Origin of the sequence: Brevibacterium sp., from assembly GCF_031179145.1 — a bacterium.
Taxonomy (GTDB): Bacteria; Actinomycetota; Actinomycetes; order Actinomycetales; family Brevibacteriaceae; genus Brevibacterium.
In genome coordinates this window covers 170778-222124 of sequence record NZ_JAPSIB010000004.1, presented here as the reverse complement: position 1 = coordinate 222124, position 51347 = coordinate 170778, and the positions used below count along the sequence as shown (strand labels likewise).

49 protein-coding genes and 2 tRNA genes (1 of these 51 only partly in view) are annotated in these 51347 nt (G+C 66.8%); 35 read left to right on the top strand and 16 right to left on the bottom strand.

Annotated features, from left to right (window positions below):
• Window positions 1–224: 224 nt before the first annotated feature.
• Window positions 225–1517: a GNAT family N-acetyltransferase gene (locus RIT73_RS05410; protein WP_309131033.1), complete on the top strand. Its 1293-nt coding sequence runs from the start codon at window positions 225–227 to the stop codon at window positions 1515–1517.
• A 182-nt stretch (window positions 1518–1699) separates the two neighbouring features.
• On the top strand, window positions 1700–3292 hold the full coding sequence (gene serA / locus RIT73_RS05405) for a phosphoglycerate dehydrogenase (RefSeq protein ID WP_309131037.1): 1593 nt from the start codon (window positions 1700–1702) through the stop codon (window positions 3290–3292).
• Between the two features lie 72 nt (window positions 3293–3364).
• Here serA and RIT73_RS05400 read toward each other — a convergent pair whose 3' ends face one another.
• The 4 genes from RIT73_RS05400 to RIT73_RS05385 form a co-directional block, all read right to left on the bottom strand.
• Window positions 3365–4216, bottom strand: a complete 852-nt coding sequence (locus tag RIT73_RS05400) for a CoA ester lyase (protein ID WP_309131032.1) — start codon at window positions 4214–4216, stop codon at window positions 3365–3367.
• A 151-nt stretch (window positions 4217–4367) separates the two neighbouring features.
• Complete coding sequence (locus RIT73_RS05395; RefSeq protein ID WP_309131031.1) at window positions 4368–4913, bottom strand: hypothetical protein; 546 nt, start codon at window positions 4911–4913, stop codon at window positions 4368–4370.
• A 208-nt stretch (window positions 4914–5121) separates the two neighbouring features.
• Window positions 5122–6057 (bottom strand): zf-HC2 domain-containing protein, encoded by a 936-nt coding sequence (locus tag RIT73_RS05390; protein WP_309131030.1) that lies wholly within the window; start codon window positions 6055–6057, stop codon window positions 5122–5124.
• Complete coding sequence (locus tag RIT73_RS05385; protein WP_309131029.1) at window positions 6054–6716, bottom strand: sigma-70 family RNA polymerase sigma factor; 663 nt, start codon at window positions 6714–6716, stop codon at window positions 6054–6056. Before RIT73_RS05385 ends, RIT73_RS05390 begins: the two co-directional genes overlap by 4 nt.
• A gap of 259 nt (window positions 6717–6975) precedes the next feature.
• Between RIT73_RS05385 and RIT73_RS05380 the strand changes: the two genes are divergently transcribed.
• From RIT73_RS05380 to RIT73_RS05350, 7 genes are all read left to right on the top strand, one after another.
• Window positions 6976–8013 carry a 3-isopropylmalate dehydrogenase gene (locus RIT73_RS05380; protein ID WP_309131028.1) on the top strand — a complete coding sequence of 346 codons (1038 nt, stop codon included), beginning with the start codon at window positions 6976–6978 and terminating at the stop codon, window positions 8011–8013.
• Between the two features lie 152 nt (window positions 8014–8165).
• Complete coding sequence (locus tag RIT73_RS05375; RefSeq protein WP_309131027.1) at window positions 8166–9257, top strand: branched-chain amino acid aminotransferase; 1092 nt, start codon at window positions 8166–8168, stop codon at window positions 9255–9257.
• 156 nt (window positions 9258–9413) lie between these two features.
• Window positions 9414–10868, top strand: a complete 1455-nt coding sequence (locus RIT73_RS05370; protein WP_309131026.1) for an MFS transporter — start codon at window positions 9414–9416, stop codon at window positions 10866–10868.
• A 69-nt stretch (window positions 10869–10937) separates the two neighbouring features.
• Complete coding sequence (locus RIT73_RS05365; protein ID WP_309131025.1) at window positions 10938–12350, top strand: DUF222 domain-containing protein; 1413 nt, start codon at window positions 10938–10940, stop codon at window positions 12348–12350.
• Between the two features lie 43 nt (window positions 12351–12393).
• Entirely contained in the window at window positions 12394–13065 is a 672-nt protein-coding gene (locus RIT73_RS05360) for a hypothetical protein (RefSeq protein WP_309131024.1), read from the top strand.
• Between the two features lie 82 nt (window positions 13066–13147).
• The gene (locus tag RIT73_RS05355; RefSeq protein WP_309131023.1) at window positions 13148–15403 is read left to right on the top strand and encodes a prolyl oligopeptidase family serine peptidase; all 2256 of its coding nucleotides are present in this window, start codon (window positions 13148–13150) and stop codon (window positions 15401–15403) included.
• Window positions 15404–15449: 46 nt separating this feature from the next.
• Complete coding sequence (locus tag RIT73_RS05350; RefSeq protein WP_309131022.1) at window positions 15450–16532, top strand: biotin/lipoate A/B protein ligase family protein; 1083 nt, start codon at window positions 15450–15452, stop codon at window positions 16530–16532.
• A gap of 354 nt (window positions 16533–16886) precedes the next feature.
• On the opposite strand, the gene RIT73_RS05345 is transcribed toward RIT73_RS05350, so the two are convergent.
• Complete coding sequence (locus tag RIT73_RS05345) at window positions 16887–17348, bottom strand: hypothetical protein (RefSeq protein WP_309131021.1); 462 nt, start codon at window positions 17346–17348, stop codon at window positions 16887–16889.
• A 173-nt stretch (window positions 17349–17521) separates the two neighbouring features.
• On the opposite strand from RIT73_RS05345, the gene thyX reads away from it, so the two are divergent.
• Both thyX and RIT73_RS05335 read left to right on the top strand, forming a co-directional pair.
• Entirely contained in the window at window positions 17522–18307 is a 786-nt protein-coding gene (thyX, locus tag RIT73_RS05340; RefSeq protein ID WP_309131020.1) for an FAD-dependent thymidylate synthase, read from the top strand.
• Between the two features lies 1 nt (window position 18308).
• On the top strand, window positions 18309–18884 hold the full coding sequence (locus RIT73_RS05335) for a hypothetical protein (protein WP_309131019.1): 576 nt from the start codon (window positions 18309–18311) through the stop codon (window positions 18882–18884).
• Window positions 18885–18947: 63 nt separating this feature from the next.
• Here RIT73_RS05335 and RIT73_RS05330 read toward each other — a convergent pair whose 3' ends face one another.
• Genes RIT73_RS05330 through RIT73_RS05315 form a run of 4 tightly spaced genes read right to left on the bottom strand, consistent with a single transcriptional unit; the run spans window position 18948 to window position 24024 of the window.
• Window positions 18948–19982 carry a zinc-binding dehydrogenase gene (locus tag RIT73_RS05330; protein ID WP_309131018.1) on the bottom strand — a complete coding sequence of 345 codons (1035 nt, stop codon included), beginning with the start codon at window positions 19980–19982 and terminating at the stop codon, window positions 18948–18950.
• A gap of 9 nt (window positions 19983–19991) precedes the next feature.
• Complete coding sequence (locus tag RIT73_RS05325) at window positions 19992–20891, bottom strand: 3-methyladenine DNA glycosylase (protein ID WP_375294975.1); 900 nt, start codon at window positions 20889–20891, stop codon at window positions 19992–19994.
• Window positions 20891–23611, bottom strand: a complete 2721-nt coding sequence (gene hrpB / locus RIT73_RS05320) for an ATP-dependent helicase HrpB (protein ID WP_309131016.1) — start codon at window positions 23609–23611, stop codon at window positions 20891–20893. The genes RIT73_RS05325 and hrpB overlap by 1 nt, the downstream gene beginning before the upstream one ends.
• Before the next feature lie 59 nt (window positions 23612–23670).
• Complete coding sequence (locus RIT73_RS05315) at window positions 23671–24024, bottom strand: DUF1801 domain-containing protein (RefSeq protein WP_309131015.1); 354 nt, start codon at window positions 24022–24024, stop codon at window positions 23671–23673.
• Window positions 24025–24138: 114 nt separating this feature from the next.
• Here RIT73_RS05315 and RIT73_RS05310 point away from each other — a divergent pair, with 114 nt between their 5' ends.
• From RIT73_RS05310 to RIT73_RS05290, 5 genes are all read left to right on the top strand, one after another.
• Entirely contained in the window at window positions 24139–24945 is an 807-nt protein-coding gene (locus RIT73_RS05310) for a fumarylacetoacetate hydrolase family protein (protein ID WP_309131014.1), read from the top strand.
• A 58-nt stretch (window positions 24946–25003) separates the two neighbouring features.
• The gene (gltX, locus tag RIT73_RS05305) at window positions 25004–26470 is read left to right on the top strand and encodes a glutamate--tRNA ligase (RefSeq protein WP_309131013.1); all 1467 of its coding nucleotides are present in this window, start codon (window positions 25004–25006) and stop codon (window positions 26468–26470) included.
• On the top strand, window positions 26467–27759 hold the full coding sequence (locus RIT73_RS05300) for an alpha/beta fold hydrolase (RefSeq protein WP_309131012.1): 1293 nt from the start codon (window positions 26467–26469) through the stop codon (window positions 27757–27759). Before gltX ends, RIT73_RS05300 begins: the two co-directional genes overlap by 4 nt.
• A 111-nt stretch (window positions 27760–27870) precedes the next feature.
• Window positions 27871–27942, top strand: a tRNA-Gln gene (locus RIT73_RS05295).
• 37 nt (window positions 27943–27979) lie between these two features.
• Window positions 27980–28052 (top strand) — tRNA-Glu (locus tag RIT73_RS05290).
• Between the two features lie 151 nt (window positions 28053–28203).
• Here RIT73_RS05290 and RIT73_RS05285 read toward each other — a convergent pair.
• The gene (locus tag RIT73_RS05285; RefSeq protein ID WP_309131011.1) at window positions 28204–29196 is read right to left on the bottom strand and encodes a DUF4282 domain-containing protein; all 993 of its coding nucleotides are present in this window, start codon (window positions 29194–29196) and stop codon (window positions 28204–28206) included.
• A 172-nt stretch (window positions 29197–29368) separates the two neighbouring features.
• Window positions 29369–30085, bottom strand: coding sequence for an IclR family transcriptional regulator (locus RIT73_RS05280; RefSeq protein ID WP_309131010.1), 717 nt, complete (start codon window positions 30083–30085; stop codon window positions 29369–29371).
• A 172-nt stretch (window positions 30086–30257) separates the two neighbouring features.
• Here RIT73_RS05280 and leuC point away from each other — a divergent pair, with 172 nt between their 5' ends.
• From leuC to RIT73_RS05245, 7 genes are all read left to right on the top strand, one after another.
• Window positions 30258–31739 carry a 3-isopropylmalate dehydratase large subunit gene (gene leuC / locus RIT73_RS05275; RefSeq protein WP_309131009.1) on the top strand — a complete coding sequence of 494 codons (1482 nt, stop codon included), beginning with the start codon at window positions 30258–30260 and terminating at the stop codon, window positions 31737–31739.
• Between the two features lie 17 nt (window positions 31740–31756).
• Window positions 31757–32356 (top strand): 3-isopropylmalate dehydratase small subunit, encoded by a 600-nt coding sequence (leuD, locus tag RIT73_RS05270; protein ID WP_309131008.1) that lies wholly within the window; start codon window positions 31757–31759, stop codon window positions 32354–32356.
• Between the two features lie 171 nt (window positions 32357–32527).
• Window positions 32528–33844 (top strand): UDP-N-acetylglucosamine 1-carboxyvinyltransferase, encoded by a 1317-nt coding sequence (gene murA / locus RIT73_RS05265; protein ID WP_309131007.1) that lies wholly within the window; start codon window positions 32528–32530, stop codon window positions 33842–33844.
• A complete protein-coding gene (locus tag RIT73_RS05260; RefSeq protein ID WP_309131006.1) occupies window positions 33841–34584 on the top strand; it encodes a lysophospholipid acyltransferase family protein in 744 nt (247 codons plus the stop codon). The genes murA and RIT73_RS05260 overlap by 4 nt, the downstream gene beginning before the upstream one ends.
• The gene (locus RIT73_RS05255) at window positions 34581–35594 is read left to right on the top strand and encodes an NAD(P)H-dependent glycerol-3-phosphate dehydrogenase (RefSeq protein ID WP_309131005.1); all 1014 of its coding nucleotides are present in this window, start codon (window positions 34581–34583) and stop codon (window positions 35592–35594) included. The genes RIT73_RS05260 and RIT73_RS05255 overlap by 4 nt, the downstream gene beginning before the upstream one ends.
• Before the next feature lie 11 nt (window positions 35595–35605).
• A complete protein-coding gene (locus RIT73_RS05250; protein ID WP_309131004.1) occupies window positions 35606–36139 on the top strand; it encodes a YbhB/YbcL family Raf kinase inhibitor-like protein in 534 nt (177 codons plus the stop codon).
• Window positions 36140–36197: 58 nt separating this feature from the next.
• On the top strand, window positions 36198–37337 hold the full coding sequence (locus RIT73_RS05245) for a D-alanine--D-alanine ligase family protein (RefSeq protein WP_309131003.1): 1140 nt from the start codon (window positions 36198–36200) through the stop codon (window positions 37335–37337).
• On the opposite strand, the gene RIT73_RS05240 is transcribed toward RIT73_RS05245, so the two are convergent.
• Window positions 37334–37849, bottom strand: coding sequence for a DUF3515 domain-containing protein (locus RIT73_RS05240; protein WP_309131002.1), 516 nt, complete (start codon window positions 37847–37849; stop codon window positions 37334–37336). The genes RIT73_RS05245 and RIT73_RS05240 overlap by 4 nt on opposite strands.
• A 33-nt stretch (window positions 37850–37882) precedes the next feature.
• On the opposite strand from RIT73_RS05240, the gene RIT73_RS05235 reads away from it, so the two are divergent.
• Genes RIT73_RS05235 through RIT73_RS05220 form a run of 4 tightly spaced genes read left to right on the top strand, consistent with a single transcriptional unit; the run spans window position 37883 to window position 43327 of the window.
• Window positions 37883–38959: a thiamine-monophosphate kinase gene (locus RIT73_RS05235; protein ID WP_309131001.1), complete on the top strand. Its 1077-nt coding sequence runs from the start codon at window positions 37883–37885 to the stop codon at window positions 38957–38959.
• A 1-nt stretch (window position 38960) separates the two neighbouring features.
• Window positions 38961–40550, top strand: a complete 1590-nt coding sequence (locus tag RIT73_RS05230) for a DAK2 domain-containing protein (protein ID WP_309131000.1) — start codon at window positions 38961–38963, stop codon at window positions 40548–40550.
• Complete coding sequence (locus RIT73_RS05225) at window positions 40547–42706, top strand: ATP-dependent DNA helicase RecG (RefSeq protein WP_309130999.1); 2160 nt, start codon at window positions 40547–40549, stop codon at window positions 42704–42706. The genes RIT73_RS05230 and RIT73_RS05225 overlap by 4 nt, the downstream gene beginning before the upstream one ends.
• Window positions 42707–42712: 6 nt before the next feature.
• Entirely contained in the window at window positions 42713–43327 is a 615-nt protein-coding gene (locus RIT73_RS05220; RefSeq protein ID WP_309130998.1) for an RsmD family RNA methyltransferase, read from the top strand.
• 134 nt (window positions 43328–43461) lie between these two features.
• Here RIT73_RS05220 and ehuA read toward each other — a convergent pair whose 3' ends face one another.
• The 4 genes from ehuA to ehuB are packed head-to-tail and all read right to left on the bottom strand — an operon-like array spanning window position 43462 to window position 46619.
• Window positions 43462–44241 carry an ectoine/hydroxyectoine ABC transporter ATP-binding protein EhuA gene (gene ehuA / locus RIT73_RS05215; RefSeq protein WP_309130997.1) on the bottom strand — a complete coding sequence of 260 codons (780 nt, stop codon included), beginning with the start codon at window positions 44239–44241 and terminating at the stop codon, window positions 43462–43464.
• Complete coding sequence (gene ehuD, locus RIT73_RS05210; RefSeq protein WP_309130996.1) at window positions 44228–44887, bottom strand: ectoine/hydroxyectoine ABC transporter permease subunit EhuD; 660 nt, start codon at window positions 44885–44887, stop codon at window positions 44228–44230. Before ehuD ends, ehuA begins: the two co-directional genes overlap by 14 nt.
• Window positions 44884–45717 carry an ectoine/hydroxyectoine ABC transporter permease subunit EhuC gene (ehuC, locus tag RIT73_RS05205; protein ID WP_309130995.1) on the bottom strand — a complete coding sequence of 278 codons (834 nt, stop codon included), beginning with the start codon at window positions 45715–45717 and terminating at the stop codon, window positions 44884–44886. The genes ehuD and ehuC overlap by 4 nt, the downstream gene beginning before the upstream one ends.
• A 20-nt stretch (window positions 45718–45737) precedes the next feature.
• Window positions 45738–46619, bottom strand: coding sequence for an ectoine/hydroxyectoine ABC transporter substrate-binding protein EhuB (gene ehuB / locus RIT73_RS05200; RefSeq protein WP_309130994.1), 882 nt, complete (start codon window positions 46617–46619; stop codon window positions 45738–45740).
• Window positions 46620–46772: 153 nt separating this feature from the next.
• Between ehuB and coaD the strand changes: the two genes are divergently transcribed.
• The 8 genes from coaD to RIT73_RS05160 form a co-directional block, all read left to right on the top strand.
• Entirely contained in the window at window positions 46773–47267 is a 495-nt protein-coding gene (coaD, locus tag RIT73_RS05195) for a pantetheine-phosphate adenylyltransferase (RefSeq protein ID WP_309130993.1), read from the top strand.
• A 3-nt stretch (window positions 47268–47270) separates the two neighbouring features.
• The gene (locus RIT73_RS05190; RefSeq protein ID WP_309130992.1) at window positions 47271–48458 is read left to right on the top strand and encodes an MFS transporter; all 1188 of its coding nucleotides are present in this window, start codon (window positions 47271–47273) and stop codon (window positions 48456–48458) included.
• Window positions 48459–48574: 116 nt separating this feature from the next.
• On the top strand, window positions 48575–49093 hold the full coding sequence (locus RIT73_RS05185; RefSeq protein WP_309130991.1) for a DUF177 domain-containing protein: 519 nt from the start codon (window positions 48575–48577) through the stop codon (window positions 49091–49093).
• 2 nt (window positions 49094–49095) lie between these two features.
• Window positions 49096–49299 (top strand): 50S ribosomal protein L32, encoded by a 204-nt coding sequence (gene rpmF / locus RIT73_RS05180; protein WP_113902693.1) that lies wholly within the window; start codon window positions 49096–49098, stop codon window positions 49297–49299.
• A gap of 3 nt (window positions 49300–49302) precedes the next feature.
• A complete protein-coding gene (gene rnc / locus RIT73_RS05175; protein WP_309130990.1) occupies window positions 49303–50007 on the top strand; it encodes a ribonuclease III in 705 nt (234 codons plus the stop codon).
• A 39-nt stretch (window positions 50008–50046) separates the two neighbouring features.
• On the top strand, window positions 50047–50997 hold the full coding sequence (mutM, locus tag RIT73_RS05170; RefSeq protein ID WP_309130989.1) for a bifunctional DNA-formamidopyrimidine glycosylase/DNA-(apurinic or apyrimidinic site) lyase: 951 nt from the start codon (window positions 50047–50049) through the stop codon (window positions 50995–50997).
• A 55-nt stretch (window positions 50998–51052) separates the two neighbouring features.
• Window positions 51053–51208 carry a hypothetical protein gene (locus RIT73_RS05165; RefSeq protein ID WP_309130988.1) on the top strand — a complete coding sequence of 52 codons (156 nt, stop codon included), beginning with the start codon at window positions 51053–51055 and terminating at the stop codon, window positions 51206–51208.
• A 96-nt stretch (window positions 51209–51304) separates the two neighbouring features.
• Window positions 51305–51347 carry the start of a hypothetical protein gene (locus tag RIT73_RS05160; protein ID WP_309130987.1) on the top strand. It continues 374 nt past the right edge of the window, so 43 of the gene's 417 nt are visible here — the first part of the coding sequence; the start codon lies at window positions 51305–51307; the stop codon falls past the right edge of the window.

Sequence of the window (51347 nt, the reverse complement as noted above, 5' to 3'; positions counted from 1 at the left end):
CAGGCCCACCTGGACCGGGCCTGGGCCCGGCACCCACAACGATTCCGGCACCGTCCCATCGCTGCCCGAGTCGAACCCACTGGCATCAATATCCCGAAAGTGTCTCAAACAAGTTGACAACTTCCGCATAGCTGGGCCGCTCGGAGGTAAGTGGGCCGCTCGGAGGTAAGTGGGCCGCTCGAGGCGAAGTCGCCGCCTCGTTGATGTGCACTACTGTGGACGACGTGACCAACTACAGATTTGAGACCTTCAGCCCGGCATTCGATGAGGCCACCGGTGCGCCTGATGCGCGGACGGCGAAGTACTTCGCCGCGACCAGCGTGGGTTTCCACGACTCCCGGTCGACCGAGGAGAGTCTGAAGAAGAGGGCCCAACGGGCCATCGCCGACGGTCGCGTCCTCACCGCGGTCTACGCCGAGCGCGAGTTCGAGCACGCCATCGATCCCGATGTGCCGGTGGCGACCTTCGCATGGTTCGAGAAGCTCGTCAACGTCGGCGGCGGTCGGCTGGTCCCCGGCCACCTCATCACCTGGGTGACCGTGCGCCCCACCCACCGCAGGCGCGGTCTGCTGCGATCGCTGATGACGAGCGACCTCGCCGAGGCGAAGGCCGCCGGATACCCGTTCGCCGCACTGACCGCGACTGAGGGTGGGATCTACACCCGCTTCGGGTTCGGGGTCTCATCGTGGTCGCACGCGATCGAGGTCGACACCTCTCCAGGCTTCAAGATGCTGCGTGAGCCCGACCGGCGGGTCGAGATGTGCGATCCGGGCGTGCTCCGAGAGTTGGCTCCGGATATCTACGCCCGCTTCATGCGCACCTCGCCGGGTGCGATGGAGAGGCAGCAGACCTATATCGAACGGGCCACCGGAGCCCTCGACACCGAGACCGGGGAGGCCGACCGCGGGATCCGCGCGGCCCTCCACTTCGACGCCGCCGGGGAACCCGACGGGTACGTCTCCTACAAGTTCGCGGGCCAGTCGAAGACTCTGCCGACCATCGACCTCATCGACTTCGTCGCCGCCACCGATGACGCCTATGCCTCGCTGTGGTCATTCCTGGCCGCCATCGATCTGTCGACGCGCGTCACCTTCAAGGAGTCCTCCGAGGACTCTCCGCTGCCCTGGCTGCTCACCGATTCCCGCCGCGTGAAGACGGTGGGCACGGAGGACAACATCTGGCTGCGCATCCTCGACGTCAAGTCAGCGCTCGAGGCCAGGCCATGGTTCGTTCCGGGCGAGCTCGTCATCGACATCGACGATCCGCTCGAGCTGACCGGGGGACGGTTCCGCATCACCTCTGACGGTGAGAATGCCAGTGTGGAGGCCGCCTCGACGTCGACCCCGGCCGATCTGGGGATGGGCATCGCCGAACTCGGATCCCTCTACTTCGGCGGGGCGGATCCGGTGATCCTCGCCCGGGCCGGACGGATCGACGAGAACGTCCCCGGATCCGCGGTGCGGGCGAGCGCGATGTTCAGCCTCGGTCGGCTGCCCTACGCCCCGAACGGATTCTGAACCACCCGAGGAACCCGCTGCCGCGCCGGTAGCCCGGGGCCATCCTAGGACCCCGCGGCCATCTCAGGGGTCCGCAGCCCGATTGTCCGACTGCTCGGACGATTCCCAAGATCTGAGACTTCGAGAAGGTCGGGGAGATGTCTCATAAGATGGACATGTCCCAGACCCAACAGGAGGAATCTGTGCCCAAGCCCATCGTGCTCATCGCCGAAAAACTCTCGCCGGCCACCCTCGACGCGCTCGGAGGCGACTTCGAGGTCCGCCACACCGATGGTGCTGACCGCTCCCAGCTCCTGGAAGCCATCGTCGACGCCGACGCCATCCTGGTCCGTTCGGCGACCCAAGTGGACGCCGAGGCGATTGCTGCGGCGAAGAACCTCAAGGTCATCGCCCGGGCCGGAGTCGGACTCGACAACGTCGACGTCCCAGCCGCCACCTCGGCGGGTGTCATGGTCGTCAACGCACCCACCTCGAACATCATCTCCGCCGCCGAGCTGACGATGGCGCATATCCTCGCCTCTGCCCGCTACCTCGGCGCGGGGAACACCTCGCTCAAGGCGGGGGAGTGGAACCGCTCGAAGTACACCGGTGTGGAGCTCTACGAGAAGACGCTGGGCATCATCGGGCTGGGCCGCATCGGCGGTCTCGTCGCCGAGCGCGCGAAGTCCTTCGGGATGCGCCTGGTCGGCTACGACCCCTACATCACCCAGGCGCGCGCCGCGCAGATGGGTGTCGAGGTCATGGACCTGCCCGGCTTGCTCGCGGTGTCCGACTTCGTCACCGTGCACATGCCCAAGACCCCCGAGACGATCGGGATGATCAGCGCCGAGGAGTTCGCGATCGCGAAACCCGGCGCCCGGTTCGTCAACGTCGCTCGCGGCGGGATCATCGACGAGGAGGCACTGGCCGAAGCGATCGCCTCCGGGCACATCGGCGGCGCGGGCATCGACGTCTGGAACGTCGAGCCGCCCGAGCATTCGACGCTGATGGACCTCGACTCCGTCAATGTCACCCCGCACCTGGGGGCGTCCACCGCCGAGGCGCAGGAGAAGGCGGGCGTGGCAGTGGCCAAGTCCGTGCGCAAGGCCCTCGCCGGTGAGCTCGTCCCCGACGCCGTCAACGTCGCGGGTGGAGCCATCCACGAGGACGTCCGTCCGGGCATCCCGCTGGCCGAGCGCCTCGGCCGCGTCGTCAGTGCTCTCGCCCCGTCCTCGCTGACCCATTTCAAGGTCGAGGTCAACGGTGAGATCGCGGACAAGGACGTGTCCGTCCTCAAGCTCTCCGCCCTCAAGGGCCTGTTCAAGGACGTCGTGTCCGATCAGGTGTCCTACGTCAACGCCCCGCTGCTCGCCGAGGAGCGAGGCATCGGGGTCGAGCTCACCACCGACCCCTACTGCGAATCCTTCCGCAACATCACGCGGCTGACCGCGACCACTGCCGAGGGGCAGCAGATCTCTGTGGCGGGAACGGTGACCGGGCCGAAGCTCGTGCAGAAGCTCACCGAGGTGAGTGGCTTCGACCTCGAGATCGAACTCACCGACAACCTCCTCATCTTCCGATACGAGGATCGTCCCGGCGTCATCGGTCAGCTGGGTCAGGCGCTGGGCGCCAACGACGTCAACATCGCCGGCATGCAGGTCTCGCGGTCGGCGAAGGGCACCGACGCGCTCTCCGTCATGGCGGTCGACTCCGCTGTCCCGGACGAGGTGCTCAAGGCCGTGGCCGGAGCGATCAACGCCTCGTCATTCGGCTCCGTGTCGCTGAGCGAAGACTGACTCGCAGGCTGCACAGACGAAGCGCCCCGCACGAAATCGTGCGGGGCGCTTCGACGTCCTGTCCCGGCGGGCTCAGGCGTTCCAGAGTCCGTAGGTGTCGGCCAGGGAGGCGATCTTCTTCGCACGGGTGAGACGCGGCAGGTAGGAGCCGTCCGTGATCTCCGAGCCGCCTTCGGCCGCCTGGAGCATCTGGCGTGCCCAGGAGCGTTCGTCCTCGCTCGGCGACATGGCGTCGTTGAGGGTGTTGACCTGGTCGAGGTTGAGGACGAGCTTGCCGGTCATGCCCATCATGTGAGTGACATCGGCGTCCTTGCGGACCTGCTCATCGGTGGCGTCGGCGGCGGAGGGTCCGTCGATCGCGCCGGGCAGGCCGCCCATGCGGGAGGCGATCGTCAGGCGGGAGCGAGCATAGGCCAGTGCCATCGGGTCGTCGGAGAAACCGGTGTCCTTGCGGAAGTCATTGGTGCCGAAGGCGAGACGGAAAGTGCCCGGCGCCTCGGCGATCTTGGTCGCGTTCTCCACTCCGCGGGCGGACTCGAGCAGCGCGATGACGGGGAGGCCGGCCTTCGCCCGCATCGCCGTGTAGGAGACCTGTTCGGGACGTTCGGTCTCGGGCAGCATGACGCCGCGCAGACCGGGGAGCATGGCGATCGACTTGAGGTCGTCGTCCCAGAACTCCGAGTCCATCTTGTTGATGCGCACCCATGCCGACATGCCGGAATCGAGGGCGCGCACGACGTTGTCGCGGGCGGTGAGCTTCTTGTCCTCGGCGACGGAGGCTTCGAGGTCGAAGATGACGGAGTCCGATTCCGACGCCTGAGCCGGTGCGAACAGCTCCTCTTTCGCCGCGTTGACCAAGAGCCAGGATCGGGACAGCTTGGCCGGCAGGGAGGCGGCTCGCTGATTGCGGATGGTCTCTGTCAATTGTCCTCTTCCACGTCGGTTTCCTGTCGCGGCCCAGCGTCGGCCTCCGCCAGCACGGAGGTGGCTGAAAACGGTTGGGCGCGGTCGTGGGCGATCGGGGTCGAGCGCCCATGACCATTGTATTCGCGCCGACGACGAGGTGCATGTCGCTTCAGTTTCGGATCGGCTCCCCGGCGGGGGTGAGCACCCACCACACCTCTCCGACGCCTTGGCCATTGACGTCGCCCCGGGCAGTGTCGCCGGCGAAGTGATACAGCGGCCAGCCGTTGAGGGTGAGCTGCGGTTGGCCGTCGACGCCGGTGATCGTGTCGACTGTCCCGGTGATTCCGTCGAGCTCCGGAGCGTCTCCGCCGGTGACCGCCGGCCATTTCTGCGCGCACTCTCCCGCGCAGGTCGACGTGCCCGAGCCCGGTTCGTCCTTGTCGAACTGGTAGATCGTCATTCCCCGTGCGTCGACGACGATCGTGCCGAATTCGCTCTCGGCTGTGGCGAGTCCCGCCGTCGCCTCGGTGGGCGCGGCACTCGAATCTGCACTCGTCTCCGCGCTCGACTCCGGGCTCGAATCCGGGGAGGCGGGGGCTCCATACCCTCCCGGACCGCCTCCGTCGTCGCCGCCACCACCTGTGCCGGAGCAAGCCGCGGCCGAGAGCAGCGCGAGCGTGGCCGCCGCGACGCCGACCATTCGTGTGATGGACATGGTCCTACCTCCTGATCCAGCACCCTGATCACCGGCAGCGGATGGTCGGAATCGCACCGGGTGCGTCCTCTGCTTCGACCACGAGGCCACTGGGCTGAGGGTTCAATCCGCGGCTGAATGATTTCGAGGCCCGCTTCGACTGCTTCAGCGTTCGGGTGGGGGCGGAGCTGCGTGCTTCAGCGTTCGGGTGCGGGCGGAGCTGCGTGCTTCAGCGTTCGGGTGGGGGCAGGGTCGCGGTGAGCAGAGGTGCACCCGCAGAGGTGACCACGGTCAGCTCGGAGATGTCGTCGAGCTCGAGGGCGGTCGAGGCGGTGAGGTCGATGGTCCTGCCCGGAACGGCGGACCAGGTGGAGACCTCCCGCGCAGCACCCGTGTCGTCGGTGAGGATGAGTCCGTAGGCGGGCACGGAACTCGGCGGGAAACTGTCGGGTGAATGACCGGCGGGCGGGGAACTGTTCGGCGCGGAACTGGTGGGCGGGTATTCGCAAACGATGCTCAGGCGGGTGCCCCAGGCGACGGATTCGAGTTCGACCTTCACGCTCATCTGCCCAGCCTGGTCTGTGCCGCTGCCCCCCGCGGTGTCGCCCTCTCTGTAGTCCGGGACACCCTCTCCGTAGTCAGGGACATCGCCGGCTCCGCGGTCCTCGACCGGAGCAAGGGCCACGGTGACCGTCTTGGTCGCCCCGGTCGGCTCGACTGCCGCAGACGACTCCGTGGGCGCGGGGACCTCGTTCCGATCGAGGATCGCCGTGGGGATGACGATGGCGAGGACGAGCACGATGACCGCGGCCAGCGCCGAGAGTGTGAGAATGCCGCGCTTCGGAGGGCGGTGCGAAGGGGGGTCCGCCTCGGCGAGGTCATCGCGCTTCGGCTCGGCGCTCCAATCCTCGCGGTCCGCCTCCGCCGGCTCGGAACGGTCGGCAGCCGCTGCGCCGTCCGTGGGAGCCGGCTCCGGTGGAAGGGTGAGATCCGACTGCGGTCGAATGCGGGCGAGGAGACCGGGCAGGGGCGAGAGCTCTCCCACCGAGGCGCGACACTGTGCGCATGTCTCGAGGTGGTTTTCGAAAGCGCGGCGGTCTTTCGCCGTGAGTGCGCCGAGGAGGTAGGCGGCGTCCCACTCGCGGAAGGTCTCGTGCCCGCTCATCGTGTCACCCCTCGTTCCTGAACTGCCAGGCGCAGAGCTCGCAGCCCGTAATGGAGCCGCGATTTGACCGTGCCTTCGGGGATGCCGAGCTCAAGCGCCATTTCAAGGGTGCTGCTGCCCCCATAGAAGGAGCGCACGATGACCTCCCGGTGGTGTGCGGACAGGCTCGCCAGGGCGTCGGTGATCAGCATCTCGTCGAAGAGCCGCTCGACCCTGTCCTCTGTGACCTCTTCGTCCACCTCGGCGTTCGCGGACTCATGCCGGCTGTGGGCGCTGCGAGTGGCATCGATGACGAGGTGCCGGGCGACGGTGAAGAGCCAGCCGCGGACCTCACCGGGGTCCTCCTCGAGGAGACCGGGAGAACGCCACGCCCGGAGCAGGGTCTCCTGCACAATGTCATCGGCGTCCGCAGGATGATGGGCGAGAGAGACGACGTAGCGCCACAGCACCACGGCATAGCGATCGTGAAGACCACGCAAAGCCTCGGCCCGACCGGCGGGATCCGGGTGTGAGCCGGCGCCGTCCGCCGGTGAGCCGGTGCCGTCTGCAGGGGAGCCGGTGCCGTCCGCAGGGGAGCCGTTGACGTCAATGCGCGGGTGAGCGACCGGTGGCACATCTGCCGTTCTCGATGGGCCGCCGTCGGCCCGATCGTCCTCCATGTCCCCTCCACGTCGAGCGGCCCGGGAAAGTTCACACTCTGAGCGAACTCAAGCGCTGATCCCTGTCATCATTATCCTCGGGGAGGCGCGCGCCGCGCGGGCGGTTTCGCCGCCGCAGCGCACCCTCCCACGAGGCAGCCCCTCACGAAGGCCATGGGAGAATGCTCATGACCATTGACGCCTCTTCGCTCAGAGCGACGGAGATTCCGCTATGTAAGACGGTCTGGTTACATGGTGAGATGAGTTCTAGTCTGTGACCATGAAGTTCTCAATTGCGGTCATGCCCGGCGATGGAATCGGCACGGAAGTCGTCCCCGAGGGTCTCAAGGTGCTCAAGCGAGCGATCGAGGTCTCCGGCGAACCCGTGGAGCTCGCGCTCACCGACTACGAGGTCGGCGCCAAGCGCTGGCACGAGACCGGCGAAACACTCACCGACGATGAGCTCGAATCGCTGCGCAGCCACGATGCGATCTTCTTCGGCGCCTGCGGCGACCCGAGCGTACCCTCAGGAGTCCTCGAGCGCGGCGTCATCCTCAAGATGCGCTTCGGTCTAGGCCACGCCGTCAACCTGCGGCCGGCGAAGCTGTTCTCCGGCATCACCAGCCCGCTCGCGAACCCGGGAGAGATCGACTTCGTCGTCGTCCGCGAAGGCACCGAGGGGTCCTACACGGGGATGGGCGGATCCGTGCGCACCGACACCGTGCACGAGGTCGCGACCGAGGTCTCGGTCAACACCTGGTACGGCGTCGAGCGCGCCGTCCGCGATGCCTTCGAGCGGGCGCAGGCGCGGAACAAGAAGCTCACCTACGTCCACAAGCACAACGTCATGGTCCATGCCGGTCACCTGTGGCGACGCGTGGTCGAGAAGGTCGGCACGGAGTTCCCCGAGGTGGCCGTCAACTACGAGCACACCGACGCCTGCACCATCTACATGGTCACCGATCCGTCCCGCTATGACGTCATCGTCACCGACAACCTCTTCGGTGACATCCTCACCGACCTCGCGGCAGCGGTCACCGGAGGCATAGGCCTGGCTGCCTCGGGCAACCTCAACGTCGAAGGGACGGCGCCGAGCCTGTTCGAGCCGATCCACGGATCGGCTCCCGACATCGCCGGCCAGCAGATCGCCGACCCCACGGCCTCGATTCTCTCAGGCGCCCTCATGGCCTCCCACCTCGGGCTCGACGTCGTGGCGAAGTCCATCGAGGCCGCCGTCGAAGCGGACCTGGCCGCTCGCGGCGATGAGAGGCGGACCACCGCCGAGGTGGGCGACGCGATCGCTGCACGCCTGGGCTGAGGCGGCGAGCGCCTCGGCGCCGGGTTGTCGATCACTCTGTCGCTGGGACGGCGCGATCACCTCGGCGATCCCTCATCACCCCGGTGCGAGGTGCGCCGGGGTGATGGCTTAATCTACAAGTGTCACTCATCACAAATGAGAAAAGAGTTCTGATGCATAAGTTTGCCGTTCTGAAGAACATCCAGCCGCAACCCGAGCTGGTGCGCGAGAACATCAAGAAGAACCCCGGTTTCGGGCTCTACTTCACCGACCACATGGCGCACGTCCGCTACACCATCGACGATGGTTGGCAGGCCCATGAGGTCCGGCCTTATGCTCCGCTGCAGCTCGACCCCGCAGCTGCGGTCTTCCACTACGCCCAGGAGATCTTCGAAGGCCTCAAGGCCTACCGGCACGCGGACGGCTCGGTCTGGACCTTCCGGCCAGAGCGCAATGCCGCACGCATCAACCGCTCCGCCGAGCGACTCGCGCTGCCGCAGCTTCCCGAAGACGACTTCGTCGAGTCACTCAAGGCCCTGGTCGCCGTCGACCAGGAGTGGGTGCCGACCCCCGGAGCAGATGCCGACGAGTCGAGCCTGTACCTGCGCCCCTTCATGATCGCCTCGGAGCGGTTCCTCGGAGTCAGGGCGAGCCATGAAGTCGACTACTACGTCATCGCCTGCCCGGCCGGCCCCTACTTCCCGGGCGGCATCAAGCCGGTCTCGATCTGGCTGTCCCAGAACCTCAAGCGCGCCGGCCACGGCGGCACCGGATTCGCCAAGTGCGGCGGCAACTACGCCGCCTCCCTCGTGGCGCAGAACGAAGCAGCTGCGCAGGGCTGCCAGCAGGTGCTGTTCACCGATGCCGAGGAGAACAGGTACGTCGAAGAGCTCGGCGGCATGAACCTCATGCTCGTGACCAAGGACGACCGACTGCTCACCCCGGCGCTCAGCGACTCGATCCTCGACGGCGTCACCCGCCGCTCGCTGCTCGACCTGGCCCCGCAGTTGGGGCTCGAGCCGGAGGAGCGTCGCATCACGATCGACGAATGGCGCGAAGGCGCGGCCAACGGTGACATCGTCGAGGCGTTCGCCTGCGGCACGGCGGCCGTGATCACTCCGATCGGGCGGATCGTCAGCCCTGACTTCACGATCGATCATGGCGACGAGCCGGGCGAGAAGGCGATGGAATTCCGCAAGACGCTCCTCGACATCCAGTACGGTCGCGTCGAGGACACGAACAACTGGCTGGTCCGCCTGGCCTGAGACCCGAGCTCGGAAGCCGACGACGGCTTCGGGGCTGGTCGGTCGTTCGAAGCTTCCGGGGTCGACGGTCTTTCGGACCGTCGACCCCGGCCCGTGCCGCGCGCCGTCCGGCGCCCATTTTGCGCGTAACTGCGCTAAATGCGGTAAAGTGGACGCGTGCCTACTACGACCGCGGCAACCACGCCGACAGCTTCAGAGGTTCTCGCCAACCTTCCGTGGAAATGGAACACCCAGGGAGCCATCTTCCTCATCGGCGGACTCGGGTTCATGTTCGATGCCTGGGACGTCGCCCTCAACGGGTTCCTCATCCCGCTGCTGAGCGACTACTGGGATCTGTCCGTCGGGCAGGCGGCGTGGATCGCGACCGCCAACCTCATCGGCATGGCGTTGGGCGCGTTCATCTGGGGAGGCATCGCCGACGTCGTCGGGCGCAAGAAGGCATTCACCCTCACCCTCCTCGTCTTCTCGGTCTTCACCGTGGCCGGCGCATTCTCGCCGGACTTCGCGTGGTTCATCGTGTTCCGGTTCCTCGCCGGGTTCGGTCTCGGCGGGTGCATACCCGTCGACTACGCGCTGGTCGGTGAGTTCACACCGAGCAGGCACCGGGGCCGCGTGCTCACCGCCATGGACGGCTGGTGGCCCATCGGCGCCTCGCTGTGCGCCTTCGTCTCCGCCTGGCTGCTCGGAGTGGGGGACTGGCGCCTGATCATGCTCGTCATGATCGTCCCGGCTCTGCTCACCGTCGCCGTGCGGTTCGGCATCCCCGAGTCACCGCTCTACCTCGCGTCCGTGGGCAGGTATGCCGAGGCCGACGCCGTGATTGCGAAGCTCGTTGAGCGCACCGGCGCCGAGGTGGACACCTGGACCCATGATCTGCCTGCAGCGGCCGCCGACGAGGAGTCGCAGGCCGGGGCGAGGGAATCGGCGGCGGGGACCACCTCGGCGGAGGCGACCGATGCGGCGGCCACCTCGGCGAACGCTCAGCTGCGCGCCGGGAGCGGACAGTTGGTGCAGCTGTGGCGGCACTCGGCCAGAACGACTCTCGTCTCCTGGGCTCTGTTCGTGTCGGTGCTGCTCGTCTATTACGCCGCCCTGATCTGGCTGCCGGGGATCCTCAAGAAGCAGGGCATGGGCGATCAGGCCGCATTCCTGGTCACCGGGTCGATGACGGCCGTCGGCATCCTCGGCGTGGTGGTCTCGGCTCTCGTGGTCGAACGCTTCGGTCGCAAGTGGGTCCTCGGCGTCTCGGCGCTGCTCTCCGGTGTTCTTCTCGTCGGCGTCGCCGTGTTCATCGAGGCCTCCGGCGCCGAGCTGAGTTGGGCCGCTCGGATCAGCATCATCGCCTTCGGACTGGTCGTTCAGATCGCGATCCCGACTCTCTACACCTATGTCTCCGAGCTGTACCCGACCCGGCTGCGCGGCTCCGGTTTCGGCTGGGCCTCGGCGGCATCGCGGGTGGCGACCGGCATCGCTCCGCTCGTCTTCGGCGCATTCATGTGGCCGGTGCTCGGATTGACTGTGACCTTCGTCCTCACGGGACTGCTCGTGATCGTGGCGGTGACGCTGATGGCCCTTCTCACGCGGGAGACCGCCGGAGAGAAGCTGGCCTGAGCAGCTGCTGAGCGCCTGGTCGTGTCGGCTCCGCATGTCGTGTCAGTGTCGACGTCTAGAGTGATTGTCATGGATCCGAAGACGGTTTCTCACCCCCTCGCCGAGATCACTCGGTGGCGGGAAGAGCTGTCCTCGCTGCCTCCGGCACTGACCGAGGATGAGGCCATCGACCGGATCACGGCACTCGAGGAGCTTTCGGCGGCATGCGCGGCTGCCCAAGCACGGGAGACCCTGACCTTCGACATGCGTCGCCGCAACCGGGAGGCAGAAGAGGGGATGCCCACGAGCCGACAGGGAGCAGGAATCGGCGCCGAGATCGGATTGGCGCGGAAGGTGTCGCGGGCACGCGGGAGTGCGCTCCTGGGCTTCGCGCGTACCCTGCTCGTGGACCTGCCCTGCACCTATGCGGCTCTGAAGTCAGGTGTCATATCCGAGGAGAAGGCGCAGGTCGTCGCCAGAGAAGTCGAGTGGCTGCCCAGGGACAAGCGCCGGCAGGTCGATGAGCGAATGGCCCAACGCCTCGGCGAGGTGGGCACGAGGCAACTCGGCTGCGAGGTCAGAGCCCTCGCGCAGCAGCTCGACCAGGCTGCTGCGGTCGAGCACCTTGACAAGTGCACCGAAGAACGCGCGGTCTCTGTGCGTCCCGCCCCGGGGAACATGGCCTACCTGACTGCTCTGCTGCCGCTGCCGCAGGCGGTCACTGTGTATGCGAACCTGTCGAAATCCGCGCAGTCGATGATCGTCACCGGCGCTTCCGGTGGCCGCAATCGGGGTCAGCTGATGGCCGATCTCCTGGTCGAAAGAGCGACGGGCCAGGAGTCTGCGGATGCTGTTCCGACCGAGCTTCACCTGATCATGAACAGCGAGAGCCTCATCGATGGGGACGATGCCTCGGCATGGCTGCCCGGGTTCGGGCCGATTCCCGCCGGTGCGGCACGCAGGTTCATCGCCGAGAACGACGCCACGGTGTTCCTCCGTCGCCTGTACACGCGGCCGTCGGACGGACAGCTGGTGGCGATGGACTCACGGCGACGTGAGTTCGCAGGTCTGCTGCGACGCATGATCGTGATTCGCGATGGCGTGTGCCGGACACCTTGGTGCGACGCCCCGATCAGCCATATCGACCATGCTCTGTCGACGGCCGCTGGCGGGTCCACGACCTGGAGCAATGCTTCCGCCTTGTGCGCCGCATGCAACTATGCCAAAGAGCGGCGCGGCTGGAAGCATGAAGCCGCTCCGGAGAAGCTGGTGGTGACGACGCCGACCGGACACAGGTACGAAGTCCGCACCGGTCCGTTGATCACGCAGATGTCGACCGGCGCTGCGAGGTCGCCGGGGCAGAACGAACCTGCAGAAGATAACGGTCCGCCAGAGAGCAACGGGCCGCCGGGCAGCGTCGACCCGCAGACCCACGGACCTCCTCCCAGTGCCGTCGAGGAGCTCTTCCGCACGCGCCTGTTGGACTATCTGGCGGCCGCCTGATGCCTGGCGAATGCGCCCCGCGCGCGTCGTTAGGATTGTCTTTATGAATGACCGACCTGCGGCCACCGACGTTGACGCCCCAGACGCTCGAGTGCGAGTGGAACTGGTCTGGGGCGTCCCCGGCCGGTTCGGCCAGCCCTGGACACCGGTGTCGTCATCAGAGGCGGTGCCGTCAGCGGAAGCGAAGCTGCCGTCGGAGTTGGCGCCAGTGCTGCCGCTCCCCGCGGAAGTCGAGAATCTCTACGCGGCCGCCTCGGCGGAACCTCCGCTGAGCGAGGATCCGCTGTTCGCCGCCTGGTTCGCGAGCATCTATGGCGCGGCGGTGAGCGCAGGACAGGTGCTCACCGCGTTCTCCCGACATGAAGGTCGGCTGACGTCCTTCGCCTACGGACACTTCTGGTCCTGGGCTGAGCAGACCAATCCCTGGGCCACCGAGCTGCGGCACAGGCTCGGAGAGTCAGCGCCGACGATCGAATGGACCTACACGCTCAGCCTGCTCGCCCGCGATCCGCAGCTCCGTCAACGGGGGATCGGTCGTCGGACACTGGAGACGTGGCTGGGCGGAATCGTCGGATACGGGTGCTGGCTGCAGACCGATGACATCGACAGTCCGGCCCGGCGACTCTACGACAGCCTCGGCTTCACCGCGATCGGCCATGGCCCTGTGGCGCCGAACGGCGAACCCGGGCTGGTGATGTACCGCCCGCCGAGGTGAGCGGTACAGCTCCACCTACCCGCGCCGGCGGGGCTGAAACCATCCCGCATTGAGCGGTGCCATTCGTCATTAGACTGGCGATATGCGCAAGGAATCCCCACTCACCCCCGATACCGCCTCCCTCACCCGGGAACCACACGACGAGAACCTCTGGCTCGAGGACATCCACGGCGACGAGCAGATCGCCTGGGTCAAGGAGCAGAACGCGAAGACGGCCGCCCGGTTCCAGGACGACGAGTTCGACACCATGGCCCGTGACATCCGAGCCGCTCTGGACTCTGATGACCGGATCCCGATGGTCGCCAAACGCGGAGACCGCTACTACAACTTCTGGCGCGACCGTGACCACCCCAAAGGGATGTGGCGACGCACCGTCTGGGACAGCTACATCACCGACACTCCCGACTGGGAGGTGCTGCTCGACCTCGACGCACTCGCCGATGAGGAGTCGACTCCATGGGTCTGGGCCGGGGCCTCGGTGCGCCGCTCCGATCACGCCCGCGCTCTCGTCTCCCTCTCACCCGATGGCGGCGACGCTCACCGGGTGCGTGAATACGACCTGCTGACCAGTTCGTTCGTCGCCGACGGCTTCGACCTGCCCGCGGCCAAGTCACGGTTCGCCTGGCTCGACGACGACACGATCATCGTCGCCACCGAAACCGACGCCGACTCACTGACGACCTCGTCCTACCCGCGGCAGGCGCGAGTGCTGCGACGTGGGGAGGCACTCAGCGACGCTCCGGTCGTCGCCGAGGTGCCCCGCGACCACGTCGCCATCTTCGTTGGCAGCGACGTCGCATCCGCCTCGGGCACCGACCGCGCGTTCGTCATCGATGCCCTCGATTTCTTCAACTCCCGTTTGAGCTTCGTCGACCTTGACGGCGTCAGGGACAGTGACGGCGCGATCCCGACGACCACCTCGGCGTGGGAAGGCGCATGGACGGCAGTCGACGTTCCGACGGACGTCGAAGTCGGATTCGAGAAGGACTTCGTCCTCTTCCGCCCTCAATCCGAGTGGACGGGAGAGGGCTTCGTCGTCCCCGCCGGCGGCTTGGCGGTGGCCGATGTCGCCGAGGTGAGGGCCGGCAGCATCTCTCCGAAGGTGATCTTCTCTCCGGATTCGCACACGTCCTTGCAGTCGTTCACCTGGACCCGAGACTTCCTCGTTCTCGAACTGCTGCGCGATGTCCAATCGGAGCTGCGAGTCCTCGACCCGCGCGACGGGTTCGCTGCGACTGAGCTGCCGGGAGTGCCCGGCAACCACATGGTCGGCCTCGGAGCCGTCGACAAGGACGATGACGCTGCCGCCAACGACTTCTGGCTGATCACGACCGGCTTCCTCACCCCCTCGACTCTCTCCTACGGCAGCTTGGACGACCCCGACCCCCGAGGTGGGGAGGACCCCGGCTCGAGCGCACGCGGCGAAGGCACAGGCACCCCGGGACCGAGCACACGCGACGAATGCGCGACCGGCAGGAGCCGCGTCGAGGTGATCAAGACCGCGCCCTCCCTGTTCCCGGCCGACGGGTTCACGGTCGAACAGCACTTCGCGACGAGTGCGGACGGAACCAAGGTCCCCTACTTCCAGATCGCGGCCGACGATCTCGAGCTCGACGGCGACAACCCCACCCTGCTCGAAGGCTACGGCGGGTTCGAGGTCAGCAGAACACCGGTGTACTCGCCGATCATCGGGCTCGGCTGGCTGGGGCGTGAGACCATGACCCGCCGCCGTGGGGTCTGGGTGCTCGCCAACATCCGGGGCGGCGGAGAGTACGGCCCGGAATGGCACACCTCGGCGATGCGGGAGAACCGGCCCCGAGCCTACGAGGACTTCGCGGCAGTGGCCCGCGACCTCATCGCACGCGGGGTCACGAGTCCCGCACGCCTGGCCTGCGCAGGAGGGTCGAACGGCGGGCTGCTGGTGGGGAACATGCTCACCCAGCACCCCGAGCTGTTCGGCGCGATCTCCGGCGGAGTGCCGCTGCTCGATATGCGCCGCTACACGAAGCTGAGCGCCGGGTACTCGTGGAAGGCCGAATACGGTGACCCGGATGATCCCGAGGACTGGGAGTTCATCCGCACCTTCTCGCCCTATCACCTGCTCGAGGAGGGGAAGCAGTATCCGCCGGTCCTGTTCTGGACCGCAACCTCCGACGATCGCGTCGGCCCGGTGCAGGCCCGCAAGATGGCGGCGCGGATGCAGAGCATGGGGGCGGAGAACGTGTGGTTCTACGAGGACACGGAAGGTGGTCACTCGGCCGCCTCGGACAATCGTCAGGCCGCTTACACACGAGCGCTGAGCTACCGGTTCCTGTGGAACGCGCTGACCGGGGAGTGAGCAGGATCATGGCGGCAGAACCTCGCCGAGGCGTAGCGTGGTGACCATGACGAACGAACCTCTCCAGCACTTCCACGCCGAGTACAAGGTCATCGGCGGAAAGCTCGTCGTCGCCGACGTCGAGACCGACGGAAAGGTCATCATCGGGGTGAAGATCTCCGGCGACTTCTTCCTCGAACCCGAAGAGGCGTACTTCGATCTGGCTCCGGCGCTGGTCGGCGCCAAGGTGACCGCAGACAACGCCACCCTGCGGTCGCGAATCGACGAGGCTCTGGCCGGCTACGGCACCGAGCTGGCGATGCACGGGTTCTCCACCGCCGACATCGCCACGGTCGTGCGCCGCGCCCTGGGATCGGCTGCGAACTTCACCGACTTCGAGTGGCAGGTCATCCGCGGCGAGGTGCTGCCGACGGAGATGAACGTCGCCCTCGACGAGGTGCTGCTGGGCGAGGTCGCGGCGGGCCGACGCAAGCCGACTCTGCGCTTCTGGGAATGGGAGGACACCGCCACCGTCATCGGCGCATTCCAGTCCTACGTCAACGAATTGCGCCCAGAAGGCATCGAGAAGCACGGGGTGAAGGTCGTGCGTCGGATCTCCGGCGGTGGCGCGATGTTCATGGAGGGCGGCAACTGCATCACCTACTCGATGTTCGTTCCGGCATCCCTCGTCGCCGGACTCGACTACGAGGAGTCGTACGTCTTCCTCGACCAGTGGGTGCTGGCAGCGCTGAAGAGCCTCGGCGTCGAAGCCTTCTACAAGCCGATCAATGACATCTCCTCGACCGGCGGCAAGATCGGGGGAGCAGCGCAGAAACGGCTGAAGGACGGCACGCTGCTTCATCACGCGACCATGAGCTACGACATCGACGCCGACAAAATGGTCGAAGTCCTGCGGATCGGTGAGGCGAAGATCTCCGACAAGGGAGTCGCCAGCGCGAAGAAGCGCGTCGACCCGCTGCGCAGCCAGACCGGAGAGGCCCGCGAGTCCATCATCGACGTCATGGCCGACACGTTCAGAGCCCGGTACGGAGCCCACGAGGACACATACACCCAGGCGGAGCTCGAGAAGGCGCGTGCGCTCGTGGCCGAGAAGTTCGGCACCGAGAAGTGGACGCACCGGGTGCCGTGAGGTCTAAGGCGTCATTACATCCAAAGGAGCGGAACCGTAGCCGCCGGCACGGTCACTGCGGTAGGCCGCGATGAACCAGCTTTCCTTGCGCTCGCCCTGACTGCGAAGATCTCAACCAGCCGAGGATTTTGCGCTTGTGCTCTCCTGGCCCAATCGAGAGTCTCATCGAGGGTCGCGGTCGTGCTCTCGAGCACCTCCACTGTGGTCAGATCCTCCTCGTCGTCAGGGTCACCCCACCACAACGCCACTCTGAATGTCTCAACCACATTTTCGATGCGGGTATCTCGCTCATCGACAGGCCCGAACATCGCGTTGAATCTCAATTCCTTGTGATTCCGGGTGTGCTGATCAGTATTACGCTATTTCAGATTCGGCGTACTGACGATTCCGAGAAACGTAAACGAGTCCCCCGACGGCAACGACCATTGCGATGCATGCGCCGATCATGAGTAGCGGATTGCCCACCATGATGATGAGTAGGGCACCGAAGCCGGCATAGCCGGTGGCCGAGAGATAGTCCGTGAGATCTAGGACGGAACCCACCAATGACGGTCCAGCAGCGAGAAGGTGAACTGCTCCCACAATCACTGCCAGCCAATGCTCGACGAGCAGCCAGGATCCGAGGAAACCGGTTCCCACCGCCGCAATGCAGAGCAGAATCGCCGCCGTCATGGTCGGCACCACCTCCCCTTCGCCATCGAGGAACGAGGCAAGCCGTATGAACGCCGCGACGTAAGCAGCAGCTGAGATCAATAGGCACAAGCACCCGGCCACCACTGCAGGCTTGCTCGTTGGGGGTCGTCGGTGCTGACGCATCGGGGTATCCTTCGGGGCAGGACGGGGTTGCTGCTCCCATCGTAAGCGCTCTCACCAGCACGTCCGCATGACCTTTCCTGCGGCAGCTCGCTTGAGATCTCTTATAGACCGTCTCCGACCGTCACCGAACTGTAGGATTGGGAATCGAATCCGTCCCTTGAGCTAGGAGAGCCATGCGCCAGGTCGAACCATCCGTAGAACTGCTCGCCAAGCCCAGCATCGACTGGGACGCGATGAGGACATACCTCGACGAAGTGGGCGGGTCGTCCTGGGCCGATCGCGTGGAGGAAGCAGATTCCCCGGATGCCGAAGACCTGCTCGAGTTCTCGGGGCGCATGTGCTATCGCTCCTGGGAGCCCGGCCTCAACCCGAACGTCTCCCGCGTGCGCACGGATTCCGCGCAGTACCTCGGCAACGTCATCTCCTCCCAGCACGGCTCCGTCCTCGAGCACGCGAACTTCACCTTCGTCCTCCACAACGTCTCCCGCGTCCTCACCCACGAACTCATCCGCCACCGCGCGGGCTCCGCATTCTCGCAGGAATCCCTGCGCTACGTCCGCCTCGCCGACATCCCGTTCTGGTTCCCCGAATGGGCGCGCGAGGATCCCGAGCTCATGGAACGATCCCTCCGGGTCCTCGACACCCTCGAAGAGCACCAGCGGTGGATGGCCGAGCACTTCGCCCTCGACGAGGAGGGGACGAACTTCGCGCACAAGAAGCACATGACCTCGTTCATGCGCCGCTTCGCCCCCGAGGGCCTGGCCACCGGCATCGTCTACACCGCGAACCTGCGCTCCCTGCGCCACGTCGTCGAGATGCGCACGGCCAAGGGCGCCGAGGAGGAGATCCGCCTCGTGTTCAACAAGATCGGTGAGGTCATGCGTGAGGAAGCTCCCGCGATCTTCGCCGACTACGACGTCGTCGACGGAGAATGGATCCCCGGAACCAGGAAGGCCTGACATGGCAGACATCTTCAACGCACAGCTGAGTCCCGACAAGATCGACGTCATCGCCGAGTGGCTGCCGCAGCAGGTGTGGGCCCGCGGCATCGACCTGGACTCGTCTCCGCTGGAGAAGGTCACCGCGTATCGCTTCGACGATCCCGCCGCCGAGGTGGGTGTGGAGATTCATATCGTGCGCACGGGTGACCGTGTCTTCCAGATTCCACTGACCTACCGCGGTCAGCCGCTCGAGAACGCCGAGGACGCCTTCGTCTCCGAGATTTCGCATTCGGTCCTCGGGCGGCGCTGGGTCTACGACGGCCTCGCCGACCCAGTGTTCGCCGATCAGCTGCTGCGCACGATCTCCGAGTCGGGAACATCGGCCAAGCAGTACCTCGTCGACGACGAGGGCAACAAGACTGAGGAGATCACCGAGGTGGCTCTCGCGCAGGGCACCGGACCCGTTGCGGACGCGACATCCTTCGAGGTCGAGCATGAGCTCGACCTCAGCGCTCCCGCCGCGCCGGAGCCGGGCCGTCTGCTCGGCACATGGGACGGCCAGGTTCAGCCGGTGCTGCTGGCGAAACTCGTCTGAGGACCGACGCCAGCCGGCTCACTGAGGGTTCAACCCCGATTCGCTCACTGTCCTGACGCGAGTTCAGAGTTCGATGATCGTCATACCCGTCTGCCGGTTCTCGCCGAGGGCCCGCAGCGCTTCGGGGGCGTCCTCGAGGCGGATGACGTTCGTGACGAGGTCCTGGGGCCGCAGTCTGCCCTGCACCACCAGATCCAGCATCGGAGGATACTCAGTGGCGGCCATGCCATGCGAGCCGAGGACGCTGAGTTCGAGGGCGATCACCCGGGGCATGTCGAGCACCGGCGGCTCGGCGAGAAGTCCGATCTGCACGTGACGGCCCAAAGGTGCCAACGAGCTGATCGCCGCCCGGATCGTGTCCTCGCGGCCGAGCGCATCGACGGTCACCGCCGCGCCTCCTGAGGTCTGCGCGACCACCTCGGCGGCCAGCTCCTGCCATTTCAGGCCTGCGGCATTGATCGTGTGGGAGGCCCCGTACTCGCGGGCACGCTCGAGTGCCGCGTCATTGACGTCGAGGGCGATGATCTCCGCGCCGACAGCGTGGGCGATCATGATCGCCGACAGGCCGACGCCGCCGCAGCCGAACACGGCGACACTCTCACCCGGGGACAGTTTCGCCCGAACTTCCAGCCCGTGGAAGGCCGTGGCGAAGCGGCACCCGAGGCCCACCAGACTCGCCGCGGGCAAGTCGTCGGGGACCGCCACGAGGTTGGCGTCGGCGCTGTGGATGACGACCTTCTCCGCCCACGATCCGTAATGGGTGAACCCGGGCTGAGTCTGATCGGGACAGACCTGAGCATTGCCGCCCAGGCACCAGCGGCACGAGCCGCAGCCGCAGACGAAAGGCACTGTGACCCGCTGACCGGCGGAGAACTTCGCCACCTCGGGGCCTGCCGAATCGATCCAGCCGACCAGTTCGTGCCCGGGCACGTGGGGCAGGGAGATCGTCGGGTCGTGGCCGAGCCAGGCATGATGGTCACTGCGGCAGACACCGGTGGCCTCGACACGGATGACCACACCGTCTGCCGGTGCGGTGGGAGGGACGATGTCTCTCAACTGGGGGAGCGACGAGAACTCGTCGATGACAATGGCGCGCATAGGACGATCCTATGCGGGGTCGACGCCGACGCCGGCGAGCGCATCGAGGAGACGCTGTCGCAGCGACTGAGCCCGAGCGGAGAAGGACTTCTGGCGCTCCATGTATTCGGCTTTGCCGGCCGCGGTCTCGATCGCGACGACGCCGTATCCCCAGGATCGCAGGTCATAGGGCGAGGCCTCCATGTCGAGGATCCGGATGTCCATCGCCAGGTCGAAGGCGTCGATCACGAGGTCCGATGGGGCGATCGGCCCGATCTTCATCGCCCACTTGTAGAGGTCCATTCCCGCGTGCAGGCATCCGGGCTGCTCATTGGCGACCATGTCCGTGCGCGCAGGCTGCAGTGTGTTGAGCGGGCGGGCCGGTTCGGTGAAGAAGCGGAACGCGTCATGGTGCGAGCACTGGATGCGGTGGCCCTCGACCACGGCGTCGGTCTCGGCCGGGCTCAGCCGCAGCGGCACCTGTTGGTGGCGGCGCTCCTCCTCGCTGAGCCTGTAGACCATCGCCCACTCGTGGATGCCGAAGCAGCCGAAGTTCGCCTCCCGATGCAGCGTGGAGCTCAACAGGGAGGCGATGAACTTCGCCCCATCGCCACGGTCGGCGCGCCAGGACTCGACGTCGACCTCGGCGCAGGTGCGGGAGTCATCGATCCTGTACCAGCGGCGGTCGAAGCATTCGACGTCCTCGGTCGTCTCCAGCTCGAGTCGCACGCCCGGGCCCGGGTTCCATTTCGCCAGCTGACCGGCCTTGAACGGGTAGTAGGTGAACAGGAAATCCTCGACCGGGTGCTTCTCACCACGCATCCGGCGAGCCACGTGGGCGTCCGTGCGCGCGGCGACGCGAGCGGCATGGGCGTCGCGGGCGGCACGCCATTCGGCGGCCGTGAGCGTGGCGCGGTCAAGGGTGGAGATCACCGCCCCATTCTTCCAGATCCCTTCGTGCCGCGCTGGGCGGGCGCGGTCCACGGGTCCTCGGGCCAGGGGTGCTTGGGGTAGCGCCCGCGGTTCTCGGCCCGCACATGCGGGTACGCGTTGGTCCAGAACGATGCAAGGTCACTGGTCACAGCCAGCGGACGCCGGGCGGGAGAGAGCAGGTGGATGACGACCGGCACCCTCCCCTCGCACACCGTCGGCGCGGTCGTCCAGCCGAAGCACTCCTGGAGTTTGACGGCCAGCACAGGCCCAGCGATGGCAGGTCCACGTCCCTTCGTCTCGGTCGCCGCAGCCTTGTCGGCGCCGCCGCCCGGGAACGCAGGGTCGCCCGGGAGCACGGGGTCGGCCGCATCCGGATCCGGGTAGTCGAGCCGGATCCGGGAACTACTGGGCACCGTCAATGCTGCGGGGGCGAGCTCGTCGAGGCGACCGGCCTCGGGCCAGGGCAGCAGGGTCCGCAGCGCCGAGATCAGATCGATCGAGGCAGGGTCGGTTCCCGAGGCGATCCGATCGAGAGCCGCCGGAGCCCAATCGGTCAGCGTCCGTGACAGGTGCGCCCACTGCACGTCCGGCCACGGATCGCCATATACGGCGTGCAGCAGACCGATCCTCCGCCGCAGCCCCTCGAACTCCTGGCCCGGTCGCAGCACAGCCTGGGCTCCGCGCTCGCGCACCGATTCCGCAACTGCCTTCCGCGCGAGTACGGTGCTCGCGCGGATCGGGGTGGCGGAGAGTTCGATGGCGCCGAGGCGGTGGTGGCGCACGGCGCGCACCCGACCCTGGTCGAAGGTGGCCTCCTCGGTTGTCGTGAGCAGCCCCGCAGCGGCGAATTCGGCGGTGTCCTGGTCGATCGGCGCGGCAGCGCGGATGACCGCACGCCCGGTGGAGAGGCCGACTTCGGAGATCGCCAGCCAGGCACTCGATGCGAGAGGGGAATTGCGGGGCAGTGACGCGGCCGTGCCTGAGGCAAGCAGGTACTCCGAGTCCGAGGCGCTGCGCCGCCGCGCGATCTGTTGGGGGAAGGAGAGCGCGACCACGAGACCGAGTTCGTCCGGGGACAGAGAGGTGCGTGATGGCTGGCCGTCGGCGAGCCGTTCGAATCGGGCAACCTCCTGCCGGAACCGCCGATCGCCCGAGCGGCGCAGCTCCTTCAGCTTCTCCACCAGGTCCGCTCCGGGCGCGCGCTGATCGGATTCGATCGTGGCGATCGCCTCGGCGGCCCGGGTCGCTGAGAGCATCGCGGCGCCGTCGAGCAGCCCGCGCGCCGACCACGGAGAGGCGGGAATCCGCGCGATCCGACGGCCGAGGTCGGTGACGCGAAACGCGGTGGCGGCTTCCCTCTTCGCGGGTTCGAGCGCGCCGGTCGGTTCGAGAGCGCCGGCCATTTCGAGAGCACCCAGCGCCACGAGGTTGCCTTCGGCCAGTCGCCGCGGACCCTCTGGCAGGGGATCCGGAAGCAGTCCCGCGTCCCCACCCCACACGGCGAGGTCGAGGACTGCCGACGTGAGATCGGAGGTCAGCACCTCTGGGGGCGTGTGCTCCGGCAGGGCCGCCCAATCGGATTCCGACAGGCATCGGTAGACCACACCCGGTCCCAGGCGGGCCGCACGGCCGGCTCTCTGCAGCCCTGAGGCTTTCGATTCGCGGGTGGTGACCAGGCCGGACATTCCGCGGCGGGTGTCGAGCCGGGGACCACGGGCCAGCCCGGAGTCGACGACGATCCGCACACCCGGCACCGTGAGCGCGGATTCGGCGACGGAGGTGGAGACGATCACTCGGCGGACCCCCTCGGTCGCATGCGGCCGCAGGATCGCATCCTGGGAGTGAGACGGGGTGCGCCCGGTCAGCGTGTGGACCTCGATGTCGGAGTCCGGCTTCCCCTCGGGCAGTCCGCGCAGGATCCGCGCAGCGATCTCCTCGACCTCGCGGGCGCCGGGTGCGAAGACGAGCACGTCCCCGTGCCGGTGCTCGTCGAGGGCAAGCAGCGTCGTCCGGGCCACATGATCGAGGAAGTCCCACGTCACCCCACGAGCGTCAAGCGGCCTCCGCGCCGGAGGCGCCCACCGGACGGCGAGCGGGTGGATCTGCGCGGCCACGGACAGGTGAGCGGCGCCGAGGCGAGCGCCCCACTGGGCGGCGTCGAGAGTCGCCGACATGACGACGAGGCTGAGGTCCTCGCGCAGGTCGACGAGCTCCCGACACATCGCAAACGCGAGGTCGGTGTCCAGATGACGTTCGTGCACCTCGTCGAGGATCACCGCTGCGACGCCGTCGAGCTCGGGGTCTGCGAGCAGCCGACGCACCAGCACACCGGTGGTGACGAATTCGATGAGCGTGCGCGCCGACGTCTTCGACTCACCTCGGACGGTGAAGCCGATGTCCCCGCCGAGGTGGGTCCCCGTCAGCTGCGCCAGTCGCCTGGCCGCGGCCCGGGCAGCCATCCGTCGCGGCTGGGTGACGATGACGCGCCCCGCGGTTCCGCGGGAACTCCTGCCTCCGGTTCCCTGGCTTCCGCTGGTCTCGTGACCAGCGATGATGTGTTCGGCGATGAGCGGCGGGACCAAGGTCGTCTTCCCGGTGCCGGGAGGGGCCTCGACGACGAGCCGGGGAAAGCGTCCGAGCCCGGCCCGATCGACCTCGTCGATGAGCGCGGCAGCCGGCAGTCCTGCGGCGATGCTCGCCAGATCGAAGTGGTGCATGGTCCCAGTGTCTCAGGCAGGCGCAGCTCTGCGCCTCGGGGCCGCGTCAGGTGCAGGACTCAGACCTCTGCGTCCTGCCGTGACGACCTGACCAGCTTGCCGACGAGATCATCCGGAATCGGCTTGCGCGCTGAGAAGGTGATGCCGGTCTTGGTGGCCTTGAAGCCGGCGGCTGCGATCTCCTCGGCGTGGGCGGAGATGGCACCCGGGAGGAGGTAGAGCCCGCATTGCCTGCTGAATGCCGCATAGCTTGCGACGATCGTGCCACCGACCCTGAAGCCGGGCATGTTGTAGGCGACGATCTCTTCTGCGTCAGGCAGGGTGCGGGCCAGGAGAGTGCGCAATCGCTGCAGTTCCGGCTGGAATGCCTCGGGCGCCGCGGCGATGTAGACGTCGTGGTCGGCTGTCGTCATGATGGTCACTCAATTCTGATTGACGCTGAAGATCATCGATCCGATCTCATGGTAGTCCCGAGCCAGCGGGCCCGGCGGAATGTCGGCGGTTTCGGCGGTGACTAGACTGGACCCATGCGAATTGCCAGATTTGTGCACCAGGACGAACCCAAATACGGAGTGGTCGAAGGAGAAGTCCCCGACATCGTCGACGGTCGGTGGGACACCTCGGGCCTCAGCCTCGCAGTCCTCGACTCGGACCCCTTCTTCGCCCCAGCCCAGTCGACGGGGGAGCGGCTGAAATTCGACGACGTCCGATTGCTGAGCCCGATTCTGCCTCGCTCCAAAGTCATCGGAGTCGGACGCAACTTCGCCGATCACGCCGCCGAACTCGGCAACGAGGTACCCGTCAGCCCGCTGACGTTCTTCAAGCCCAACACTTCGGTGATCGGACCCGGCGATCCGATCCGCCTGCCCGCCATCAGCGAATACGTCTCCTACGAGGCAGAGCTCGCCGTCATCATCGGACGGGTGTCCAAAGGGGTGAAGGCGGAGAACGCCTACGACCATGTGCTCGGTTACACCGCCGGCAACGACGTGACACTGCGCGACATCCAGAAGTCGGACAAGCAGTGGTCGCGAGCCAAAGGGTTTGACACCTCGTGCCCGCTGGGCCCGTGGATCGAGACGGAACTCGACGTCGACCACCTCGGCATCCGGTCGTGGGTCGACGGTGACCTCAAGCAGGACGGGAACACCGAGGACTTCATCTTCGACGTCCCCACCCTCATCGAACACCTGTCGGAGACCATCACCCTGCTGCCCGGCGACGTCATCCTCACCGGCACCCCGGCGGGAGTCGGCCAGATCGTGGCCGGAAACCGTGTCGACATCGCCATCGAGGGACTCGGCGTGCTGTCCAACCCCGTCATGGACGCCTGACTCAGCACCCAGCACTTTCACCACCCGCACCTTCCACCACTGATCCAAGAGGACAACTGTGAGCGTCAAAGTTCGTTTCTGCCCATCACCCACCGGCACCCCGCACGTCGGCATGGTTCGCACCGCCCTGTTCAACTGGGCCTACGCGAAGCACACCGGCGGAAAGTTCGTCTTCCGCATCGAGGACACGGACGTAGCTCGCGACTCGGAGGAGAGCTTCGGCCAGGTCGTCGAGGCGATGAAGTGGCTCGGGCTCGACTGGGACGAAGGCATCGAGGTGGGAGGGCCCGACGGACCGTACCGCCAGTCCCAGCGCGGCGACATCTACGCCGAAGTGATCGAGAAGCTCAAGGCAGGCGGTCACATCTACGAGTCCTACTCGACCAATGAAGAGGTCGAAGCTCGGCACAAGGCTGCCGGCCGCGACCCGAAGCTGGGCTACGACGGCTACGACCGCGACCTCACTGCGGAGCAGATCGCCGCATTCAAGGCCGAAGGTCGCGAACCCGTATGGCGCGTGCGGATGCCCGATGAGGACATCACCTTCACCGACCTCGTCCGTGGTGACATCACGTTCCGCGCCGGCACCATCCCCGACTTCGTGGTCGTCCGCGCCAACGGCCAGCCGCTCTACACCCTGGTCAATCCCGTCGATGACGCGCTCATGGGCATCACCCATGTGCTCCGCGGCGAGGACCTGTTGTCCTCGACTCCGCGCCAGATCGTGCTCTACGAAGCGCTCAAGTCGATCGGCATCGCCGAGGCGACCCCTGAGTTCGGGCACCTGCCCTACGTCATGGGCGAGGGCAACAAGAAGCTGTCGAAGCGTGACCCCGAGTCGAACCTGTTCCTCCACCGCGACAACGGATTCATCCCCGAAGGGTTCATCAACTACCTGGCCCTCCTCGGCTGGTCCATCGGCCCTGACCGCGACGTGTTCTCCGTCGACGAGTTCGTCGCCGCATTCGACATCCACGACGTGCTGCCCAACCCGGCGCGGTTCGACGTGAAGAAGGCCACCGCCATCAACGCCGACCACATCCGCCTCCTCGACCCGGCCGACTTCCGCGACCGCCTCGTGCCCTACCTCCAGTCCGCCGAGGTGCTCCCCGCCGAACCGAGCGCCGAACAGCTCGCGATCCTCGACCAGGCCGCACCCCTGGTCCAGACCAGAATGAACCTGCTCGGTGAGGCTCCCGATCTGCTGGCCTTCCTCTTCACTCCCGATGCCGAACTCACCATGGCCGAGGATGGGCTGAAGACCCTCAAGGACTCGGCCCCCGAGGTGCTCGACGCCGCTCTCAGCGTGCTCGAGGGCCTCGAGGACTGGACGACCGACAAGCTGCAGGAGGTCCTGCAGGCGAAGCTCGTCGACGAGATGGGGATCAAACCGCGACTGGCATACGGTCCGCTGCGCGTGGCCGTGTCCGGACGCCGGATCTCGCCCCCGCTGTTCGAGTCGATGGAGATCCTCGGCAAGGACTCGTCCCTGCGCCGGCTGGGAGCGCTCAAGGACCAGCTGTGATCGAGGTCAGCAGCTCACGTCGCGGAGGACTCCACCTCCGCGACGTGAGCCTGGACGTGCCCTTCGACCACTTCGGTGGGAACGGCAGTCTTGGTGGCACTGAGCAGAGGACCCTTCACGTCTTCGCCCGGATCATGGCCACCGAGGCGAAGAGCACGAAACCGTATCTCGTGTTCCTTCAAGGCGGCCCGGGCTTCGAAGCTCCGCGCCCAACCACGCCCGTGGGCTCCAGCTCGTGGCAGGCCAGAGCCCTGGAGGACTTCCAGGTCGTCCTGCTCGATCAGCGAGGCACGGGCCGGTCGAGTCCGATCGGCTCCGTCGCAGGCACGATCACCGGGCTCATCGAACCCACTGGCGACCCGCACGCCATCGCCGAACAGCTCAGCCACTACCGGGCGAACTCCATCGTCGAGGACGCCGAGCTTCTGCGCAGCGAACTCGGCATCGAGAAGTGGTCACTGCTCGGCCAGTCGTTCGGCGGGTTCACTGCCCTGCGATACGTCTCCGCCTATTCCGAGTCGCTGGACGAGGTGTACTTCACCGGTGGCCTGCCCGCCATCGGCGCCGATCCCGCCACCGTGTACGCGACCACCTGGGAGGGGATGAAGCGCAAGTCCGAGCAGCACTACCGAGCCTTCCCCGGCGACCGCGAGAAGATGGCGCGCCTGGCCGACCTCGCCTCCGTGAAAGGGGGCATCGCATTGCCCGGCGGGGCACGGGCGACGACCGAACGACTGCGGCTGCTCGGCCACTACCTCGGCGCCTCCGACGGTCCGGAGAAGCTGCACCATCTGCTTGACCTGGACACCGCCTCAGCGGCGTTTCGTCACGATCTCGCGGCGAGCATTCCCTTTTCGGGGCGCAACCCGCTCTATGCGGTCATCCACGAATCCTGCTGGGCCGACGGCACGAGCACCGAGTGGGCGGCTAGACGTGCGATGCCTGCGGACGTGCGCGCGGATCCGACCCTGCTGGCAGGGGAGCATGCCGGACCGGAGTCGTTCACGGAGGATCCTGAGCTCGCGCCGTTCGCGGACGTCGCCGAGGTGATCGCCGGGCGGCAATGGCCGAAGCTCTACGACGTCGACGCGCTGGGCGCCTCGACGGTGCGGGGAGCCGCCGCTGTGTACTTCGAGGACGCCTATGTCCCGCAAGAGCAGTCGCTGGCCACGGCGGCGCTTCTCGACGGGGTGAAGCCCTGGGTGACGAACGAGTACGAGCACAACGGTCTGCGTGCGGACGGCTACCGAGTCCTCGATCGACTCATCTCCTTGGCTCGTGACTGTTAAGGAGATCACACCGAAAACAGCCCCCTCGGATTTGTTTCCGGGCGCGTGCGTTGTGTAGAGTTATATCTCGTTGCTCAGGGAAATCCCTTCGGGGAAGGACTTGAAATGCAATGGGGTATGGTGTAATTGGCAGCACGAGTGTTTCTGGTACATTTAGTCTAGGTTCAAGTCCTGGTACCCCAGCTGACAGTGTCAGGAATCAGTTTCTGGTATGTCTTCGGCCCCCGTCGTCTAGTGGCCTAGGACGCCGCCCTCTCAAGGCGGTAACGGCAGTTCGAATCTGCTCGGGGGTACGGTTGAGCCTCACATCGTTGAATCGGTGTGGGGCTCACTCTAATTCACGCCCGTTCTCTGTCAGCTCGCCGGCGTTCCGGAGCCTGATGTGGGGGAGCGGATGCCCGGAGCCGGGCCTGACTGGAAGAGTCGGGCCCGGCACCTGTGCATTCATCTGCCGACTGAATCGGCGATCGTCTTCGTGTGCTCGGCGGTCTTGACCGAGGACACCACGAGTTCGAGGACGAGGCGAACGAAGATCACCCAGAGCAGGGGAATGATCCAACCGAAGAGAATGGCGAAGATCAGAGGCCAGGGGCTGAATCCCGGGGAGTCGTCGTAGGCTCCGCCGACGTAGTAGTTCGTGGCCGCGCCGGCGGCGATTCCGACCATGATCGAGCTGATGATCGTCCCGATCCAGGACAGTGCGGCGACGATGACCGTGATGATGTAGATGATCCCCGCCCAGCGCACTGCGATGAAGCTGTTGAAGCGGAAGTCGAACAGCGATTTGAAGAACCCAGCCGGTTTGCTCCGGCCCGAATGCTGATCGTGGACGCCGTAGGGATCCTGACCGGGCTGGTGTGCCACGTAGGGTCCCGGCTGGTACTGGGCGCCTGATTGATTCTGGCCCTGCGAAGGCTGACCGCCCTGGTGAGGATCTGCGCCGGAGCCGGGATGGCCGCCTTGGGGCTGACCCGACTGATAGTGGGGCTGACCCGACTGATAGTGGGGCTGACCGGACTGGTAATGGGGCTGACCGGACTGGTAGTGGGGTTGGCCCGACTGGTACTGCTGAGTCGATTGATAGTCCTGGCCAGGCTGGTACTGCTGGTACTGGGCCTGAGCCGATGGGCTCGAGCCATAGGCATCAGAACTCGGCTGCCCCGGCTGGGGCCGGCCCTGCTGGGGCTGGCCCGCGTCGTAACCGCTCGAAGCGTAGGGATCGGTTGCGTACTCACGTGACTGGCTGTGTCCCGGCTGGTAGCGGGAATCTCCGTCCGCATCGCGGCTATCGGAGGAGTAGGGCGAGCGGGTGCCTTCATCCGGCGAATCCGATGCCGCCTGATCGTCGGCAACGGGCTTCTGAGAGTCGCCGTCCTGCGTTTCTCGAGCGCTGTCGTCACCATTCTTCGGTTCGCGGGGATCGTGGGGAGTGGACATGAATGTCCTCCTTCTGACGAGATGAGTTCGGACACCAGCAACCTATCAGGACGCCCTGTCAGGACCACGGCACTGGTCTCACAGCTCGCTGAGGACGAGGACCGTGCGCAATGCAGACCCGCGCACGAGGCCCCGCGCAATGCAGACCCGCCCACGACGCCCCCGCGCAATGTCACCCGCGGACGAGGGCCTCCGTCAGGGTGCGGGCGGCATCGATGACCGACTTCGCGTGGAGGCGGCCCGGCTGCCGGGTGAGACGGTCGACCGGACCGGAGATCGACACGGCGGCGACGACCCGGTTGCTCGGACCGCGGACGGGGGCCGAGACGGAGGCGACCCCGCGCTCGCGTTCGGCGATCGATTGCGCCCAGCCTCGGCGCCGGACTCCGGAGAGCATGGTTGCGGAGAACCGGGCGCCGCGCAGCCCGGTGTGGAGACGATCGGGCTCCTCCCAAGCCAGGAGGACCTGGGCCGCGGAGCCGGCGCGCATGCTCAGGGTGGCGCCGATCGGCACCGAATCCCGCAGCCCCACCGGACGTTCGGCGGCGGCCACGCACAGGCGCAGATCACCCTGCCGACGGAACAGCTGCGCGGACTCACCCGTCTGATCCCGCAGCTGGGCGAGCACCGGGCCCGCTGCGGCCAGCAGACGGTCCTCTCCAGCGGCCGAGGACAGTTCGGCCAGCCGGGGGCCGAGCACGAAGCGTCCCTGCAGATCGCGGCCGACGATGCGGTGGAATTCGAGGGCAACGGCCAGGCGATGCGCGGTGGGTCGAGCCAGTCCGGTCAATGAGACGAGCTCAGCGAGAGAGGCGGGTCCGGCCTCGAGTGCGGAGAGAACCATTGCGGCCTTGTCGATGACCCCGACGCCGCTACCATTGCTTGTCATAACACCCATTGTGCGTGTCTCATTGGGCGAGATGCAAGTTCAAATTGCGATACGGGCGAGTAGATTCCTCTTACGGCCACCACCGGTGTGCCGGAAAATGTCATTGACGGCCCAACACCGCCGTCGAAGAAGCACAGCAGGTACGGGAAACGTCCGTACCGCGGGAGGAATCATGCCACGCACTTTGGCCGAGAAGGTCTGGGCCGATCACGTCGTCTCTCAGGGCGAGGACGGTGCGCCCGATCTCATCTACATCGATCTCCACCTCGTGCATGAGGTCACGAGCCCGCAGGCCTTCGACGGACTCCGACTCGCCGGGCGCCCCGTGCGCCGCCCCGACCTGACGATCGCCACGGAGGACCACAACACTCCGACCTGGGACATCGACAAGCCGATCGCCGAACCGACCTCGCGCACGCAGATCGACACCCTGCGCAGGAACGCGAAGGAATTCGGCATCCGCCTGCACAGCCTCGGCGACGCCGAGCAGGGCATCGTCCACGTCGTCGGCCCGCAGCTGGGCCTGACCCAGCCCGGAACCACCGTCGTCTGCGGCGACTCGCACACCTCCACCCACGGGGCCTTCGGAGCACTGGCCTTCGGCATCGGCACCTCCGAGGTCGAGCATGTGCTCGCCACTCAGACGCTGAGCCTCAAACCGTTCAAGACGATGTCGATCACCGTCGACGGTGAACTGCCCGAGGGGTCGAGCGCGAAGGACATCATCCTCGCCATCATCGCGAAGATCGGCACCGGCGGCGGCCAGGGCTATGTGCTCGAATACCGGGGCTCCGCGATCCGCGCACTGTCGATGGAAGCGAGGATGACGATCTGCAACATGTCGATCGAGGCCGGCGCCCGGGCCGGCATGGTCGCCCCGGACGAGACCACCTTCGACTACGTCAAAGGCCGTCCCCACGCCCCGACCGGCGAGGACTGGGACGCCGCCGTCGAATACTGGAAGACCCTCTACACCGACGAGGACGCGATCTTCGACGCCGAGGTAGTGCTCCATGCCGAGGACATCGAGCCCTTCGTGACCTGGGGGACCAACCCCGGCCAGGGCCTGCCGCTGTCGGCATCCGTTCCCGATCCCGATGACTTCACCGACGAGAACGACAAGGTCGCCGCCCACAATGCGCTGGCCTACATGGGGCTGACCCCGGGCACTCCGCTGCGCGAGATCGCCGTCGACACCGTGTTCCTCGGCTCGTGCACGAACTCCCGGATCGAGGATCTGCGCGCCGCCGCCGAGGTGGTTCGCGGCCGGAAGAAGGCTGACAACGTCCGCTTCATGGTCGTTCCCGGCTCCGCCAAGGTCCGCCTGCAGGCCGAGGCCGAGGGGCTCGACAGGATCTTCAAGGACTTCGGTGGGGAATGGCGTTTCGCCGGCTGCTCGATGTGCCTGGGCATGAACCCGGACCAGCTGGCCGAGGGCGAACGCTGCGCCTCGACGTCCAACCGCAACTTCGAGGGCCGGCAGGGCAAGGGAGGGCGCACCCACTTGGTGTCACCGCTGGTCGCAGCCGCCACCGCTGTCAGGGGCACCCTGTCCTCGCCCGGTGACGTCGCCGATGTGCCGCGCGACGCCCAGCCGGTGAAATGGGACCCCAGCCAGGGGCTGACCCTGACCCCTGTGTCGTCGAACGCCTGAGGAGAGAACTCAAGACAATGGAAGCCTTCACCACTCACACCGGCATCGGCGTGCCCCTGCGCCGCTCGAACGTCGACACCGACCAGATCATCCCGGCCAAGTTCCTCAAGCGCGTCACCCGCACCGGCTTCGAGGATGCACTGTTCTACCGCTGGCGCACCGCCGAGGACTTCATCCTCAACGATCCGGCGTTCTCGGCGGGCTCCGTGCTCGTGGCCGGACCGGATTTCGGCACCGGTTCCTCCCGCGAGCACGCCGTCTGGGCGCTCAAGGACTACGGCTTCAAGGTCGTCCTGTCCTCCCGCTTCGGCGACATCTTCCGCGGCAACTCCGGCAAGGAGGGCCTGCTCGCCGCGCAGCTGGAGCAGGACGACATCGAACTGATCTGGAAGATCCTCGAGAACCATCCAGGGACCTCGATCACGGTCGATCTGGGTGAGAAAACCGTCACGTGCGACACCGTCACCGTGCCGTTCCAGATCGACGACTACACGCGCTGGCGTCTGCTCGAAGGGTACGACGACATCAGCCTGACCTTGGCCAAAGCGGATGAGATCGAGGCATTCGAGGCCAAACGGCCGAATTTCAAACCGCGCACCCTGCCCGCCAAAGTGTGACGAGGCCTGCCGAAGTGTGATCGCACCCGCCCGGGTGTGACGAATACCCGGGCGGAAGTGGGCTCGCGGCTGAGGAGCCCAACCATCATCTGCGCTAGTCTTGGACGAGTCCGAACCGGCCTTCGCGACGAGTTCTCGAACGGCCTGTCCATGTGTGACGCAGGGAGAAACATGCTCGAAGTTCGCGGCGGAAACCCGCTCGGTGGAACCGTCCAGGTCCGGGGTGCCAAGAACCTGGTGCCGAAGGCCATGGTGGCCTCCCTCCTGGGAGAGACCCCCTCGGTGCTGCGCGGGGTGCCGAAGATCAGGGACGTGGAGATCGTCACCGGGCTGCTTGAACTGCACGGTGTGCGCGTCACCTCCGCCCCGGACGGCGACCTGCCCGACGGCGAGCTCCACCTCGATCCCTACGACGTCGCGCAGGGATCGATCGTCGACATCGACGCCCACGCCGGGTCCTCCCGGATCCCGATCCTCTTCTGCGGACCGCTGCTCCACCGGCTGGGTCAGGCCTTCATCCCCGACCTCGGGGGATGCCACATCGGCGATCGTCCGATCAACTTCCACCTCGACGTGCTGCGCAAGTTCGGCGCCGAAGTCGACAAGACCCCCGGCGGCATCATGCTCTCGGCCGAGAACCGGCTGCAGGGCACGAAGGTCAAACTGCCCTACCCCTCCGTGGGCGCCACCGAGCAGGTGCTGCTCACCGCGGTTCGCGCTGACGGCGTGACGGAGCTGCGCAACGCGGCCATCGAACCCGAGATCATGGACCTCATCGCCCTGCTGCAGAAGATGGGCGCCATCATCACCGTCGACACCGATCGCGTCGTGCGCATCGAAGGCGTGGAGAGCCTCGGCGGCTTCGTCCACCGGGCGCTGCCCGACCGCAACGAGACCGCCTCCTGGGCGTGCGCGGCGCTGGCCACCGGCGGCGACATCTTCGTCGAGGGCGCCTCCCAGCCCGAGCTCATCACCTTCCTCAACATCTTCCGCAAGATCGGCGGGGAATTCGACGTCTCGGAGACCGGCATCCGCTTCCGACACCCCGGCGGTCGCCTGTCCTCCTTCGCGCTGGAGACCGATGTCCACCCGGGCTTCATGACCGACTGGCAGCAGCCCCTCGTCGTCGCGATGACCCAGGCCGAAGGTCTGTCCATCATCCATGAGACCGTGTACGAGAACCGCTTCGGCTTCACCGACGCGCTGGTCGAGATGGGCGCGAAGATCCAGCTCTACCGCGAATGCCTCGGCGGCACCCCCTGCCGATTCGGCCGCCGCAACTACAAGCACTCAGCCGTCGTGTCCGGGCCCACCGAACTCCGCGGCGCACGCATCGACGTCCCCGACCTCCGCGGCGGCTTCAGCCACCTCATCGCGGCCCTGGCCGCACGTGGAACCTCCGAGGTGCATGGGATCGAGCTCATCAACCGCGGCTACGAGAACTTCCTCGACAAACTCCTGGCCCTGGGGGCCGAGGTCGCGGCATGAGCGCTGACGAGGTGCTGGTCTCCTTCGACCCGGCGTCAGTCAGATCCCAGCGCAAAGTCGCCTTCGTCGTCGCCTCGACGGCCTACGGGCTGTTCCGGCTGGCCTCGAAGATCAAGGTCGAGAACCCGGAGAACCTGCCGCAGAAGACAGGTGCCATCGTCGCGGCCTACCATGCGAACCACCTCGACCCGGTCCTCGTCGGCCTCGCCGTCTGGCGCAACGGTCGGCTCCCGCACTTCCTCGCGAAGTCGTCGCTGTTCACCGGGGCGCTCGGCGTCATCCTCAAAGGCCTCGGCCAGATCCCGGTGCTGCGTGCCTCGGCGCAGGCGGGGGACTCCCTCGAATACGCCAAGGAGGCGCTGCGCCGCGGAGAGGTCGTCGTCATCTACCCCGAGGGCACGCTGACGAAGGACGAGGGCTTCTGGCCCCAGCACTTCAAGACCGGCACGGCTCGGCTCGCACTCGAGACCGCGGCTCCGATCATCCCGGTCGCCCACTGGGGCCTCGAGGACGTCAAACCCCGGGGCACGAAGGTGCCGCGCCTGCGACCGCTGCGACACACCTCGGTGGTGCGCTTCGGTGAGCCGATCGAGTACCACGACCTGTGGCAGGCACGTGAGGAGAACAAGTCGAAGACGATTCTCACCCGCCGGTTGGCCAACACCATCGCCACGATGGTCGGCGACCTCTCCGGTCGCGACGTCCCACACAGATTCATGACCGAGGAGGTAGGCGAGTGACCGTGAAGAAGACCGCAGTGCTGGGCGCAGGATCGTGGGGCACCACGTACGCCGCCGTCATCGCTGACGCCGGATTCCCCGTCACCCTCTGGGCCAGGCGCTCCGAGGTCGCCGAGGAGATCAACACCGCCCACACCAACTCCCGCTACCTCGGTGAGCGCCGGCTGCCCGAGCTGCTGACTGCCACGAGTGACGACATCGCCGCCGTCACCGACGCCGAGGTGATCGTCCTCGCCGTGCCCGCGCAGACCCTGCGTGCCAATCTCAGCCGGTGGCGCCCGCACCTCCGCCCCGGCGTCCGTCTCGTCAGCCTGATGAAGGGCATCGAGGTCGAGACCGGCAAACGTATGTCCGAGGTCATCGCCGAGGTCGCCCAGGTCGAGACCACGCAGATCGCCGTCGTCTCCGGGCCCAACCTCGCCCGGGAGATCGCCGACCAGCAGCCCACGGCCACCGTCGTGGCCTCCGAGAGCATCGAGACCGCCGAGGTGGTCGCCGAGCTGTCCGCCAACGCCTACTTCCGTCCCTATACGAACACCGACGTCGTCGGCGTCGAGATGGGCGGAGCCGTGAAGAACGTCATCGCACTGTCGGTGGGGATCGCCGACGGACAGCGCCTCGGCGACAATTCGAAAGCCTCGATCATCACCCGCGGACTCGCCGAGACATCCCGGCTGGCGGTGGCGATGGGGGCCGAGGCCCACACACTCTCGGGGCTCGCCGGTCTCGGCGATCTGGTGGCCACCTGCGCCTCACCGCTGTCGCGGAACCGGACCTTCGGCCGTCACCTCGGCGAGGGGATGAGCCTGGAGGACGTCATCGCCCACACTTCACAGACCGCGGAAGGGGTGAAATCGGCTCCCGCCGTCCTTGCTCTGGGGAAGAAGTACGGCGTGGACCTGCCGATCACCGAGGCGGTGTGCGCGGTGCTGGCCGGAAAGCTCAGGGTTGACGAACTCTCCGCTTTGCTGTTGTCTCGGAAGCGTAAGCACGAAGGACCCACCGCCTAAGGAGTCAATCCATGAGTGCCAACTCACCGTTCTACAACCTCCCGGAACTTCCCACCTTCACCGTCACGAGCACCGACCTTGAGAACGGTGGCGAAGTGCCCGCACCGCAGCGCTCGGGGATGATGGGAGTCGAGGGCGGTGAGGACAAGTCGCCGCAGCTGTCGTGGTCCGGCTTCCCGGAGGAGACGCAGGCCTTCGCTGTGACCTGCTACGACCCCGACGCACCCACGGGATCAGGCTTCTGGCACTGGGTCGTCACCGACCTCGACGTCTCCACCACGTCGTTGCCCACGGACGCGGGCAACCCCGCGGCCGACTTGCTGCCGCCGGGAACCGTGACCCTGCGCAACGACGCCGGCGAACCGCGCTTCATCGGCGCCGCCCCGCCGGCCGGACACGGACCGCACCGTTACTTCTTCATCGTCACCGCCCTGTCGGAGAAGCTGGGGCTCGACGAGTCCGCCTCTCCCGCCTACGCCGGCTTCAACATGTTCTTCAAGGGCATCGGCCGGGCGTGGGTGGAGTGCACGTACGAAGCTTCGTGAGCTAAGGTTTTCGAGTCCGCGCACACGAGCGCGGGCTCGCACACGATCAAGGACAGATATGCCAGACACTGATCCCCGGCCACTCGTCGCAGTTCTCTTCGGAGGACGATCCAGCGAACACTCCGTCAGCTGCGTCACCGCCGCCGGAGTGATCAGGGCCATCGACGAGACGGCATACCGGGTGCTGCCGATCGGCATCACGAGGACCGGTGTCTGGCGCATCGTCGAGGACTGGGCGAGCATGCACTTCGACCCGGCCGACATGCCCGAAGTCGTTGACAACGGCACCGAGGTGATCCCGACCGTCTCCGCCACGGGGGCGCCGCTGCTGCAGCGCGACGAAACCGGTGCCGTGACCGAACTCGACTCCGTCGACGTGTTCTTCCCGCTGCTGCACGGTCAGTACGGTGAGGACGGGACGATCCAGGGTCTGTTCGAGCTCAGCGACACCGCGTTCGTCGGTTCCGGGGTGTTCGCCTCGGCGGCGAGCATGGACAAGCACTACACCAAATCGCTCATGGCCCAGGCGGGGATCCCGACCTGCCCCTGGGAGCTCGTGACGGAGCCGATGTGGGTCGCCGATCGGGCCGACGCCGAGGCGCGGATCGCGGGCCTGGGCTTCCCCGTCTTCGTCAAACCCGCCCGGGCAGGCTCATCGATGGGCGTCAGCCGCGTCGAGTCCGCAGCCGGACTGGACGCGGCGTTGCGGGCGGCCTTCGAACACGATGCGAAGGTCATCGTCGAACCCCAGGTCTACGGCCGGGAGATCGAGTGCGCCGTGCTCGGGTCCCTCCACGACGCCGAGCTGCGCACCTCGCTGCCGGGGGAGATCGAAGTCTCCGGAGATCACGACTTCTACGACTTCGAGGCGAAGTACCTCGACCTCGCCGATGCCGAGCTCACCTGCCCGGCGCGTGTCGACGAGGCCACGACCGCACGCATCCGGGAGCTCTCGGCGCAGGTGTTCCGGCTCTTCGACTGCACCGGACTGTCCCGGGTCGACACCTTCGTCACGGAGTCGGGCGAGGTGCTCATCAACGAGATCAACACGCTGCCCGGTTTCACCCCGACCTCGGCATATCCATTCATGTGGGCCAACACTGGGCTCGACTACACGGACCTGATCAGCGAACTCATCGGCATCGCCCTGAGCGACCACGCGCGCTCCCGGTCGGCGGTGGGTGGAGCCGTCGGCTAGCCGTTGACGTCCTCGGCGCCCACGCACTTCGCCTCGGCGGGCATCGGCTCGAGGGCCGGGGACACGGCAGCGAGCACGTTCGCACCCGATTCGGACTTGCGGTTGACGAGGACCTCGACGGCAGGGGTGCGACCGTAGCTGGTGAAGCGCCAGGTGTCGCCCTCCTCCGAAGGCCGGGAGATCCAGTCGACGTTTCCGACGCTCACGCAGGGATCCGTGGTGGGCCCCGGGGGAGTCACCCCGCAGCGCAGCACCGCGATGCTCGGATCGCCCCACGCCTCCGTGCCCTGAGAGGAGGTCTGGCGCTCCTTCTCCCCGGACACCTCATCGGGCAGGCGGAGCATGATCTCCGCGCACTTGGGGTTCTGTGCGTCGGGAGCCGCCTCCACGATGACCGTCGAGGCGCAGCCTGCCAAGCTCAGCCCTGCCAACGCAAAGACGACGGCGCCCGCGGCGATCGGAGCCGAACGGCGCCGGGACGAAGAGGCGGCGAGGACACGGCGTGAAGTCATGGAACTACCGTATCTCCCGGATAACCTTGGACCATGACCCGACTGTCCGAACTTGGCGAATCACACGTTCTCTCCCGCATACTCAGGCACAACCGCAGCGGAGCACAGGTGATCGTCGGACCAGGAGACGACGCCGCAGTCACCGCGATGCGCGGGAATCTCGTGTCGACGGCGGACATGCTCGTCGAGAACCAGGACTTCACCCGCGACTGGCTGGACTGGAACCGTCTGGGCATCAAGGCCGCCGCCCAGAACCTCGCCGACGTCTGCGCGATGGGAGCCGAACCCCACGGACTGCTCGTCTCTCTGGCCGTGCCGGATGCGACCGAGATCGCCGATCTCGAAGCTCTGTTCTCCGGCATCGTCACCGAGGCCACCCGCGCCGGTGACGAACTCGGCTGCGAAGTCCCGATCATCGGGGGAGACCTCTCGTCGTCGGAGCTCATCGTCGTCGCGATCACCGCCCTGGGCACGGTCACCGCGGACACCGAGGCGGGCGAGTCCGGCACTGGGGCGACGAGGGTCGCCGAAGCAAGCGCGCCGGGCACTGAGGCGACGCGGACTACCGGAGGGGCGGTCACCCGGGCTGGCGCGGAGCCTGGCGATCTCGTGTACCTGGCCGGCACCGTCGGTCGGGCAGCGGCGGGTCTCGACCTGCTCTTCGCCGGTGAACGCGATGATGAGGCTCTCGCCTCGCTCATCCGCACCCAGCTGTCCCCGCAGCCGGACTACTCCGCGATTCCCGCGATCCGGCCGGTCGCCTCGGCGATGATCGACGTCTCCGACGGCTTGAGCACGGACCTGCGCCGCGTCGCCGAGGCCTCCTCCGTCCACATCCGCATCGAACGCGAGCGCCTGCAGCCGCTCATCGACGACCTGCTGCCCGCCGCCCGACGACTGCTCGCGCTCCGGGAGACCGGCGACGCCGAGGCGCTGGCCCTCAAATGGGTGCTCGGCGGGGGAGAGGACCACGGCTTCCTCGCGGCGGCGCCGGCCTCGGCTGCTCCTCCGGTAGGCTGGCGGAGAATCGGAGAAGTGACGGCCGGCAGCGGCGTCAGCCTCGACGGCGAAGAGGTGCCGACGAGCGGCTTCAGCCATTTCGGGAAGTGACATGAACGGATCCAATCTCGCGGTCGGACTCAACGGGCGCCTCGCGGCCAGATGGGCGCGGCGCGCCGTCGATCGCCTGCGCCGCGAACGCGCGGAGATCGACGAGCTCAATGTCTTTCCCGTTCCCGACGGCGACACCGGCACGAACATGTACCACACCCTGCGCAGCGCCTACCTCGCCGTCGAGGAGCTCACGGGCCCCGTCACCCTGCCCGACGTGGTCGCCGCAGTCGCCACCGGGGCGAGCCGTGGCGCGCGGGGCAACTCGGGCCTGATCCTGTCGGTGGCCCTGCGCGGGGTCGCCGATGCGCTCGAAGGCGTCACCGTCGCCGATACTGAATCCATGGCCGATGCCCTCGAACTCGCCTCGGTCCGCGCCCGGCAGGCGGTGGCCCGTCCGGTCGACGGAACCATGCTCACCGTCCTCGACGCGATGGCCGCCGAGGCCCGCGAGAAGGCCGATGCCGGGGCTGACCTCGTCGAACTCGTCTCCGCCGTTCGCCTCCGCTCCCGCGCGGCACTGCGGGAGACCACGTCGCAGCTGAACGTGCTCAGCGAAGCCGATGTCGTCGATGCCGGCTCCACCGGTGTCGTCGAACTCTTCGACCTCCTCTACGCCACGGTCACCGGGCGCACTCCGCAGGACTCGATGCTCGTCGAGGTCGCAAAGTCCCCCCGTGTCATCCACCAGGCGCGGGCGGATGAACTCGAGATCGTCGCGATCCTCACCGCCGAGTGCGACAGTTCGCTGGGCGAGGAGCTCGACGCTCTCGGCGGGACCTCGATCGTCGTCAACGGGCCCAAGGTCCATGTGCACATCGAGGACGAAGCGGGCGCTGCCGAGATCCTCGACGTCCTCGCCTCCCGCGGCATCCTTCGCCTGGACATGGAGGACCTGCGCCTGCACGAGGAGGAGGGCGAGACCCGCCTCGTGGCGGTCGTCGCGGGAACCGGCCTGCTCATGCACTGCGCCCTCAACGGCGCCACGGCCCTGGTGCCCGGTGCCGGTGACCTCGCCGAGGCGGTGGCCGAGATCGTCGCCACCGAGGACCGCAACGTCATCGTCGTCCCCAGCTCGACGACCAGGCTGAAGTCGCTGACCGGAGTGTCGGGGGCCCGAGTTGTACGTTCCCGCAACGTCGCGACCCTGCTCTCCGCCCTGGCCGTCTACGATCCCTTCGCCCCGGCCGACGAGATCTTCGCCGATATGACCGAGGCCGCCAGTTCGACCCGGGTGGGGACGATCGTGTCCGCCGAGCAGCTGGCGGCGAATCCGCCGACGGGAGCGCTTCCGCTCATCGATGCACAGATGCTCGAGGCCGAGCAGCACCACCCCTCGCGGTTCTATCGGGTCCTCATCGAGGGCAAGCCGAAGTCCCAGAGCACGGAGCTGGAGACTCTCGTCGAGAAGCTGGCCGAGCGCCTCCTCGGCGCCGGCGGCGAGCTCCTCACGGTCATCACCGGGCTCGACTGCCCTCCCGGTGTGCTCGCGCATCTGCGCAGGTGGCTGCGCAAGTCCCATGCGCAGGTGAGGCTGCAGGAGATCGACGCGCGCGATCGGTCGACGCTGCTGACCATGGGAGTCGAATGAGCGCGCGCCTCGACGACTACTTCACCAAACGCGACCTCGGTTTCCTGCGGAAGCGGGGAATCGAATCCGTCGGTGACCTCTTGCACTTCTTCCCGCGCCGGTTCCTGGTCCCGGGGGAGAAGACCCCCTTCGGCGGGCTGCCCATCGGGGAGACCGCGATCGTCCAGGCCGAGGTGCTGTCCGTGGACACCCGGATGCTCGAGCGCCGGACGGGGCAGAAGCGGCCGCCGAGCCTGACCACGGTGCTCATCAACGACGGTGCGATGACGATGAAGATCGCGTTCTTCAACCAGCAATGGCTGCAGCAGCAGCTGACGCCGGGACTCGTCGTGGTCTTCGCCGGCACCGTCGAGGAGTTCCGCGGACAGCTGACCCTCAAGTCCCCCGTATGGCTCAATCGCGACGAGCACGATGAGACCTGGACCCCGGAGGACCTCAGCTCGCCCTTCCCCGTCTACTCGCGGGTCAAGGGCATCGCCCAGTCGCGGCTGTGGAAGGCGATCAAGGTGCTCCTCGACGTCGCCGATCCGGTGGAGTTCGAGGACCCGCTGCCCACCGGGATGCGCGAACAGCTCGACCTCCCGGATCTGCGGACCGCGCTGGGCGACATGCACCGGCCACGAACCCAGGCGGACATGGAGCGGGCGCAGCAGCGTTGGAAGTGGGAGGAGGCGCTGGCCCTGCAGACCGAACTCGTCTCCCGCAAGGCCGACTACGAACAGCTCTCGGCCACCCCGCTGTTCGACGTCGGTGCGCGGAGCAGACGCTTCGAGGCGAACCTTCCCTTCGCGCTCACCGCCTCACAGGTGAGGGTCGGGGAGGAGATCTCCCGCGACCTCGCCCGCAGCACCGCGATGCACCGACTCCTCCACGGCGACGTGGGCTCGGGAAAGACGGTGGTGGCCCTGCGGGCGATGCTCACCGCTGTCGACTCGGGTGCGCAGGCGGCGATGCTCGCCCCCACCGAGGTGCTCGCGACTCAGCATTTCCGCTCGATCGAGGGGCTCCTCGGCGAGCAGATGGCGCTGAGTCCGCTGCTGGCCGAGGACGATCAGGTGCGGGTGGCCCTGATGACGGGATCGATGCCCGCCCGGGAACGCCGCCAGCTGGCCCTCGACCTGGCCGCCGGGCAGATCGACATCGTCGTCGGCACCCACGCCCTGATGTCGGAGACGACGATGTTCGCCGAACTCGGACTCATCGTCGTCGACGAACAGCACCGCTTCGGGGTCGAGCAGCGTGAGGCGCTGCGGTCGAAGGCGGGGCTGACCGTCCCCCACACGCTCGTGATGTCGGCGACGCCGATCCCGCGGACCGTGGCGATGACCGTGTTCGCCGACCTCGACGTCAGCACCCTGGACGAAATGCCGGCCGGGCCCAAGGACGTCACCACCCATGCGGTGTCCCTGGCCGACCACCCGGCCTGGCTCTCCCGCATCCATCAGCTCCTCGCCGACACCGTGCGACGGGGCGAGGGTGGCTTCGTCGTGGCACCGCGGATCGAGAACACCGAGGTCGAGGACCTGGAGAGCGGGCGGGTCGAGCAGTTCATCGGGGTGGAGGAGATCCGGGAGCGGATGACCCGCGCCCCCGAACTGGCCGGACTGTCCATCGGGCTCATGCACGGGAAGATGCCGATGGCGGAGAAGGACCGGGTGATGAACGACTTCCTCACCGGTGAACTCGATGTGCTCGTCGCCACCACCGTCATCGAGGTGGGCATCGACGTGCCGCGGGCGACGATGATGATCATCCACGAAGCCGATCGCTTCGGAGTCGCCCAACTGCATCAGCTGCGAGGCAGGGTCGGACGTGACGGACGTGCCGCGACCTGCTTCCTGCTCACCAACCGGCCCGAGGAGGAACCGGGCTTCGAACGCATCCAGGCGGTGGCCGGCACCCTCGACGGGTTCGTCCTCGCCGAATACGACCTCGACAGCAGGGGAGAGGGCGACGTCCTCGGGGCATCCCAGTGGGGCGGCTCATCGCTGCGGCATCTGTCGGTGCTGCGCGATGCCGCGGTCATCGAGCATGCCCGGTCATTCGCGGAGAAGATCGTCGAGGTCGATCCGGACCTGTCGTCGCTGCCGGCGCTGCGGAGGCTGATCCGACGGATCCTGCCCGCCGAGGCGGCACATTTCATCGAGGCGAGCTGAGGAACAATGAGGATCATCGCAGGAGCGCACAAAGGGTGCCGACTGGTCACGCCGGGCGGGGCGAACACTCGACCGACCTCGGACCGGGTCAAGGAGTCCCTGTTCTCGATGCTCGAGGGCTACGGCGTGGTGAGGGCCGCGAACGTGCTCGACCTCTTCGCCGGCTCCGGCGGGCTCGGGCTCGAGGCGATGTCGCGCGGCGCCGCCGAGTCCGACTTCGTCGATTCGGCTTCCGCATCGGCGCGAGCGATCGCTGCGAACGCGCAGAAGATGGGCATCGCACACTCGGTGCGCATCCACACCGTCGACGTGGTGACGTTCCTCGCCGGCCTGCGCGGTCGGGCGGGAGTGCCCGAGCGGACGGAAGGGCGCGGTCAGCCGGGGGCGCGCGATCGGGTGTTCGACCTCGTCTTCATGGATCCGCCCTACCCCCTGGGCGAGGATGCGGTGACGCAGATCCTCGGACTCCTCGCCGGGGTCATCGACAAGGAATCCATCATCGTGGTCGAACGCTCCACCCGCTCACCCGAGCCGACGATGCCCGCCGGGCTGGAGGTCTTCCGCTCGAAGACCTTCGGCGAAACCGCCGTCCACTTCGTCCAGCTCGAAGAGGCGTCCTGAGCCCGACCGGCAGCCGCCATCAGAGCTGACGACCGGGTTTTTCCGGTAGCAGATGGTCGGTTTCACCGCCGCAATTCGACCATTGCCTCCCTGGCAATCGACATCCCGGGCCGTGCGGATCAGTCCTCCTGAGGCTACTGGACGCTGGAGAGGAATGACCGGGTCCGGTCGTGCCGCGGTGAGGAGAAGATCTGGCTCGGGGGACCCTCCTCAAGGACCTGACCGCCGTCGAACATCATCACCCGGTCTGAGACCTCCCGGGCGAACTGCATCTCGTGGGTGACCAGCAGCATCGTGATGTCAGTCGTCTCCGCGATCGTCCGCAGCACGGAGAGGACGTCGCCGACGAGCTCCGGGTCCAGCGCCGAGGTCACCTCGTCGAGCAGGAGGATCTCGGGACTCATCGCCAGCGCGCGGGCGATCGCCACGCGCTGCTGCTGACCTCCAGAGAGCCGGGAGGGGTGCTCGTCCGCCTTCTCCGCCAGGCCGACCTTGGCGAGGAGTTCGCGCGCGTCCGACACCGCCTGGTCCTTCGACTTCTTCAGCACATGGATGGGCGCCTCGATGATGTTCTCGAGCACCGTCATGTTGGGGAAGAGGTTGAACTGCTGGAACACCATGCCGATGCGGGTCGTCATGGCACGGGTGGTCTTCGATGGCAGCTCGACCCGCTTCCCGTTCCTCTCCGTATGCGTCAGCGGCTGCCCGTCGATGAAGATGTATCCGCCGGTGAGTTCCTCCAGGGTCATGATCAGCCGCAGGATCGTCGTCTTCCCGGAACCGCTGGGACCGATGAGCGTGACGCGCTCGCCGGGACTGATCGTGAAGTTGAGGTTCTTGAGCACGGTGGTGGTCCCGAACCTCTTCTCGACGTCCTTGAACTCGATGGCAGGCGTGTTCTCAGTAGGTGGCAAGGCGCCGCTCCAATCTCTGGATGAGCAGGGATGTCGGGTAGCTGGCGGCCAGGAAGATGAGACCGGCCAGGGTGAAGGCCTCCGTGTACGCGAACTTAGCGGCACCGAACTGCTGGGCCGTGGTGACGAGCTCGATCACGGAGATGGCGAACAGGAACGGGGTGTCCTTGAACATCGCCACCGCGTAGTTGCCCAGCGACGGAATCGTCGCCCGCAGAGCTTGCGGGAGGATGACGTCCCGGAAGGTGCGCACGGGCGGCAGCGACAGGGCGATGGCCGCCTCCCGCTGGCCCTGCGGCACCGCGTCGATGCCGGCCCGGTAGCTCTCCGACATGTAGGTGGCGTAGTGGACGCCGATGACGATGATGCCGATGACCAGTGCCGGCACATCGACGAGCCCGGGGATGCCCGCGAACAGGTAGTAGATGAACAGCAGCTGGACGACCAGGGGAGTGTTGCGGATGAACGCCTGCAGCAGCCTCACGATCCAGTTCACCGACCGGGGCAGCCCGCGGATGGCGACGGCGATGACCAGACCGAGGATGGCGGCGATGACCGTGCCGGCGACGGTGGCGATCAGGGTGTTGCCGAAGCCGCGCAGCAGCAGCGGAAGAGCCTCGGCGGCGAATTCCCAGTTCCAGATCATGGGCTCACCCCGCGGCCGGCACCATGTGGCCCACCGGTCGGACCGCCCGAGCTGCCCGGCCCGCCGGCGCCGTTCGGATCGGTTCCGGCGGTCTCGGCGTCATGCCGCCCGCCTTCGCCGCGGGCGAGCCTGCGCGCCAGACGTCTCTCGGTGCGCGAGTTCGGCCGGGTGCGGCCCAGACGCGCGGTGGCCCGGCGTTCGAGGAGGTTCATCGACTCCTGGAGGATCCAGGCGATGACGAAGTAGATGATCAGACCCACCGTGAAGGAGAAGAAAGTGTCGTTGGTCGACATGCGCAGCTGATTGATCTTGTCGGTGAGGTCCTGGAGGGTGATGAAGGAGACGACCGCTGTTCCCTTGAGGAGCTGGATGAGCAGAGTCGCCAACGACGGGATCATCAGCGCCCACGCCTGAGGGAAGATGATGCGGATCATCCTCCGGGCCGGGGACAGGCTGAGGGCGATCGCGGCCTCCCACTGCCCGCGGGCGACGGTGAGGATGGAGGAGCGGACCACCTCGGCGGAATAGGCCCCGTAGTTGAGCGCCAGCGCACCGATTCCGCATGACATCGGATCGAGCTCCACTCCGAGCAGCGGTAGGACGTAGAAGAGCCAGAACAGCTGCACGAGCAGCGAGGTGCCGCGGAAGAACTCGACGATGATCCGGGCAGGGATCCGCAGCCAGGCGTGGTTCGACGTCATCGACAGCCCGAGCACGAGGGCGATGATCATCGCGCCGAGCGCACCGGCGAGGGTGAGGATGAGCGTGACCTGGATTCCCTCCCACAGCTGCGGGAGGAAATCCAGGACCGATGTGAGATTCTCGGTCATGGTCTGTGCTCGGCGCCGGACTACGACTGCGCCCCAGGCAGGTCTCCTGCACAAAGCTGCTCGGTGGTGATCGACCCGTCGGGACGCTCTTCGGCGGTGAAGCCGAAGTCTCCGACGATCTTGAGATACTCCTCCTCGCTGGACACGAGCTTGTCGAGCTCGGCGTTCCACGCGTCCACGAGCTCCTTGTCGTCGCTGCGGAAGACGGTGGCGCCGGCACCGACCTGCGGCACTCCGTCGATCTCCTGGACGAAGGACTCGGTGACCTCGACATCGGCGTCCGGATTGTTCTTCGCCATCCAGTTGAGCGAGATGCCGGTCAGGGCGAAGGCATCCGCGCGACCCGTGGTGACGGCGTCCATGCCGTCCTGCGGGGTGCCGACCTGCTGGGCTTCGATGCCCAGCGACTTCGCGTAGTCGGATTCGATGGCGCCGGTCATGGTGGCGAGCTTGAGGCCCTTCGCCTTCACGTCGTCGAGGCTCTTCAGCCCCTCGCCCTTCCCCTTCTTGGTCATCAGGGCGGTCGTGTACATGAACTCCGGATTCCCGAAGGACGCCTGCTCGCACCGCTCGGGCAGGATCGACATGCCCGCGGAGATGACATCGAAGCGTTCGGCGTTGAGACCAGGAATGAGGGAGCCGAACTCCGTGTTGACCCCGTCGACCTCCTTGACGTCGAGGCGCGTGAAGATCTCCTTCGCCAAGGCGACGGAAGCACCTGTCAGCTCTCCCTTCTCCTCGAAGCTGTAGGGTGCCTCGCCGGCGAAGCCGACAGTGACCTTGCCTTCGTCGATGGCCTTCTGGAGCGTGCTCTTATCGGAGTCGCTGCCGCCGCAGGCACCCAGGGTGAAGGTGAGGGCGAGGGCCGAAGTCGCCGCGGCGAGCCTCTTCGTGGCTTTCATTGCTTTCCCTTTCGGTTGGGCATCGGCACGTATGTGTGACGCACCTCTCATCCAACACTGGAGGGTCACAGTCCTCGCAAGCCGCATTGTCCGACATCGTTATCCAATCGTGTCCGTGGAATTCTGGTCGCGGACGGGGGATACGATGAAGCCATGAAGGTCGTCTGCCCCGGTTCCTATGACCCGATCACCATGGGTCATCTCGACGTCATCGCCCGCAGCGCGCGGCTGTTCACCGAGGTGGTCGTGGCCGTCGTCCACAACCCCGCGAAGTCGGGGCGCTTCGCCCCGGAGCAGCGCGCCGAGCTCATCGAGGCGAGCCTGGCCGCGGATGAGCGCACTCGCGAGGCCGACAACATCTCGATCGACACCGTCGCCGGGGGACTCCTCGTCGACTACTGCGCGCACGTGGGGGCTCCGGCCGTGGTCAAGGGTCTGCGCTCGGGCACCGACTTCGCCTACGAACTGCCGATGGCGCTGATGAACAAACACCTGAGCAGCCTGGAGACCATCTTCGTCCCCGGCAGTCCCGAGTTCGAACACGTCTCCTCCTCCCTGGTCAAAGAAGTCCACGCCGGGGGAGGGGACATCAGCGGGCTCGTGCCCGACGTCGTCCTCGCAGCCCTCGGGGCGCCGGGTGCCGCGTAGTCGATGAGCGCAGCCCTCCCGCAGTCCCGGCACTGGTTCGCCGGTCTCGTCACCCACACCGTTCTCGCCCATGCGACCTACAACGGGGCCCGCGTCCTCATCTCCTACCGCACTCTGGAGCTCGGCGGCTCGGGGCTCGTCCTCGGTCTGCTCACCGCGTGCTACTCCCTCGTGCCGCTGCTGACCGCGCTCTTCGTCGGACGCCTCGTCGACCGCGGCTATGCCACCGCGGTGCTGTGGACCGGCACGGCCCTGTCCATCGCCCCGGTCGCCCTCGCCGCCGTCGCCGGCAACCTCGGCGTGCTCCTCATCGCCACGATGAGTCTGGGCCTGGGACAGCTGCTGACCACGGTCGCCTCCCAGGCGCTGATCCCGCAGAGCTATCCGCCCTCACGGCTGACGGCGAAGTTCGGCCACCTCACCCTCGGCGTCTCGATCGGACAGACGATCGGCCTGCCCATCGCCGGGCTCGTCGCCGACGCCACGGCCGGAGCCCCGCAGATCTCGACGGCGCTGTGGTTCATGACCGGGATCTCGTCGCTGACCCTCCTTGCCTGCCTCGTGATCATGCTGCGCGGGCGGACCCCGCACGTCTCCCGCGCCGAGGCGGCCAAGGGCGTCCGCACGCCCTGGTCCCTGCTCTCGATGCGGGGGATGAAGCCTGCGATCCTCGCCTCGATGACCACGCTCGCCGCCGTCGACCTGCTGACCGCCTACCTGCCGCTCATCGGCGAGCAGAACGGTCTGTCGGTGACCACCGTGACCTGGCTGCTGACCCTGCGGACCCTGGCCTCCGTGGTCTCGCGCCTGTTCATCGGAGTCCTCACGCGTCACTGGCACAATCTGTCGCTGCTGTGGACCGCCTCGGTGGTGGCGGGGATCTGCGTCATCGCGATCCCGTTCCTCATCGAACCGTGGGCCCTGGCGATCCTGCTGCTGGTCGCGGGGTTCTGCTTCGGGCTGACCCAGCCGCTGACGATGACGTGGGTCTCGACCCTGTCGGACCCCGCGAACCGGGCCGCGGTGCTCTCCATCCGCCTGGCCGGCAATCGGCTCAGCCAGGTGGCGATCCCCTCGGCGGCGTCGCTGCTCACCCTCGTCGCCGGATCGGGCATCGTGTTCACGATCTCCGGGGCCCTGCTCGTCCTCGCCGGTTCGGTGACGTGGCGCCACCGATATGAAAGATGGTGATGAGGAGCACACTCGACCACCTCGGCGGCAGTTGGTATTGACCGGTCTTCATGACTAGAATGGTGAGTCGCGTGTGAAGCTGGAGCAGCTTCCTATTTCACGTGAGGAGGACGAGCATGAAGAAGCGATCAGAGTTCGTTTACGATCTCAGGTCCATGGGATTGCTCGGTCGACCAGGTGAATGGGAGAGGGTCAACACGACCCTGCCTGCTCCCGCGGATCTGAAGATCGAAGTGATCGGGGTCGCCGAAGGCTCCCCACTGGCGCTCGAGCTGATGTTCGAGAGTGTGTCGGAGGGGATCTACGTGTCGGGCAGTGTCTCGGCTGTGGCCCGCGGCGAAGATGTGCGGACGCTCGACGAAATCGAGCTGCCTATAGATGTCGACATCAATGAGATGTACGTCTATGAGCAGGCCGATGGCGACGAGGACTCCTATGTCATCGACCGTGATCAGCTCGACCTCGAGCCCGCGATCAGAGATGCTGTGGTGATGGCTCTTCCGTTCAGTCCGGTTGCGGACGACAGCGAGGAGTTCAGCTTCACTCTGGGTGAAGACCCGGACGATGAGGTCGGCGAGGAAGAATCGCCGTTCGCAGCACTGAAGGACCTATTGGATGAGAAGAAAGAGAGCTAGACGTGGCTGTTCCCAAGCGTAAGATGTCGCGCAGCAACACCCGCCACCGTCGTTCGCAGTGGAAGGCGCAGGCGCCCAACCTGGTCAAGACTGTGGAGAACGGTCGCGTTGTGTACTCGCGCCCTCACCAGGCCAAAGTTGTCGAAGACTCAGCCGGCACCCCGCTGTACCTCGAGTACAAGGGACGCAAGGTCGCTGACGTCTGAGCTGTGGAGACTGATACCACAGCAGCCTTGACGAAGAGTCTCGGGATCGATATCGATCCCGAGACTCTTCGTCTTGCCCTGACTCACCGCTCCTTCGCCTTCGAGGCCGGAGGCATCCCCACCAACGAGCGCCTCGAGTTCCTCGGCGACTCCGTACTGGGGCTCGTCGCGACCGAATCGCTCTACTACGACAATCCCGACCTGCCCGAGGGACAGCTGGCGAAGATGCGCTCCGCCGTCGTCAACACCCGGGCGCTGGCGTCGATCGCCCGTCGTCACGACATCGGCCGGCACATCCTGCTCGGTCGGGGCGAGGAGCTCACCGGAGGCCGCGACAAGGACTCGATCCTCGCCGACACCGTCGAAGCCCTCATCGGCGCCACCTACGTCTCCTCCGGACGCGAAGCGGCGTTCGCCTTCGTCCACCGTCTCATCGACGACATGCTCATCGACGCCGTCCGCCTCGGCGCGGGGATGGACTACAAGACGACGCTGCAGGAAGCGGCCGCGGACCTGGGACTCGGCGCTGTCAGCTACGAGATCACGTCGTCGGGTCCCGACCATGCCATGGTCTTCACCGCGACCGCCCTGCTCGGTGAAAATGGCTGGGGCACCGGCGATGGCTCCTCGAAGAAGGCCGCCGAGGCGGCAGCCGCGGAAGTCGCCGTCAAGGCGATCCGCATGCTCTACCCCGACTACCGGCGCTGAGGCCGCGGGTGGCGAGCCCGACTCACCCGGAGGTCTGCGATGCCTGAACTGCCCGAGGTCGAAAGCGTCCGCCGCGGCGTCCACGAATGGACCGCGGGTGCGACCATCACCCGCGCCGAGGTGATCGACCCGCGGATCCTGGGCACCACCTCCCAGCGGCGCATCGCTGTCGGTGCGGAGGAGACCTTCAGCCGGAGTCTTGCCGGATTGCGCATCGTCTCCGCCGAACGGCGGGGCAAGTTCATGTGGCTGACGTTGGGGGAGAGCGATCCGGCGCTGAGCCTGCTCGTACATCTGGGCATGAGCGGGCAGTTTCGCGTGCAGACCGCTGCCGATGAGATGCACAAGCACACTCGGGCGATCTTTCACCTCGAACGCGAGCTCGGCTCGGATTTCACCGGAAGCGGCTCGGCGGGCGTCGGAGATGCGGGCAGAGGCCCCGAGCGCTTCGAGATGCGCTTCGTCGACCAACGGATCTTTGGTCACCTCGGCGTGCAGCCTCTGGCCTGGTCGCACGGGCGTTTCGTGCCTGCCAGCACTACCCATATCGCCGCCGATCCATTGGAACCGGCTTTCGACTTCGAGGCCGTCGTCGATCGTCTGACCGCCAAGAACACCGCCCTCAAGTCTGCGCTGCTCGATCAGAGCCTCGTCAGCGGAATCGGCAATATCTATGCCGATGAGGCCCTGTTCCGGGCAGGCGTCCACCCCCTGGCGAACCCGTCCCGGACCAGACGGTCACGGCTCGCCTCGGTGCTGGAATCGGCGATCCTCGTCATGCACGATGCCCTGCAGGTGGGTGGGACGAGCTTCGACTCCCTCTACGTCAATGTCAATGGTGAATCCGGGTACTTCGACAGGGCGCTGCTCGCTTACGGACGGGGCGGTCAGGAGTGTGTGCGTTGCAGCACCGAGATCGTCAGGATTACGGTCGGCGGTCGAGGCACCCACTTCTGCCCGAACTGCCAGAAGTCGCCGAGATATCGATGACGGTGTCAACGGCCATCGGGGTCCCTCCTCCACCTCGGCGGACCGTACTCGAGGTATGGATATCGTCATCAGACCGGCCACCGAGTTCGATGATGTCGCCGTGCTGGTGGGCCAGAAGAAGCCGACGTCGAACGTGTGCTTCTGGAGGCACGGAACGACGGATCGTCTTCTGGCGCGATCGGCGCATGCAGTGCGGCGGCTGCGGGCATGAGTTCGTCGTCGACCTGGACTGGTTCGACCGCTGGGAGCAGAGCGGGAGAAGTGCGCCGACTGCGACCTGACCTGCGAGCAAGGGGCTGCGCCCCGGGTGACTGTGGATCCCGACGACTCCGCGCTCGACGACGACCGGG

Excerpts from the sequence above, each read along its gene's own strand:
- RIT73_RS05395 (WP_309131031.1), bottom strand. The coding sequence starts at position 4,913 with ATGTCCATCACACGAATGGTCGGCGTCGCGGCGGCCACGCTCGCGCTG.
- RIT73_RS05390 (WP_309131030.1), bottom strand. The coding sequence starts at position 6,057 with ATGAGCGGGCACGAGACCTTCCGCGAGTGGGACGCCGCCTACCTCCTC.
- RIT73_RS05385 (WP_309131029.1), bottom strand. The coding sequence starts at position 6,716 with ATGGAGGACGATCGGGCCGACGGCGGCCCATCGAGAACGGCAGATGTG.
- RIT73_RS05380 (WP_309131028.1), top strand. The coding sequence starts at position 6,976 with ATGAAGTTCTCAATTGCGGTCATGCCCGGCGATGGAATCGGCACGGAA.
- RIT73_RS05375 (WP_309131027.1), top strand. The coding sequence starts at position 8,166 with ATGCATAAGTTTGCCGTTCTGAAGAACATCCAGCCGCAACCCGAGCTG.
- RIT73_RS05365 (WP_309131025.1), top strand. The coding sequence starts at position 10,938 with ATGGATCCGAAGACGGTTTCTCACCCCCTCGCCGAGATCACTCGGTGG.
- RIT73_RS05360 (WP_309131024.1), top strand. The coding sequence starts at position 12,394 with ATGAATGACCGACCTGCGGCCACCGACGTTGACGCCCCAGACGCTCGA.
- RIT73_RS05355 (WP_309131023.1), top strand. The coding sequence starts at position 13,148 with ATGCGCAAGGAATCCCCACTCACCCCCGATACCGCCTCCCTCACCCGG.
- RIT73_RS05350 (WP_309131022.1), top strand. The coding sequence starts at position 15,450 with ATGACGAACGAACCTCTCCAGCACTTCCACGCCGAGTACAAGGTCATC.
- RIT73_RS05345 (WP_309131021.1), bottom strand. The coding sequence starts at position 17,348 with ATGCGTCAGCACCGACGACCCCCAACGAGCAAGCCTGCAGTGGTGGCC.
- thyX (WP_309131020.1), top strand. The coding sequence starts at position 17,522 with ATGCGCCAGGTCGAACCATCCGTAGAACTGCTCGCCAAGCCCAGCATC.
- RIT73_RS05335 (WP_309131019.1), top strand. The coding sequence starts at position 18,309 with ATGGCAGACATCTTCAACGCACAGCTGAGTCCCGACAAGATCGACGTC.
- RIT73_RS05330 (WP_309131018.1), bottom strand. The coding sequence starts at position 19,982 with ATGCGCGCCATTGTCATCGACGAGTTCTCGTCGCTCCCCCAGTTGAGA.
- hrpB (WP_309131016.1), bottom strand. The coding sequence starts at position 23,611 with ATGCACCACTTCGATCTGGCGAGCATCGCCGCAGGACTGCCGGCTGCC.
- RIT73_RS05315 (WP_309131015.1), bottom strand. The coding sequence starts at position 24,024 with ATGACGACAGCCGACCACGACGTCTACATCGCCGCGGCGCCCGAGGCA.
- RIT73_RS05310 (WP_309131014.1), top strand. The coding sequence starts at position 24,139 with ATGCGAATTGCCAGATTTGTGCACCAGGACGAACCCAAATACGGAGTG.
- RIT73_RS05285 (WP_309131011.1), bottom strand. The coding sequence starts at position 29,196 with ATGTCCACTCCCCACGATCCCCGCGAACCGAAGAATGGTGACGACAGC.
- RIT73_RS05280 (WP_309131010.1), bottom strand. The coding sequence starts at position 30,085 with ATGACAAGCAATGGTAGCGGCGTCGGGGTCATCGACAAGGCCGCAATG.
- leuC (WP_309131009.1), top strand. The coding sequence starts at position 30,258 with ATGCCACGCACTTTGGCCGAGAAGGTCTGGGCCGATCACGTCGTCTCT.
- leuD (WP_309131008.1), top strand. The coding sequence starts at position 31,757 with ATGGAAGCCTTCACCACTCACACCGGCATCGGCGTGCCCCTGCGCCGC.
- murA (WP_309131007.1), top strand. The coding sequence starts at position 32,528 with ATGCTCGAAGTTCGCGGCGGAAACCCGCTCGGTGGAACCGTCCAGGTC.
- RIT73_RS05260 (WP_309131006.1), top strand. The coding sequence starts at position 33,841 with ATGAGCGCTGACGAGGTGCTGGTCTCCTTCGACCCGGCGTCAGTCAGA.
- RIT73_RS05250 (WP_309131004.1), top strand. The coding sequence starts at position 35,606 with ATGAGTGCCAACTCACCGTTCTACAACCTCCCGGAACTTCCCACCTTC.
- RIT73_RS05245 (WP_309131003.1), top strand. The coding sequence starts at position 36,198 with ATGCCAGACACTGATCCCCGGCCACTCGTCGCAGTTCTCTTCGGAGGA.
- RIT73_RS05240 (WP_309131002.1), bottom strand. The coding sequence starts at position 37,849 with ATGACTTCACGCCGTGTCCTCGCCGCCTCTTCGTCCCGGCGCCGTTCG.
- RIT73_RS05235 (WP_309131001.1), top strand. The coding sequence starts at position 37,883 with ATGACCCGACTGTCCGAACTTGGCGAATCACACGTTCTCTCCCGCATA.
- RIT73_RS05230 (WP_309131000.1), top strand. The coding sequence starts at position 38,961 with ATGAACGGATCCAATCTCGCGGTCGGACTCAACGGGCGCCTCGCGGCC.
- RIT73_RS05225 (WP_309130999.1), top strand. The coding sequence starts at position 40,547 with ATGAGCGCGCGCCTCGACGACTACTTCACCAAACGCGACCTCGGTTTC.
- RIT73_RS05220 (WP_309130998.1), top strand. The coding sequence starts at position 42,713 with ATGAGGATCATCGCAGGAGCGCACAAAGGGTGCCGACTGGTCACGCCG.
- ehuD (WP_309130996.1), bottom strand. The coding sequence starts at position 44,887 with ATGATCTGGAACTGGGAATTCGCCGCCGAGGCTCTTCCGCTGCTGCTG.
- ehuC (WP_309130995.1), bottom strand. The coding sequence starts at position 45,717 with ATGACCGAGAATCTCACATCGGTCCTGGATTTCCTCCCGCAGCTGTGG.
- ehuB (WP_309130994.1), bottom strand. The coding sequence starts at position 46,619 with ATGAAAGCCACGAAGAGGCTCGCCGCGGCGACTTCGGCCCTCGCCCTC.
- coaD (WP_309130993.1), top strand. The coding sequence starts at position 46,773 with ATGAAGGTCGTCTGCCCCGGTTCCTATGACCCGATCACCATGGGTCAT.
- RIT73_RS05190 (WP_309130992.1), top strand. The coding sequence starts at position 47,271 with ATGAGCGCAGCCCTCCCGCAGTCCCGGCACTGGTTCGCCGGTCTCGTC.
- RIT73_RS05185 (WP_309130991.1), top strand. The coding sequence starts at position 48,575 with ATGAAGAAGCGATCAGAGTTCGTTTACGATCTCAGGTCCATGGGATTG.
- mutM (WP_309130989.1), top strand. The coding sequence starts at position 50,047 with ATGCCTGAACTGCCCGAGGTCGAAAGCGTCCGCCGCGGCGTCCACGAA.
- RIT73_RS05165 (WP_309130988.1), top strand. The coding sequence starts at position 51,053 with ATGGATATCGTCATCAGACCGGCCACCGAGTTCGATGATGTCGCCGTG.